Source organism: Bradyrhizobium sp. HKCCYLS3077 (assembly GCF_051167555.1).
Taxonomy (GTDB): Bacteria; Pseudomonadota; Alphaproteobacteria; order Rhizobiales; family Xanthobacteraceae; genus Bradyrhizobium.
Genome location: NZ_JBNPTH010000004.1, coordinates 729902 through 785604, shown reverse-complemented (window position 1 = coordinate 785604; position 55703 = coordinate 729902). Strand labels below are relative to the sequence as shown.

The 55703-nt window shown below is 65.4% G+C and carries 54 protein-coding genes (2 of these 54 running past the window's edge); 21 read left to right on the top strand and 33 right to left on the bottom strand.

Translation table 11 applies throughout. From position 1 onward, the window contains the following. From ACQR0Z_RS19840 to lptF, 7 genes are all read right to left on the bottom strand, one after another. Nucleotides 1-279, bottom strand: the beginning of a protein-coding gene (locus ACQR0Z_RS19840; RefSeq protein ID WP_434919729.1) for an alcohol dehydrogenase. It extends 780 nt beyond the left edge of the window; 279 of the gene's 1059 nt are visible here — the first part of the coding sequence; the start codon lies at nt 277-279; its stop codon lies off the left edge, out of view. A gap of 27 nt (nt 280-306) precedes the next feature. Beyond that, nucleotides 307-1167 (bottom strand): 16S rRNA (adenine(1518)-N(6)/adenine(1519)-N(6))-dimethyltransferase RsmA, encoded by an 861-nt coding sequence (rsmA, locus tag ACQR0Z_RS19835; protein WP_434861233.1) that lies wholly within the window; start codon nt 1165-1167, stop codon nt 307-309. Further along, nucleotides 1164-2165 carry a 4-hydroxythreonine-4-phosphate dehydrogenase PdxA gene (gene pdxA / locus ACQR0Z_RS19830; RefSeq protein WP_434919728.1) on the bottom strand — a complete coding sequence of 334 codons (1002 nt, stop codon included), beginning with the start codon at nt 2163-2165 and terminating at the stop codon, nt 1164-1166. The genes rsmA and pdxA overlap by 4 nt, the downstream gene beginning before the upstream one ends. After that, nucleotides 2165-3130 carry a SurA N-terminal domain-containing protein gene (locus ACQR0Z_RS19825; protein ID WP_434876022.1) on the bottom strand — a complete coding sequence of 322 codons (966 nt, stop codon included), beginning with the start codon at nt 3128-3130 and terminating at the stop codon, nt 2165-2167. Before ACQR0Z_RS19825 ends, pdxA begins: the two co-directional genes overlap by 1 nt. A gap of 75 nt (nt 3131-3205) precedes the next feature. Then, complete coding sequence (locus tag ACQR0Z_RS19820; RefSeq protein ID WP_434861235.1) at nt 3206-5713, bottom strand: LPS-assembly protein LptD; 2508 nt, start codon at nt 5711-5713, stop codon at nt 3206-3208. Beyond that, a complete protein-coding gene (gene lptG, locus ACQR0Z_RS19815; protein WP_434861236.1) occupies nt 5713-6810 on the bottom strand; it encodes an LPS export ABC transporter permease LptG in 1098 nt (365 codons plus the stop codon). The genes ACQR0Z_RS19820 and lptG overlap by 1 nt, the downstream gene beginning before the upstream one ends. Further along, on the bottom strand, nt 6807-7976 hold the full coding sequence (lptF, locus tag ACQR0Z_RS19810) for an LPS export ABC transporter permease LptF (RefSeq protein WP_434861237.1): 1170 nt from the start codon (nt 7974-7976) through the stop codon (nt 6807-6809). The genes lptG and lptF overlap by 4 nt, the downstream gene beginning before the upstream one ends. A 350-nt stretch (nt 7977-8326) precedes the next feature. On the opposite strand from lptF, the gene ACQR0Z_RS19805 reads away from it, so the two are divergent. From ACQR0Z_RS19805 to ACQR0Z_RS19795, 3 genes are all read left to right on the top strand, one after another. Further along, the gene (locus ACQR0Z_RS19805) at nt 8327-9838 is read left to right on the top strand and encodes a leucyl aminopeptidase (protein ID WP_434919727.1); all 1512 of its coding nucleotides are present in this window, start codon (nt 8327-8329) and stop codon (nt 9836-9838) included. Between the two features lie 7 nt (nt 9839-9845). After that, nucleotides 9846-10298 carry a DNA polymerase III subunit chi gene (locus ACQR0Z_RS19800; RefSeq protein ID WP_434919726.1) on the top strand — a complete coding sequence of 151 codons (453 nt, stop codon included), beginning with the start codon at nt 9846-9848 and terminating at the stop codon, nt 10296-10298. Between the two features lie 204 nt (nt 10299-10502). Beyond that, nucleotides 10503-10991, top strand: a complete 489-nt coding sequence (locus ACQR0Z_RS19795; protein WP_434876023.1) for a hypothetical protein — start codon at nt 10503-10505, stop codon at nt 10989-10991. Nucleotides 10992-11070: 79 nt separating this feature from the next. On the opposite strand, the gene ACQR0Z_RS19790 is transcribed toward ACQR0Z_RS19795, so the two are convergent. The 3 genes from ACQR0Z_RS19790 to ACQR0Z_RS19780 all read right to left on the bottom strand — a co-directional run bounded on the left by ACQR0Z_RS19790 (nt 11071) and on the right by ACQR0Z_RS19780 (nt 13672). Then, the gene (locus tag ACQR0Z_RS19790; RefSeq protein ID WP_434919725.1) at nt 11071-12939 is read right to left on the bottom strand and encodes an ABC-F family ATP-binding cassette domain-containing protein; all 1869 of its coding nucleotides are present in this window, start codon (nt 12937-12939) and stop codon (nt 11071-11073) included. Between the two features lie 66 nt (nt 12940-13005). Continuing rightward, nucleotides 13006-13191 (bottom strand): hypothetical protein, encoded by a 186-nt coding sequence (locus tag ACQR0Z_RS19785; protein WP_434861241.1) that lies wholly within the window; start codon nt 13189-13191, stop codon nt 13006-13008. Between the two features lie 199 nt (nt 13192-13390). Beyond that, nucleotides 13391-13672 carry a sulfur globule protein precursor gene (locus ACQR0Z_RS19780; RefSeq protein ID WP_434861242.1) on the bottom strand — a complete coding sequence of 94 codons (282 nt, stop codon included), beginning with the start codon at nt 13670-13672 and terminating at the stop codon, nt 13391-13393. A gap of 286 nt (nt 13673-13958) precedes the next feature. Here ACQR0Z_RS19780 and ndk point away from each other — a divergent pair, with 286 nt between their 5' ends. Then, nucleotides 13959-14381, top strand: a complete 423-nt coding sequence (gene ndk / locus ACQR0Z_RS19775; protein ID WP_434919724.1) for a nucleoside-diphosphate kinase — start codon at nt 13959-13961, stop codon at nt 14379-14381. A gap of 84 nt (nt 14382-14465) precedes the next feature. Beyond that, nucleotides 14466-15329 (top strand): TerC family protein, encoded by an 864-nt coding sequence (locus ACQR0Z_RS19770; protein ID WP_434919723.1) that lies wholly within the window; start codon nt 14466-14468, stop codon nt 15327-15329. A gap of 82 nt (nt 15330-15411) precedes the next feature. Here ACQR0Z_RS19770 and ACQR0Z_RS19765 read toward each other — a convergent pair whose 3' ends face one another. Then, entirely contained in the window at nt 15412-16239 is an 828-nt protein-coding gene (locus ACQR0Z_RS19765; protein WP_434919722.1) for a molybdenum storage protein subunit alpha, read from the bottom strand. A gap of 14 nt (nt 16240-16253) precedes the next feature. Next, the gene (locus ACQR0Z_RS19760; protein WP_434919721.1) at nt 16254-17066 is read right to left on the bottom strand and encodes a uridine kinase; all 813 of its coding nucleotides are present in this window, start codon (nt 17064-17066) and stop codon (nt 16254-16256) included. A 442-nt stretch (nt 17067-17508) separates the two neighbouring features. Between ACQR0Z_RS19760 and ACQR0Z_RS19755 the strand changes: the two genes are divergently transcribed. Next, nucleotides 17509-17937, top strand: coding sequence for a globin family protein (locus tag ACQR0Z_RS19755; protein WP_434919720.1), 429 nt, complete (start codon nt 17509-17511; stop codon nt 17935-17937). Nucleotides 17938-17961: 24 nt separating this feature from the next. On the opposite strand, the gene ppx is transcribed toward ACQR0Z_RS19755, so the two are convergent. The 4 genes from ppx to ACQR0Z_RS19735 all read right to left on the bottom strand — a co-directional run bounded on the left by ppx (nt 17962) and on the right by ACQR0Z_RS19735 (nt 23111). Then, complete coding sequence (ppx, locus tag ACQR0Z_RS19750; protein WP_434919719.1) at nt 17962-19461, bottom strand: exopolyphosphatase; 1500 nt, start codon at nt 19459-19461, stop codon at nt 17962-17964. A gap of 27 nt (nt 19462-19488) precedes the next feature. Beyond that, complete coding sequence (locus ACQR0Z_RS19745) at nt 19489-21684, bottom strand: RNA degradosome polyphosphate kinase (protein WP_434919718.1); 2196 nt, start codon at nt 21682-21684, stop codon at nt 19489-19491. 138 nt (nt 21685-21822) lie between these two features. Further along, nucleotides 21823-22500, bottom strand: coding sequence for a chromosomal replication initiator DnaA (locus ACQR0Z_RS19740; RefSeq protein WP_434861249.1), 678 nt, complete (start codon nt 22498-22500; stop codon nt 21823-21825). Nucleotides 22501-22556: 56 nt separating this feature from the next. Continuing rightward, complete coding sequence (locus ACQR0Z_RS19735; RefSeq protein ID WP_434861250.1) at nt 22557-23111, bottom strand: CDP-alcohol phosphatidyltransferase family protein; 555 nt, start codon at nt 23109-23111, stop codon at nt 22557-22559. Nucleotides 23112-23266: 155 nt separating this feature from the next. Between ACQR0Z_RS19735 and purM the strand changes: the two genes are divergently transcribed. Beyond that, on the top strand, nt 23267-24340 hold the full coding sequence (gene purM / locus ACQR0Z_RS19730) for a phosphoribosylformylglycinamidine cyclo-ligase (protein WP_434861251.1): 1074 nt from the start codon (nt 23267-23269) through the stop codon (nt 24338-24340). A 14-nt stretch (nt 24341-24354) separates the two neighbouring features. Continuing rightward, a complete protein-coding gene (gene purN, locus ACQR0Z_RS19725) occupies nt 24355-25008 on the top strand; it encodes a phosphoribosylglycinamide formyltransferase (RefSeq protein WP_434861252.1) in 654 nt (217 codons plus the stop codon). A 365-nt stretch (nt 25009-25373) separates the two neighbouring features. Here the strand turns inward: purN and ACQR0Z_RS19720 are convergent, their stop codons facing one another. After that, nucleotides 25374-25583, bottom strand: a complete 210-nt coding sequence (locus tag ACQR0Z_RS19720) for a cold-shock protein (RefSeq protein ID WP_434861253.1) — start codon at nt 25581-25583, stop codon at nt 25374-25376. Nucleotides 25584-25939: 356 nt separating this feature from the next. Here ACQR0Z_RS19720 and ACQR0Z_RS19715 point away from each other — a divergent pair, with 356 nt between their 5' ends. Further along, entirely contained in the window at nt 25940-27100 is a 1161-nt protein-coding gene (locus ACQR0Z_RS19715; RefSeq protein ID WP_434919717.1) for an autotransporter outer membrane beta-barrel domain-containing protein, read from the top strand. Between the two features lie 4 nt (nt 27101-27104). On the opposite strand, the gene ACQR0Z_RS19710 is transcribed toward ACQR0Z_RS19715, so the two are convergent. Continuing rightward, nucleotides 27105-28148: a LysR family transcriptional regulator gene (locus ACQR0Z_RS19710; protein WP_434919716.1), complete on the bottom strand. Its 1044-nt coding sequence runs from the start codon at nt 28146-28148 to the stop codon at nt 27105-27107. A 57-nt stretch (nt 28149-28205) separates the two neighbouring features. Between ACQR0Z_RS19710 and ACQR0Z_RS19705 the strand changes: the two genes are divergently transcribed. From ACQR0Z_RS19705 to ACQR0Z_RS19695, 3 genes are read left to right on the top strand one after another with little or no spacing between them, the layout of a single operon-like run. After that, entirely contained in the window at nt 28206-28844 is a 639-nt protein-coding gene (locus ACQR0Z_RS19705) for a hypothetical protein (protein WP_434919715.1), read from the top strand. Then, nucleotides 28831-29454 (top strand): GNAT family N-acetyltransferase, encoded by a 624-nt coding sequence (locus ACQR0Z_RS19700; RefSeq protein WP_434861257.1) that lies wholly within the window; start codon nt 28831-28833, stop codon nt 29452-29454. The genes ACQR0Z_RS19705 and ACQR0Z_RS19700 overlap by 14 nt, the downstream gene beginning before the upstream one ends. Further along, the gene (locus tag ACQR0Z_RS19695; RefSeq protein ID WP_434861258.1) at nt 29454-30032 is read left to right on the top strand and encodes an isochorismatase family protein; all 579 of its coding nucleotides are present in this window, start codon (nt 29454-29456) and stop codon (nt 30030-30032) included. The genes ACQR0Z_RS19700 and ACQR0Z_RS19695 overlap by 1 nt, the downstream gene beginning before the upstream one ends. Before the next feature lie 18 nt (nt 30033-30050). Here ACQR0Z_RS19695 and ACQR0Z_RS19690 read toward each other — a convergent pair whose 3' ends face one another. Continuing rightward, entirely contained in the window at nt 30051-30227 is a 177-nt protein-coding gene (locus ACQR0Z_RS19690) for a hypothetical protein (protein ID WP_434861259.1), read from the bottom strand. A 41-nt stretch (nt 30228-30268) separates the two neighbouring features. Between ACQR0Z_RS19690 and ACQR0Z_RS19685 the strand changes: the two genes are divergently transcribed. Next, nucleotides 30269-30436 (top strand): hypothetical protein, encoded by a 168-nt coding sequence (locus ACQR0Z_RS19685; protein ID WP_434861260.1) that lies wholly within the window; start codon nt 30269-30271, stop codon nt 30434-30436. Nucleotides 30437-30531: 95 nt separating this feature from the next. On the opposite strand, the gene rnd is transcribed toward ACQR0Z_RS19685, so the two are convergent. Next, complete coding sequence (gene rnd / locus ACQR0Z_RS19680) at nt 30532-31680, bottom strand: ribonuclease D (protein WP_434861261.1); 1149 nt, start codon at nt 31678-31680, stop codon at nt 30532-30534. Between the two features lie 398 nt (nt 31681-32078). Further along, nucleotides 32079-33554 carry a protein adenylyltransferase SelO gene (locus tag ACQR0Z_RS19675; protein WP_434919714.1) on the bottom strand — a complete coding sequence of 492 codons (1476 nt, stop codon included), beginning with the start codon at nt 33552-33554 and terminating at the stop codon, nt 32079-32081. A 252-nt stretch (nt 33555-33806) separates the two neighbouring features. Here ACQR0Z_RS19675 and aspS point away from each other — a divergent pair, with 252 nt between their 5' ends. After that, complete coding sequence (gene aspS, locus ACQR0Z_RS19670; protein ID WP_434919713.1) at nt 33807-35579, top strand: aspartate--tRNA ligase; 1773 nt, start codon at nt 33807-33809, stop codon at nt 35577-35579. A 129-nt stretch (nt 35580-35708) separates the two neighbouring features. Here the strand turns inward: aspS and ACQR0Z_RS19665 are convergent, their stop codons facing one another. Continuing rightward, on the bottom strand, nt 35709-36296 hold the full coding sequence (locus ACQR0Z_RS19665; RefSeq protein ID WP_434861264.1) for a cytochrome b: 588 nt from the start codon (nt 36294-36296) through the stop codon (nt 35709-35711). 552 nt (nt 36297-36848) lie between these two features. On the opposite strand from ACQR0Z_RS19665, the gene ACQR0Z_RS19660 reads away from it, so the two are divergent. Beyond that, nucleotides 36849-38405, top strand: a complete 1557-nt coding sequence (locus ACQR0Z_RS19660) for an ABC transporter substrate-binding protein (RefSeq protein WP_434919712.1) — start codon at nt 36849-36851, stop codon at nt 38403-38405. Between the two features lie 38 nt (nt 38406-38443). Here the strand turns inward: ACQR0Z_RS19660 and ACQR0Z_RS19655 are convergent, their stop codons facing one another. Then, the gene (locus ACQR0Z_RS19655) at nt 38444-39070 is read right to left on the bottom strand and encodes a LysE family translocator (RefSeq protein WP_434919711.1); all 627 of its coding nucleotides are present in this window, start codon (nt 39068-39070) and stop codon (nt 38444-38446) included. A gap of 151 nt (nt 39071-39221) precedes the next feature. Between ACQR0Z_RS19655 and ACQR0Z_RS19650 the strand changes: the two genes are divergently transcribed. After that, nucleotides 39222-39683, top strand: a complete 462-nt coding sequence (locus ACQR0Z_RS19650) for a GNAT family N-acetyltransferase (protein ID WP_434861267.1) — start codon at nt 39222-39224, stop codon at nt 39681-39683. Here ACQR0Z_RS19650 and ACQR0Z_RS19645 read toward each other — a convergent pair. From ACQR0Z_RS19645 to ACQR0Z_RS19625, 5 genes are all read right to left on the bottom strand, one after another. Continuing rightward, complete coding sequence (locus tag ACQR0Z_RS19645) at nt 39680-40333, bottom strand: TadE/TadG family type IV pilus assembly protein (protein WP_434919710.1); 654 nt, start codon at nt 40331-40333, stop codon at nt 39680-39682. The genes ACQR0Z_RS19650 and ACQR0Z_RS19645 overlap by 4 nt on opposite strands. 17 nt (nt 40334-40350) lie before the next feature. Further along, nucleotides 40351-40902: a TadE/TadG family type IV pilus assembly protein gene (locus ACQR0Z_RS19640; RefSeq protein WP_434919709.1), complete on the bottom strand. Its 552-nt coding sequence runs from the start codon at nt 40900-40902 to the stop codon at nt 40351-40353. Between the two features lie 9 nt (nt 40903-40911). Beyond that, nucleotides 40912-42318 carry a TadE/TadG family type IV pilus assembly protein gene (locus ACQR0Z_RS19635; protein WP_434861270.1) on the bottom strand — a complete coding sequence of 469 codons (1407 nt, stop codon included), beginning with the start codon at nt 42316-42318 and terminating at the stop codon, nt 40912-40914. 364 nt (nt 42319-42682) lie between these two features. After that, nucleotides 42683-43186: a hypothetical protein gene (locus tag ACQR0Z_RS19630; protein ID WP_434919708.1), complete on the bottom strand. Its 504-nt coding sequence runs from the start codon at nt 43184-43186 to the stop codon at nt 42683-42685. A gap of 970 nt (nt 43187-44156) precedes the next feature. Then, nucleotides 44157-46139, bottom strand: coding sequence for a hypothetical protein (locus tag ACQR0Z_RS19625; RefSeq protein ID WP_434919707.1), 1983 nt, complete (start codon nt 46137-46139; stop codon nt 44157-44159). A gap of 241 nt (nt 46140-46380) precedes the next feature. Between ACQR0Z_RS19625 and ACQR0Z_RS19620 the strand changes: the two genes are divergently transcribed. Together ACQR0Z_RS19620 and ACQR0Z_RS19615 are read left to right on the top strand one after the other, a co-directional pair. Beyond that, nucleotides 46381-48693, top strand: coding sequence for an NADP-dependent malic enzyme (locus ACQR0Z_RS19620; protein WP_434919706.1), 2313 nt, complete (start codon nt 46381-46383; stop codon nt 48691-48693). A 175-nt stretch (nt 48694-48868) separates the two neighbouring features. Continuing rightward, complete coding sequence (locus ACQR0Z_RS19615) at nt 48869-49324, top strand: DoxX family protein (RefSeq protein ID WP_434861274.1); 456 nt, start codon at nt 48869-48871, stop codon at nt 49322-49324. A 9-nt stretch (nt 49325-49333) separates the two neighbouring features. Here the strand turns inward: ACQR0Z_RS19615 and ACQR0Z_RS19610 are convergent, their stop codons facing one another. From ACQR0Z_RS19610 to ACQR0Z_RS19595, 4 genes are all read right to left on the bottom strand, one after another. Then, complete coding sequence (locus ACQR0Z_RS19610) at nt 49334-49894, bottom strand: dihydrofolate reductase family protein (protein ID WP_434919705.1); 561 nt, start codon at nt 49892-49894, stop codon at nt 49334-49336. Between the two features lie 19 nt (nt 49895-49913). Further along, the gene (locus ACQR0Z_RS19605) at nt 49914-50870 is read right to left on the bottom strand and encodes a polysaccharide deacetylase family protein (RefSeq protein ID WP_434919704.1); all 957 of its coding nucleotides are present in this window, start codon (nt 50868-50870) and stop codon (nt 49914-49916) included. 171 nt (nt 50871-51041) lie between these two features. Then, a complete protein-coding gene (locus ACQR0Z_RS19600) occupies nt 51042-51617 on the bottom strand; it encodes a glutathione peroxidase (RefSeq protein WP_434861277.1) in 576 nt (191 codons plus the stop codon). 155 nt (nt 51618-51772) lie between these two features. Next, nucleotides 51773-53497, bottom strand: coding sequence for a L,D-transpeptidase family protein (locus tag ACQR0Z_RS19595; protein WP_434919703.1), 1725 nt, complete (start codon nt 53495-53497; stop codon nt 51773-51775). A gap of 229 nt (nt 53498-53726) precedes the next feature. On the opposite strand from ACQR0Z_RS19595, the gene ACQR0Z_RS19590 reads away from it, so the two are divergent. The 3 genes from ACQR0Z_RS19590 to ACQR0Z_RS19580 all read left to right on the top strand — a co-directional run bounded on the left by ACQR0Z_RS19590 (nt 53727) and on the right by ACQR0Z_RS19580 (nt 55233). Continuing rightward, nucleotides 53727-54278, top strand: coding sequence for a CreA family protein (locus ACQR0Z_RS19590; protein ID WP_434861279.1), 552 nt, complete (start codon nt 53727-53729; stop codon nt 54276-54278). A 332-nt stretch (nt 54279-54610) separates the two neighbouring features. Further along, nucleotides 54611-54886 (top strand): hypothetical protein, encoded by a 276-nt coding sequence (locus tag ACQR0Z_RS19585; RefSeq protein ID WP_434919702.1) that lies wholly within the window; start codon nt 54611-54613, stop codon nt 54884-54886. Continuing rightward, on the top strand, nt 54871-55233 hold the full coding sequence (locus ACQR0Z_RS19580) for a hypothetical protein (RefSeq protein ID WP_434861281.1): 363 nt from the start codon (nt 54871-54873) through the stop codon (nt 55231-55233). The genes ACQR0Z_RS19585 and ACQR0Z_RS19580 overlap by 16 nt, the downstream gene beginning before the upstream one ends. 47 nt (nt 55234-55280) lie before the next feature. Here the strand turns inward: ACQR0Z_RS19580 and ACQR0Z_RS19575 are convergent, their stop codons facing one another. Continuing rightward, nucleotides 55281-55703: the 3' portion of a hypothetical protein gene (locus ACQR0Z_RS19575; RefSeq protein WP_434919701.1), read on the bottom strand. Its footprint extends 330 nt past the window's final position; the window shows 423 of its 753 coding nt (coding positions 331-753); the start codon falls outside the window, past its right edge — the gene reads right to left on this strand; the stop codon is at nt 55281-55283.

The window sequence follows — 55703 nt, the reverse complement described above, 5'->3', positions numbered from 1 at the left end:
GCCGATCAACTCCTTCGGCACGTCGGGGCCGACCTCGTCGACGACGCCGGCGATCTCGTGTCCGAGCGTGAAGGGCAGGGTCATGCCGCGCGTGGTGTCGAGGCGCTTGCCGCCTCCGAGATCGGCATAGCCGTCCTGGATGTGCAGGTCGGAGTGGCAGAGGCCACAGCGCTCGATGCGCACCAGCACCTCACGTCCCACGGGCTTCGGTGTCTCGACGATGGTTTCGCACAGCGGCGCATCGAATTTGACGAGCGACTGACGGCGCATCAACGCCATGATGACTCTCCCTGAAATGCTTGTTGTTTAAGTCTTGTCGTCGTTGCGACTATTGGTCAATTCGCGGGCCATGGCAACAAAGCCGGACACCGGAATGGTCTCGGCGCGGCGGGTGGGATCGATGCCCGCGGCGGCGGCGAGACGCGCGGGATCGGCGGGCAGAGACTTGAGGCTCTGGCGCAGCATCTTGCGACGCTGGCCGAAGGCAGCGGCGGCAACCTGTTCGAGCGCGCGCCGATCGCACGGCTCAGGTGACGGGCGCGGCACCAGCCGCACCACCGACGAGGTCACCTTCGGCGGCGGCACGAAGGCCGACGGCGAGATGTCGAACAGGATCTTGGTCTCACAGCGCCAATTGGCCAGCACGCCGAGCCGGCCATAGGCCTCCTCGTTCTCGCGCGCGACAATGCGCTCGGCGACCTCGCGCTGGAACATCAGCACCATCATGTCGTACCAGGGCGGCCATGGCTCCGCGGAGAGCCAGCCGATCAAGAGATGCGTCGCGATGTTGTAGGGCAGGTTGGCGACGATCTTGGCTTTGGTGCTGCCGAGATAGGGCCGGACGTCGAAGGTGCGCGCGTCGGTGCAGACGATCTCGAGCCGTCCGGGGTAGCGATCGGCGATTGTCCGCAGCGCGGGAATGGCACGCTCGTCGTGCTCCACGGCGATGACGTGACGGGCGCCGAGCGCGAGCAGGGCCCGCGTCAAGCCGCCGGGACCGGGGCCGATCTCCACGACGGTGGCGTCCTCGAGCGGGCCGGCCGCACGCGCAATCCGCGCGGTGAGATTGAGGTCGAGCAGGAAGTTCTGGCCGAGCGCCTTGCGCGCCGACAACTGATGATCGCGAATGACCTCGCGCAGCGGCGGGAGGTCGTCGATCGCGCTCATGATGATTGCTGGGCCATGCGCGCGGCGAGGCGCAGCGCCGCAATCAGGCTCGCCGGATTGGCGGTGCCCTTGCCGGCGATGCCGAACGCCGTGCCGTGATCCGGCGACGTCCGGATGAAGGGAAGGCCGAGCGTGACGTTGACGCCGTCGTCGAACGCCAGCGTCTTGATCGGGATCAGGGCCTGGTCGTGATACATGCAGATCGCGCAGTCATAGGTCCTGCGCGCGGCGTCATGGAACATCGTGTCGGCAGGCAGCGGTCCCTGCACGTCGAGCCCGGCGTTGCGCAAGGTCGCGATGGCCGGTGCGATGATCTCGTCCTCCTCGGTGCCGAGCGTGCCATCCTCGCCGGCATGCGGATTGAGACCTGACAAGGCGATGCGCGGCCGCGACACGCCGAAATAGCGGCGCAAGCTGGCGGCAACGATGCGCGTCGTCGACGTGATCAACGGGCTCGTCAGTTGCTCGATCGCCTCGCGTAACGCGACGTGGATGGTGACCGGCACGACGGCCAGCGTCGGCGACCACAGCATCATGACGGGTTGCGGCACGACACCGCCGTCAGCGGCGAGCTCGGCGAGAAATTCGGTATGACCGGGATGGGCGAAGCCGGCGCGATAGAGCACGGCCTTGGCGATCGGATTGGTCACGACGGCAGCCGCGTGCCCCGCCTTGACGTCGGCGACGGCCTCGCGGATCGAGCCGATGGCGGCCGCGGCGCTGGTCGCGTCCGGACGCCCGGGCAGGGCGGTGACGGGGTGTCCGGTGGACACCACGGGCAGTGCCGTCGCGAAGGCTTGCGCCGCCTGGCCCGGGCGCACCTCTTCGACCGGAATCGGCAGATCGAGCAGTCTGGCCCGGTGCGCCAGGAAGGCGGCATCGCCACGCACATAGAAGGCGGGAAGTCCGAGCTCGGCGCGGCGCAGCCATGCCTGCAGGGTGATGTCGGGTCCGATGCCGGCCGGCTCCCCCAGGGTCAACGCGAGGGGCTTGGTCATCAGCGATATTCGATCATCGCCGCCTTGCGGACTTCCTGCAGATAGGCCTTCGACGTGGCCTCGTACTTCTTGGTGTACATCTGCTCCTTGATCTCGCGCTTCTTCGGCGTGTCGATCGTGGTCGGCGTGCGCGAGCAGAGGGCGACCATCTGGATGCCCTGGCGGGTCGCTTCCGGCGGCGTGAGGTGGCCGATCGGGGTATCGTCGAGCAGCTTGCGGAGATTGGGCGGGATGTCGGCGGAGGTCTTGACGACGATCTCCTTGATCACGGCGTTCGCCGTGGTCTTGAACACGTTGTTGGCTTCGGCGCAGGTCTGCACGCGTGCGCGCAGCGCCTCGGCCTCCTTGTGCCGCGCTTCCATCAGGCCCTGGTTCGACGCGTTCGACACGATCAGCACGACCGGCTGCATCTTGTATTCGTAAGCCTGGCCCTGCTGGTCGCCATCGCCACCGGCGGCGGCCACGGCAGCGGCCACGTCCTTGTCGGATACGATCAACCGCTCCTTGTAGCGGCCGCGCACGAGGCTGCTCCAGACGATTTCCGCCTTGATGCGCGACTTCAGCGTCTCCGGACGGACACCCTGGCTCTCGAGCGACTTGGTCAGCTGCTCGGGGCTGAGCCGCATGCGCGAGCCCATGCCGGCGAACGACTGATCGACATCGGAAGAGCTCGGCTCGACACCGAACTTCTTGCCTTCCTTGATCTTCACCCGGTCATCGATCAGCTCGTTGATGATCTCCTGCCGGGTCTGCTGCTTGCGGGTGCTCAGGAAGTTCAGCTTCGTTCGCTGCTGGATGTCGAAATCGGTGATGGGGTCGCCATTCACCATGACGACGATGCTCTGGGCGCGGGCCGGAGAGGTTCCGGCGCCGCAGGCCAGTGCCGCAAGACTGCAGACGGCCAGGGCCCGAAGGCGGAGAAGGAACGCGATCGTCATGACCAAGCTTCGCTGTTCGAAATGGATCCAACGGGAAGCGGCACCACGGCTCTCGACGAGGAACTCTCGAGCCCGGCGGAACCGTCGGGGGGCTGGCGCGCGCTACTGGATACCAGCCCCGGTCCCCGTGGACGAGGAGTTCGCAAGCGTCCGAAGTCCGATCTGGAGCATGTAGGCGTGGCTCAGAACGGGCGGAGTGGTGCCTGCCGTGTAATTATAGGACGTAACGTAGTTTGCGGCCAGCACGAAACAATCGTCCACGTAGCCGGCGCCGATCACATACTGGTTGATCTTGTTGGCGGCCAGATCCCAGCGCGCTGCACCCGTGACGATCCAGTTCGGCGCCACCTTGACGGAGCCGCTGCCCAGGATGCCCTCACGCCGGTCGAGGTAGCCGAGCGCCGGATCTGCGGCATAGTTGCCGTAGGTCAGGGCCACCGACCAGCGGTCGAAGTTCGCCTTCGCCTCGGCCTCGAAGCGCTGGATGTTCAGCGTCTGCTGGTCGAACCGGCTGCGCATGCTGAACGTGTAGGTCCGGTTCGGCGAGTAATCGACGCGGGCGACGTAGTCCGAGACGTTCTTGTCCAGGCCCGACCCGATGCCTGTGTTGTTCATGTCCTGAACCGCGTACGAGTTCAGCCCGAACAGGTGGTAGGACTGGCCGAACAGCACGTTGATGGTACCGCCGCGGTCGAACTGCGTGGTGGCCTGCACGCCGACATTGGCGCGGCCGCCGCCCTCGACGCGGTCGTAGCCGGAGAACTTGTTGACGCTGAACAGGTTGCTGGCGTCGTACACCATGCTCTGCGCGTCTTCGTTCGGCAGCCTGCCGGCATAGGTCTCGTTCGGCCGGATGATGACCTGCGCGATCGGCTCGATCGTGGTGGTGCCCCACGGCTGCACGTTGATGAACGGGTAGCGATATTCGAGGCCGACGGTCGGCATCAGGCGCAGCGCCTGGGTGTCGCCCGTCTGCAGGAAGTTGCCGACGCCCGGCTGGTTCGAGACCTGCGCGTTGATCGCATCCGCGCGCAGGATCGCGAACGGCGTCCAGATCTGGCCGAACGGGTCCGTGAACGAGCGCCGCCATTCGGCCTGTGCCGTCAGCCGGGTATAGGTGCCGGGCGTGGCGCGCAGCAGGCACTGGGTGGGCAGGCGAGCGCGCGGATCAGCCGATGTCGTGGTGCACAGGCCGGCGGTGTTGGCCGTCGTCGTGATCGGATCGAACACCGCGGTTTCGCGGCTGAGATTGACGAAATTGGTCTTGTAGCTGACCTCGCCGCCGAACACCGGATAGTTCAGCACGTTGAAGTAGTCGAGCACCGGGTAGACCACCGGCACAGTCTGCTGGTTGCCCGAGAAGCTCAGATAATGGATCGCCCGGACGTCGAAGAAGCTGCGGCTGCCGACGCCGGTCAGGTACAGCTGCGAGATCGCTTCCGTCGGCAGGCTCATGAACGAGTTGAACGGGTCGCGATACTGCGCCAGCCGGTAATCCGACAGGAACATGTAGTCGGACAGCAGGATGCCGTCCCAGCCCCACACCCATTTGTCGTTGATCGCGAACTGGCCCTTGGTGTCGACGCCGCCGCGGAACTGGCGATCGCCCGGCTGGCCGGCGAACGCGTTGCGGTTCAGCTGGTCGATGCCGTACAGGCGCACCTGGTAGCCGCCATTGCTGAGGCGCTGGCGGAATTCGGTCTGCACCAGCACGCCCTGCTTGGAGGTGATGCGCGGCGTGAACGTCGCGTCGTAATCCGGCGCGATCGCCCAGTAATAGGGGATGTCGACGCCGAAGCCGTAGCCGCCCGTCTGGGTGAAGCCCGGCATCAGGAAGCCGCTCTTGCGCTTCACCGTCGGATCGGGCGTCGAGAAGTAGGGAATGTAGGCGAGCGGAACGCCGAAGAATTCGAGCTGGGCGTTCTCGAAATACAGCATCTTCTCGGTCTGGTCGTGGATGATGCGCGCACCCTTGACCTGCCACAGCGGCGGCTTCTTGGGATTGTCCTTGCAAGGCGCGCAGGCGGTGTACACGCCGTTCTCGAAGACGGTGTAGTTGCCCTTGGAGCGGTCGGCGCGGGTCGCCGCCATCCGCGTCTGGTCCTCGGTCTCGACCCGCAGCGAATCGACGAAGCCGTCGCGGTAGTCGTCGGAGAGATCGAGGCTGTTGGCGTAGGTGATCTTGCCGTCGGCGTCGGTCATGCGGATGTTGCCTTCCGCATGCAGGCGCTTTGTCTTCTGGTCGTAGATCACCCGGTCGGCCTCGACCGAGGTACCGTTGTAGAACAGCTGCACGTTGCCGACGGCCGACACGCGCGAGTTGTTGTAGTCGTAGTCGACCTCGGTCGCCTGCACCAGCATCTGGTTGTCGTTGGCGACGCGCGGCGGCGGCGCCTTGGGCGGCCGCGGATTGTAGGTGAAGCTCTGGGCAGCGGCAGGAGACGGGGCCGCGATTCCGACGGCGAGCGCCAGCAGCAGGCCGAATCCTCCGGCCACGACGAATCCGGTAGCGGCAGACGCGACGAAGCGCGCGCGCGCGCAGGCGCTGCGCGCGGCAACACGCTGCCGAATCGCGGCGAGCGCGGTCTGACGGACGGCAACGAACGACACTAGCCGTCCTCCTGGTAGAGCAAGGCCATGAAGCCGGTGAGGCCGCCGACGAACACCGGCAGCCACGCCGCAGCGATCGGATTCATCAACTCAGCCTTGCTCAAATCTTCAGTTACTTTCGACAGAACGTAGAGCAGAAACCCGGCGCCCACGCCACTCAAAACCATCTTTTGAACGCCGCCCATTCGGAAGAACCGCAAGCTTACGGATGCGGCCAGCATGACCATCGCAGCCAGCAGAAACGGCTGTGCGATCAGCTTATGATACTGCAGTTTGTACCCCGCGGTCGCGAAGCCTGAACTCTCCGAGGAGCGGATGTAGGTCGGAAGTTGCCAAAACGACACAGTTTCGGGGGTGGAGAAGCTGTTTCGGACCTGCGCCGGGGTCAGGCTTGTGGGAAGAATGAACGTCGGTTCGTCCACCGGCGGCGCATCGAGCGAGAATCGGCGCACCGAGCGGAAGACCCAGCGGCCTTCCTCCAGCGTCGCCTCGCGCGCTTCGATTCGGTCCTTGAAGCGCTTGTTCGTGTCAAAACGAAACAGGGTCAGGCCGGTGAGCCGCACGCCCTGCTGTTCGCTGCGCGCGGCGTTGATGATGACCGAGCCGTCCGGATTGATCTGGTTGAGCCAGAAGCCGGCCGCGTCCTGCACGCCGCCGCCAGGGGCGGAGCCGAACAGCTCGGCCTCCATGCGCTTGGAGAGCTCGCGCAGATTCGCCGACATCGGGTTGTACAGCGTGGTTGCCATCAGGCCGAGCATGATGGCGCTGGCGAGCGCGGGCGCGATGAATTGCCAGGCCGAGACCCCCGCGGCGCGCGCCACCACGAGCTCGAGCCGGCGCGACAGCGCGAGGTAGCAGGTCATCGCGCCGATCAGCACGCAGAACGGCATCATTTTCTCGAGCAGCTGCGGCACGCGGAAGAGGGAGGTCTCCGCCACCATCAGCGCCGAGGCCGAGGCCAGCCCGGAGGTCTTGCGTACCATCTCGATGTAATCGACGAGCACGAGCAGGATGAAGATGCTGGCGAACACGCCGACCGCCGAGACCAGGAAGCGGCCGGCGAAATAGCGTCCGAGCGTGTTGGTGACCATGCTCATGCGGCGACCGGCCTTCTGAACAGCCGTGCGATGCGCGCGTTCGAGCGGTTGATCGCCTCCATCAGCCTGGCCGGCGGCTCGACCACGACGCCGCCGACGATGATCCAGATCGACAGGCCGAGCACGCCGAACAGCATCAGGTATTGCACCAGCGCGGCCATGGGGGTCTTCACCGTCATGACCGAGCAGGCAAAGCCCGCCATGCGGACGCCGAACACGGCCAGGATGGCGCTGCCGAACGAGAAGTTGCGGCTCTGCCGCGTCGTGCGTGGCGCGCCGAGGAACGCGAAGGTGAGGGCGGCAAAGGCGAACGGATAGATCGGCGCCAGGAAGCGGTCATGCAGCTCCTGCCGGAACTGTCCGGGGATCTGCTTGTAGATCGGATCGTTCTCGGCGGGCGCCATCAGCTCCCAAAGATAGCGCTCGCGAATGCCGAGCGTGACGTCGCGGCCCTGGTTCGAGAACTTCGACATGTCGAAGGCGTAGCGAGCGAAAGCGACCATCGCCGGCTCGCGCTTGCCGAGCTCGAAGCGCTCGAGATTGCCGTCCTCCAGCACCAGGAACGAGCCGTCGGCGTTCTTCACGACGGTGCCCTTCTCGGCGATGATCGTGATCCGTTCCTTGGGGTCGCGGCGGTCGTCGATCAAAATGCTCTTCAGCTCGCCGCCGGGCGAGCGTTCGCCGATTCGGATCGTCAGGTTCTGGTCGAGCTGCGCGAAGCGTCCCGGCTGCAGGATGTTGGCGAGCACGTCGGCGGTGATCTCGGCGTCCCATTGCTTGATCCGGCGCAGGCCGTCGGGCGCGAAGAACGAGGCGATCAGGGTCACCAGGATCGCGACCACGCAGGTCGCGTAGGCGAACGGGACGAACAGCCGGATCGGCGACATGCCGGCGGCGTTCATGACGATGATCTCCGAATCGGTCGCGAGCTTGTTGAGCGTGTGCGAGACCGCGATCATCAGCGCGATCGGCGCGATGACGCCGAGCAGCGAGGGAATCACGAGGCCGGTGATGCCGAGGAAGGTCAGGATGGTCTGGCCCTGGCTGGTCATCAGGTCGATGCCGCGCAGCGCCTGGGTAATCCAGATCACGCCGGTGAGGCTGACCAGCACCAACGCGAACGACGCCAAGGTCGTGCGAAAGATGTACCTGTCGATGGACCCCATCGTGTGCGCTCGAATCCCCAGTCAGCTGTCCCAAACGAGCGCTGCAGCCAACCCTCGCAACGGGCCCCGAGGCTGCTGTCGCCGTCACGTTCCGAAGGCGGTGAGTATCTGTACCATCCCTTTGATCCGTCGACAAAATGGCTGTGACATGGCGCCACGAAAATACGGTTAAAATTTCATCATTGTGACCACTCCGCCACGCGACCTTTCATGGGCCCCTTGGCAGGTCCGGCCACGGCGGGCCATACTGTTGCCAAGTTGGGTTCTGAACAGCCGCCATCCTCGTCTGGCCCTTGAAGTTTTCGGCCGGACGTGGCGGCTCATCACGTCGAAATCTGGAGGATTGCTTGATGTCCGACGCCGTCAAGGTCGGCTTCGTCCCGCTGTCGACCGCTCCCCGCGGTATCGTGGTGGCGTTTTGCGATGACACCCTGCGACTTGGAGTCGCGACCGAGAAGGCGCTCGGGGGAGCCACGGACCTGATCAAGCGCGCCGCTGGCGCCGCGCGGTTCAAGGGCAAGGACGGCGCCGTGCTCGACCTGCTGGCGCCCGAGGGAATCAAGATTCAGCGCTTGATCGTGATCGGCACGGGCAAGGGCGCCGATCTGAAGGACAAGGATTTTCTCAAGTACGGCGGGACTTTAACCGGCAAGCTGAATGCCGGAACTGAAGCGGTGACGGTGCTGGCCGAACTGCCCGCGGGGCCGATGACGCCGGACCAGGTCAGCTCGCTCGCGGAAGGCGTGCGGCTGCGTGCCTATCGGTTCGACCGCTACAAGACCAAGAAGAAGGACGAGGAGGGCGGCGTGTCCGCCAACCTGTCGGTCGCCGTCGCCGACGTCGCTGCCGCGAAGAAGGCGTTCTCGCCTCGCGCGCATGTGACCGATGGCGTCATCCTGGCGCGCGATCTCGTGAACGAGCCGCCGAACGTGCTTTACCCGGAAGAATTCGCCAAGCGCGCCGCCGCGCTGCGCAAGCTCGGCGTCACCGTCGAGATTCTCGACGTTCCCGCCATGAAGAAACTCGGCATGGGCGCGCTGCTCGGCGTCGGCCAGGGCTCGGCGCGGCCGAGCCGCACGGTGGTGATGCGCTACGACGGCGGCAAGAAGGGCGAGCCGCCGGCCGCCTTCATCGGCAAGGGCGTCTGCTTCGACACCGGCGGCATCTCGATCAAGCCGGCCGGCTCGATGGAGGACATGAAGGGCGACATGGGGGGCGCAGCCTGCGTCGTCGGCCTCATGCATGCGCTCGCCGCGCGCAAAGCCAAGGCGAATGTGATCGGCGCGATCGGCCTGGTCGAGAACATGCCCGACGGCAACGCCCAGCGTCCCGGTGACATCGTCACCTCGATGTCGGGCCAGACCATCGAGATCATCAACACCGATGCCGAGGGGCGGCTCGTGCTCGCCGACGTGCTCTGGTACGTCGCGACCAAGTACAAGCCGAAATTCATGATCGATCTGGCGACGTTGACGGGGGCGATCCTGGTCGCGCTCGGCACCGAGCATGCCGGCCTGTTCACCAACAACGACGATCTCGCCGACAAGCTCGTCAAGGCCGGGCAGGAAACCGGTGAGAAGGTCTGGCGGATGCCGCTCGGACCCGAATACGACAAGCTGATCGATTCGCAGTTCGCCGACATGAAGAATACCGGCGGACGGCATGGCGGCTCGATCACTGCCGCGCAATTCCTGCAGCGCTTCGTCAACGACACGCCATGGGCGCATCTCGACATCGCCGGCACCGCGATGGGCGCGCCGAAATCGGAAATCAACCAGAGCTGGGGGTCCGGCTACGGTGTCCGCCTGCTCGACCGGATGGTGTGGGACGCCTACGAGGCCAAAGCAGGCGCCAAGGCTTGAACCTGCGATGACCGAAGTCCTGTTCTATCATCTGCAGAACATGACGCTCGAATCCGTCCTGCCGCCGCTGCTCGAGAAGTCGCTCGAGCGCGGCTGGCGCGTGGTGGTGCAAGCGACCTCGGAGGAACGCGCGGATGCGCTCGATGCGCATCTGTGGACCTATCGTGACGATTCGTTTCTGCCGCATGCCACCTGGCGGGTGGCCGATGCAGCCGACCAGCCGATTCTGCTGGCGGTGGAGGAGAGCAATCCCAACCGCGCGCATGTGCGATTTCTCGTGGACAACGCGCCGTTGCCGTCCGACTCACAGAACTATGAGCGCATGGTTCTGGTGTTCAACGGCGACGATCCGGATGCGCTTGCTGCAGCGCGGTCGGCATGGACCGATTGCAAAGCGCGCGGATTCGAGGTCACTTACTGGCAGGCCGATGAGCGGGGACGGTGGCAACGTCGGCAGTAGCAGCCGGTTCATTGCTGGCCCGGTAATAGCGGCACATCGTGATTAATGATAATCTGCCGATTTGCCGGCCAAGCGTTGGCAAAGTCACGAACGTGCCGCAAAGTGATGTTGGGACAACATCTTAGAGTGTCCACAGGTTGCAATTCAGCAAGGTTCATCGTGCGAGATCACAACAAACAGCTGACGCGCGTTCTGGCGTTTCTTGTGCTGGCACCGGTCATGGCCGGATGCTCGAGCACGCCGGAGTTCCTGTCGAAGGACGCCGAATGGTTCAACCGGCCGCAGCGCCTGTTCATCAAGAACATCTCGATCGACGCGCCGCCGTTGACGCCGGATAAGCCGGTGTCGCCTGAGGATCTCGTCAGCGCGGATGGTGCGTGTCCCGGCATGGCGCCTTCCGGCGCCAATGCGATGGCGAATGACGCCGCGGCTGCGCCGCCGCCGACCGCCGGGGGCACTGTTGCTCTCGGCCATACCGAGTGCGACGTCGTGCGTGGCATCGGTGCGCCTGACAACGTCAACATTTCGAGCAATGGCGGTGAGCGTGTTGCCACCGTGACATGGCTGCGCGGCGCCCGCGCCGGCGTCTACACCTTCAACAGCGGCCGGCTCGCGTCGGTCGAGCGCGCGCCCGATGCCGGACCGGCGCCGAAGGTGGCGAAGCCGAGCAAGGCGAAGAAGCGCGCCACTTAAGACCAAGCCTGTAAGACCAAGCTTGGTGCCGCGCTACCCGTGAGCAGGCGGGCGAGGGAATTCGTCCGCCGATGCTCTTTCAGCTTGTCGCCTCATCTTGCAGCGTGCTGGCTTCCAGCCATTGCTCCTCGGCGCGGGCGAGCGCATCCGCCGCATTGGCGCGCGCCTTGGAGAGTTGCGCGGCCTGCTTCGGATCACGCGTGAAGATGTCGGGCAGCGACAACGCGCTGTCGATCTTGGCGATGATCTCGGTGATGCGCGCGATCTCGGCCTCTGCCGCGGCGATCTTCTGCTTCAGCCCGCTGCGCTTGTTGTCGCCGCGCGGCCGCTCGGCTTTCTCCGACGGCTGAGATCGCTCGTTGTCGCGCGCCGGCGCGCCGCTGCGCGTTGACAGGATCATGCGCCGGTATTCGTCGAGGTCGCCGTCATAGGTCTTGACGGTGCGGTCGGCCACCACCCACAGACGGTCGGCGCAGGCCTCGATCAGATAGCGATCATGCGAGACCATGATCACGGCGCCCGGGAATTCGTTGATCGCCTCCGCGAGCGCGGCGCGGCTGTCGATGTCGAGATGGTTGGTCGGCTCGTCCAGGATGATCATGTTCGGGCCGTAGAAGGTCGCCAGCCCGAGCAGCAGGCGCGCCTTCTCGCCGCCGGACAGGCTCTTCACCGAGGTGTCCGCCGCCTTGCCGGAGAAGCCGATCGCGCCGGCGCGGGCCCGCACCTTCGATTCCGGCGCATCGCCCATCAGCTTGCGGACATGGGTGTAGGGTGAGCCGCTCTCGTCGAGCTCATCGAGCTGATGCTGGGCGAAATAGGCGATCGACAGCTTGTCGGCGCGCGTCACTTTCCCGGAGAACGGCGCCAGCCGTCCTGCCAGCAGCTTCACCAGCGTCGACTTGCCGTTGCCATTGGCGCCGAGCAGCGCGACGCGATCGTCATTGTCGATCCGCAAGGTGACGCGGTTGAGCACGGGCTGTGCCGGGTCGTAGCCGACCGATGCGTTGTCGACCGCGATGATCGGTGGCGACAGCAGCTTCTCGGGCGCCGGAAACGTGATCTCGCGCACGTCCTGGGTGACCAGCGCGGTGATCGGCTTCATGCGCTCCAGCATCTTCACGCGCGATTGCGCCTGCCGCGCCTTCGAGGCCTTGGCCTTGAAGCGCTCGACGAACGCCTGCAGCCGCGCGCGCTCCGCCTCCTGGCGCTTCACCGCCTTGGCGTCGAGCATCTCGCGCGTCGCGCGCTGCTCCTCGAAGGACGAGTAGCTGCCGCGGTAGAGCGTGAGCTTGCCGCGGTCGAGATGCAGGATCTGGTCGACCGAGGTTTCCAAAAGGTCGCGGTCGTGGCTGATCACGATCACCGTGCGCGGATAATGCGCCAGGTGATCCTCGAGCCACAGCGTGCCTTCGAGATCGAGATAGTTGGTCGGCTCGTCCAGCAGCAGCAGGTCGGGCGCGGCGAACAGCGTCGCCGCAAGTGCCACGCGCATGCGCCAGCCACCGGAGAATTCCGAGCAGGCGCGGGCCTGGTCGGCCGCGGAGAAACCGAGACCGCTGAGGATCGCGGCCGCGCGCGCCGGCGCCGAATGCGCGTCGATGTCGACGAGGCGTGTCTGGATCTCGGCGATCCGGTCCGGATCGTCGGTGGTCTCGGACTCGCGCAGCAGCGCATCCCGCTCCAGGTCGGCGCGCAGCACGACCTCGATGAGGCTCTCGGGACCGCTCGGGGCCTCCTGCGCCAAGCTGCCGATCCGCCACCGCGGCGGCAGGCTGATACTGCCGTTCTCCAGCGACAGTTCGCCGCGGATGGCCTTGAACAGCGTCGACTTGCCGGTACCGTTGCGGCCGACCAGGCCGACGCGCGCGCCGGGCGGGATCTGCACCGAGCTCTGGTCGATGAGAAGCCGTCCGGCGAGGCGGATGGAGATGTCGGTGATGGAAAGCATGCGCGCCTTGTCACCGCGCGCGCCGCCAAACGCAACCGCTTTATCGTGTTTTCAGGTGCCGGCTGGTCAGTCAAAGCGCGCGGCCGCGTCGTCCTGCTTGCGCAGTTCGTTCAGCAAATGGGCCAGCGACGCGGGCAATTCGGAGCCTTCTGGCGGCAGGCTGCGCTGCAGCCTTTCGCCCACGGCCTCACAGATCGATCGGCTGGTCTTGCGATCGAGCGCCTCGCTGTAATCGGCGGTGCGGCCAGACATGACGGAGTTCCACGAGCAGTTGCAATTCAGTGTCTTACCAAGTCGTGGGAGGCCGAATTGTTTCCGCGCAAGCTCCGAGAAGGCCGAAAATGGGTTGATAACACACGAAAAAAGCCCCGGCGTGGGGGAGACGCCGGGGCAATGCGAGTTCGGAGCGGCGGGGGCGGATGCCGTTCCTAGGCTCGTATCAAGGGAGTTCTCAGTAGCAGCGGTTGATCCAGCGCCAGCGCGGCCCCCATGGGGTCGGAACCACGCGGCGCACGTAGCAGCCGCCATAGCCGTAGCTGTAGGCCGGGCCGCCGACGAACACGCGCGGACCATAGAACGGACGGTGCCAGCCGTAGCCGCCGTGCCAGCCGTGATGCCAACCGCCGCCGCCATGCCAACCACCGTGCCAATGGGCCGATGCGGCAGTGGGGGCGAGGGCAGCTGCGCCCAGGGCAACCGTGGCCGCGGCGATGAGTGAGAGTTTGCGCAACATGATCGTCTCCTGGATGACAGCGCTGGCGGCGCCGAAATTGTCCGAGGGATGAGGCTGGGAGAAGGCGGTCAGCCGGATCGCGGCTGGCTCGTCATCGCCCGATAGTGCACACGATAGGGCAAGACACCTGAACGAGGAGCGCACGAGCCCTTCAGACAATGTTCAGAATCGTGAAATTGTCGTAAGGCATCGCGCCTCCGGGAGGGCTCCGGTCGCTTGCCGTCGACCCATGGCGTCGATATAAGCCCGCAACCCACCCAAATCCCGCACCTCCAAGGACGATATCATGGCGATTGAGCGCACCTTTTCGATCATCAAGCCCGACGTGACCGAGCGTAACCTCACCGGCGCGGTCAACGCGCTGATCGAGAAAGCCGGCCTGCGCATCGTGGCCCAGAAGCGCATCCGCATGACCCGGGATCAGGCCGAGACCTTCTACGCCGTGCACAAGGCGCGGCCGTTCTTCGGCGAGCTGGTCGACTTCATGGTCTCCGGCCCGGTCGTCGTCCAGGTTCTCGAAGGCGAGGGCGCCATCCTGAAGTACCGCGACGTGATGGGCGCGACCGATCCGTCGAAGGCGGCCGACGGCACCATCCGCAAGCTGCACGCCAAGTCGATCGGCGAGAACTCGGTGCACGGCTCGGATGCGGCGGAAACCGCTGCGATCGAGATCGCGCAGTTCTTCTCCGGCAACGAGATCGTCGGCTGACGCTGAACATTGCGGCGGGGCCTGGCCCCGCCGCATTGTTTCCGGCCGTGCAATTCCCGTCGAACACATCTGGAAGGTCTGGCCGTGAATTGGCTGTCGCAGCTCGCTGATCCCGCCACCTACGGTCATCTCCTCGCTCAATTCGAAGCCGATCTGCAGAGCCCCGGATTCTGGCTCGCGCTTGGCAAGATCATCTGGATCAACGTGCTGTTGTCGGGCGACAACGCGCTTGTCATCGCGCTCGCCTGCCGCGGCCTGCACGGCAAACACCGTTTCTGGGGCATGGTGGCGGGCTCCGGCATCGCCGTTGCACTCCGTATCGCGTTTACCGGCATTGTCGCCACCCTGATGGCGCTGCCCTATCTGAAGCTGATCGGCGGCCTTGCCCTGCTGGTGATTGCCGCCAAGCTGCTCGTTCCCGAGGACGAGAACGACGACATCGCCGCCGGCACGACGCTGTGGCATGCGGTGCGCATCGTCGCGCTCGCCGACCTCGTGATGAGCCTCGACAACGTCATCGCGGTCGCCGCGGCTGCCAACGGCCAAGCGTCGCTGCTGATCATCGGGCTGGCCATGAGCATCCCGCTGATCATTGCGGGCGCCGCGCTGATCATGCTCGTGCTCGATCGTTTCCCTCTGCTGGTCTGGCTCGGCGCCATGCTGCTCGGCTGGGTCGCCGGCGAAGTGATCGCCACCGATCCCGCGATCGAGCCGATGCTGCATCATCTGCTCGACGGCACCGTCAATATCAGCATCGATGCCACGTCGGCGTTGTTCACCGGCGCCTCGAAGCTGACCAGCCACGTCGACGTCATGGAGACCTTGATGTCGCTGCTCGGTGCCCTGGTCGTACTGGTGGCCGGCTCGATCTGGCGCGGCCGCGCGCTGCAGAACAAGGGCAAGCACGAGATCGAGGCCGCTCCGGCGCGCGGCGTCGAACTGCCCTGACTGCGGGTCAGTGCATGAAGCCGTCCACTTCGGACCAACAGCAAGGCCGCTCGTCGCACGAGCGGCCTTGTTCTTTGGGTGATCAGGGACGCGCGCCGGTTGTGATGACCGAGCCGACATGATGGCCGCGCAGCGCCGCCGTCAGCCGTCCCGGCACCAGGCCATTGATGATTTGCACACGCGAGAGGTGGCGGGCATTGGCCATCACCTCGAGCAGCGTGCGATCGAACGGCAGCGTGCCCTGTTGCTTGGCCAGCGCGTCGTGGCTGGTCTCGCGCAGCAATGTCGCCTTGGCGGCGTCGGGCCCGTTCGGATCGGCCGTGTACACCCCATCCACGTCCTCGACGATGGTCAGTCCCGCCGCGCCGAGCGCGTCGGCGATCAGGAAGGCTCCGGTGTCGGCGCGGTGCGTCGGCAGCCGCGAGGTCGGGAATTCGTGGTGGTGATAGGGCGGGAAGGCGCTCCCGACGACCGCACGCGCTGCCGTCAGATGAATGGCGAGCTGGTTCGCAATGGTCGGGTGCTCGATATAAGAGACGCCCTCCGCGGCCAGCAGCGCTGCCAGGATGTGTCCGTTCTGTCCGGCTTCGCTGGCCGCGAGCGGCGCGAGCGAGCCGACCGGAAGGCCGAGATCGAGGCCGACGCCGTAGAGATGGCGTGCGCGGATGCCGGCGCCGGTCAGGATCAGCAGGCGATGCTCGGGCAGCAGCTTCCTGATCTCCTCGACCAGCGGAAGGATGCCGTCCGCGCCGCGGTCCATGATCGATCGGCCGCCGATCTTGACCACTTGCAGCCAGGGCAGCAGCGCGATCGGGCGCTTGCCGGCGACGGGACGTGTCAGCTTGTTGTCGAGCAGAGTCTGGCGCGCGAGCGGCGAGGCGACGTGCTTGATGGTGTTGGTATCGGCCATGGCGGTCGTGTCCGTTAGCGTGCGGTGATGATGGTGCCGACGTGCTCGCCGGCAAGCGCGCGCGTGAGATTGCCGGGGACGAGGCCGTTGACGACCTGCACCTCGCGGACGTGGCGGGCGGCTTCGAGCAGATCGAGCATCGGGAATTCCAGGATGGAGTCGGCAAGGCCCTTGGCCTTCATCTCGGCGACCGAGATCTTCGGAATGAAGGTCGCGTTACTATCGGTCTTCGGATTGGCGGTGTAGAGGCCGTTCTCGTCCTTCACATAGATCATCGCCTTGCAGCCGAACTGCTCGGCCACCAGGAAGCAGCCGGCGTCGGTGCGGTAGGGCGGGATGACGCCGTCGGCCGAGGGACGCATCCACAGCCCGTAGGGCGGCATGCCGCTGAACACGACGGCGTTCACCTCGGCGAGATACAGCGGCACAGCGGACAGTCCGGCGCCCTCGACCGCGGAGATGCCGTGTTTCGCGAGCAACTGACCCAGCATCGCCGCGTTCTGGTCGGCGACCGACGCGCCGAGTTGCGACAGCACGCCGGCAGGCAGGTTCAGGCCGGCGGCGATCGAATACAGGTGCCGCGCCCGGGTGCCGGCGCCAGTGCCGATCAGCATCTTGTGCGTTTTGCGCGCGGTGACGATCTCCTCGACCAGCGGATAGACGGCGGCACGGCCGCGATCGATCATGCTCTGTCCGCCGATCTTGATCACGGTAGCATCAGGGAGGATGCGGAAATCAGCCGCCGTCTCCGCCGCCGCGATCAATTCGGCGTCGGTGAGCGAGCGCTGCATCAGAAGCTGCTCGAGCTCGGCCGTCGTGGTTGCCATGAGACCATCGTCCTTTTGCTGTTGGCAGAGCCGGCGGCGCCCTCGGCTCCGCGCGGCGACCCTTGCGGCAACGGCATTAGAATGATCTTCGAGTCACCGAAAGCTATATTATGAGAAATATAGATCGCTCAGCTTTGTCGGATTTCTGACAGTTCGGACCGAGCGCCCATAAACTGATCATGATGCTCAGCGTCTCATCTCGCGATCCCGCTCAAAAGGCGGGCACGGAAAATCCGCTCGCACGACGAACGGGACGTCGCGTCCGAACGATGAAGCGGTGTGGGAGATGTTTAAACGGCTGCGGCACGGTGCCGCGCCTCGGACAAATACGCATGGCTTGGTCGTTCGCGTCTCATAGTCTTGAACCGGATCGTCGCGTAGCGACACCACCCATCGTACTTCGACCGATTGTCCCGCCCGACTGATTGAATCGGATTTGTGAATGTTGACTGCAGAGGAGATCGGCCATGTCAGGTCGTCGTTCGACATGGTGTTTGCCAACGCTTCGGAGATGACCTCGACGTTCTATAACCGTGTTTTCGAGCTCGCTCCGGAATGCCGGCAGCTGTTCCCGGCCGACATGGAGGTCCTCAAGCGGGACTTCATCGCGACGCTCGCGGTGCTCGTCGGCAGTCTCGACAAGATGACGGGGCTGTTGTCGAGCACCGACATTCTCGGCCGCAATCACGCGCGCTATGGCGTCAGGCCGGAGCACTATCCAGTGGTCGGCGAGGCGCTGCTGTGGAGCCTCTCCAAGGGTCTCGGGCCGCAATGGACCGAAGACGTCGAGAACGCCTGGCGCAAGGTCTACGGCATCATCGCCCAGCGCATGATCGCGATCTCGGCCGGCGTGCCGCCGCAACCCCGCTAGCGCCTTCAGAGCCGTTGGACTCGCCTAGCTCAGCACCACCGAGCCGGTGCGGCCGACGAGGCGCGCCAATTGCTTGAAGCGCCCGCCGACGCGGTCGGCGACGAGATCGACCAGGTGATGTTCGAACACCAGCATCAGCTTGCGGTCCTGGGTCCGGAAATGCGTGGCGGACAGCACGCCCGGCCGCGCCGCCGAGATCAGATGCGCGACGCGGAAGGCGGTGCCGAGCAGGCGGGCGCGATCGATCTGGGCGGGACTGAGTTGCTGGGTGAGGGCAGGGGCCGCGGCCTCGTCGCGCTGACCCTCGTAGCGGAAGAACACCGAAAGCGCGACGAAGATGCGGCCCTCGTGGCTGATCGTGCCGAAATTGCCGTTGAGGATGATGCCATAGGTCTGCTCGCCGCGATGATCCGGGTGCATCCGCCAGCCGATGTCGGACATCAGGCAGGCGGCGTGGCGCAGCCGGCGTTCGTCCTCGGTCTCGCGCACATGGACGACGCGAAACAGCCGGTCGGTCCAGTCGATCAACTCGCGGGCATGCTGCGCCGAGCGCGACAGCAGCTCGTTCAAGCCTTGCGCCGCGCTGAGCAGGCCGTCCTTGGCGCGCTCGGCATCGGGCAGCTTGGAGTAGAGCAGGCCCTCGCGCACGCCGAAGGTCGAGAACACCACGGTGGTCGGCTTGGCCACGCGGATGACGTATTCCAGCACGAGCGCGGCGTAGGCGAGCAGCGGGCGGCGCGCCTCGGCGATGGCCTCGATGTCGGCCAGCATGTCTGCGGCCACGAGTCGGCGCAACCGGCGCACGAAGGCGAGCGCGTCCGCGGCGGGGATCGCATAGCCGTGCATGACGCCGAGCGGATAGCCGCTCTGGATGATGTGGATGCGCGCCAGCGCGCGCCAGGTGCCGCCGACCGCGTAGAAGGTGCGGCCCTCGCCAGCGGCGAGCTGTGGCAGGTCGGTGAGCGCGTCGCTGACGATGCGCTGCGCCTTTTTCAGCGACTTCTCGGCGAGGTCCTGCAGCGCCAGGCTGCCGAGCGGCAAGGTGACGCCGCTGCGCACCTGATGGCCCCGCACGTCGATCAGCTCCAGCGAGCCGCCGCCGAGATCGCCGACGATGCCGTCGGGCTTGTGGATGCCGGAGATGACGCCGAGCGCCGAGTAGCGCGCCTCCTCGGGGCCGGTGAGGATCTGGATCGGCACGCCGCAGATCTTCTCGGCCTTGGCGATGAAGTCGGGGCCGTTCGAGGCATCGCGGCAGGCGGCCGTGGCGATCGCATGGACCTGGCCTACCTTCTGCACCTTGCAGAGCGCACGGAACCGCTTCAGCGCCGTCAGCGCTTTGTCCACGGCGTCGGCAGCGAGCAGGCCGGTGGTCTGCACCTCGCGGCCGAGCCCGCACAGCGCCTTCTCGTTGAACACGGTAACGAGACTGCGCTCCATCGCCTGGTAGACGACGAGGCGGACGGAGTTCGAGCCGATGTCGATGACACCGACATTTCCGGCCCTGGTCGCGGGCCGTTTCACCGCGTCATTCCCTTGAGAAGCAGGTCGCTAGGACGAGTTGCGTTCGTTCCGGCGCGTGAGCCGGCGCGGTGATGATTCCTTGAGCGACTTTCCACGGCCGGACAGACTCGGATTCGTCATGAAGTAATTGTGCAGGTTGAACGGCTCCTCGCCCTTCGCGGCCTTCATACGCGTTGACGACCCATCCGGCAACAATTGCCAGCTCTGCTCGGTGTCCTTGAGGTTGGCGACCATGATCTGCTCCAGCACCTGCTGGTGCACGGTCGGGTTCTGCAGCGGGCACAACACCTCGACGCGGCGGTCGAGATTGCGCGGCATCATGTCGGCCGAGGAGATATAGACGGCGGCCTTGGCGCTCGGCAGGCCCTGTCCCATGCCGAAGCAGTAGATGCGGCCATGTTCGAGGAAGCGGCCGATCACCGATTTGACGCGAATATTGTCGGACAGGCCGGGAATGCCGGGCCTGAGGCAGCAGATGCCGCGCACGATCAGGTCGATCGAGACGCCGGCCTGCGAGGCCTCGTACAGCGCGTCGATGATATCAGGATCGACCAGCGAGTTCATCTTCATCCAGATCACGGCCGGCTTGCCCTGGCGGGCAAAGCTGGTCTCGCCATGGATGTGCTCGATCATGCGCTTGCGAAGCGTGAGCGGCGACACCGCCATTTTCTCGATGTCGATCGGCTCGGCATAGCCGGTGATGTAGTTGAACACCCGCGTCACGTCGCGGCCGATCACCGGGTCAGAGGTGAAGTAGGACAGGTCGGTGTAGATGCGCGCCGTCACCGGATGATAGTTGCCGGTGCCGGTGTGCACATAGGTGGTCAGGCTGCCGCCCTCGCGGCGCACGACCATCGACAGTTTCGCATGGGTCTTCAGCTGCAGGAAACCATAGACGACCTGCACGCCGGCGCGTTCGAGGTCGCGCGCCCAGCGGATGTTGGCTTCCTCGTCGAAGCGTGCCTTGAGCTCGACCAGCGCGGTGACCGATTTGCCGGCCTCCGCCGCTTCCACCAGCGTGCGCACGATCGGCGAGTTATTTGAGGTGCGGTACAGCGTCTGCTTGATGGCGACGACATCGGGATCGCGCGCCGCCTGCTGCAGGAATTGCACGACGACGTCGAACGACTCGTAGGGGTGATGGACGATCAGGTCCTTCTGCCGGATCGCAGCAAAAATGTCGCCGCCATGGTCGCGCACCCGCTCGGGATGGCGCGGCACATAGGGCGCGAATTCCAGGTCGGGCCGGTCGACGCGGGTCAGCTGCGACAGCTCGTTCATCGCCAGCACGCCGTCGACCACGAACACCTCGTCGTCGGTGGTCGCCAGCGCATCCTGCACGAAGTGGCGCAGCTCCTCCGGCATGTTGGCCTCGATCTCGAGCCGGATCACCGAGCCGCGGCGGCGGCGCTTGAGCGCGGTCTCGAACAGCCGCACCAGATCCTCGGCCTCTTCCTCGATCTCGATCTCGCTGTCGCGGATGATGCGGAAGGCGCCCTGGCCCTTGACCGTGTAGCCGGGGAACAGGCGGCCGATGAACAGGCTGGTCGCCTGTTCCAGGGTGATCAGGCGGATCACGCCGTCCTTGGCGCCGGGGAAGCGGATGAAGCGGTCGATCTTGCCGGGCATGCGGATCAGCGCGTTCATCGGCCGGCCGTCGGCGGTGCGCGTGAGCTGCAGCGCCACGGTGAAGCCGAGGCTCGGGATGAACGGGAACGGATGCGCCGGGTCGATCGCGAGCGGCGTCAGCAGCGGGAAGATGTTGGCGAGGAAGTGGTCCTCGATCCAGGCCCGCTCGCTCTTGGTGACATCCTGGCCGTCGACCAGCACGATGCCGAGCTCGGCGAGAAACTTGCGCAGGTCGCGCCAGATCGCCTGCTGGTCGATCGCGAGCTGCGACACGGTCTCGTTGATCAGCTTCAGCTGCTCGATTGGCGTCAGCCCGTCCGGGCTGCGCTCGGCAATGCCCTCGCGCACCTGGGCGCGGATGCCGGCGACGCGGACCATGAAGAATTCATCAAGGTTGTTGGCTGAAATCGACAGGAACCGCACCCGCTCCAGCGCCGGGTGCCGCGGATTGACCGATTCCTCGAGCACGCGACGATTGAAATGCAGCCAGGACAGTTCCCGGTTGATGAAGCGCTCGGGGCTCGAGGCGATCTCGATCCCGGCAGCCGTAACCGACTCTTGTGCTGCAATCTCAGTCACTTGCTCAATATCCATCAGAACTCGATCCATATTCGGTCACGGCGCCAAATCAGGGCGCGAGTGCCAACCAGTAGCGCAAGCCGTATGACAGAGGGATGACGTCGCCGGCACCATTGAGGTTCCGGCGAAGGCCGCCGTCAAGATGGCCGGCGGTCACACGCTGCGGAGCAGCTCGGCCGCCAGGGCACGGGTAACGGGCCGTCCGAGCCGCAGCGACTCATTGTCGAGCATCGCGATGGTCTCGCGCGCAGCCGCATAGGATCGCTCGATGCGGCTCGCCAGGTAGCTCACGACCGTCTCGTCGATCGAAAGCTGCCGGTCGGCCGCGAGCTTGACGATCAGGGCTCGGAACAGCTGGTCGTCGGGCGGCAGCAGGGTGACCACCGGGACGGCGCGCAGCCGCGACCTCAGGTCGGCCAGCGCAATCGGCAGGCTCGCCGGTGCCTCGCGGGCGGTGATCAGCACGAAGGCTTCGTCCTGGCGCGCCAGGTTCAGCAGATGAAACAGGGCCCGTTCATCGAGATCGGCGGCCGTGAGGTCCTCCAGCACCAGCGCGCCGGTGGCGAGCGCCCCGGGGACGGCGCCGGCCTCCAGCGCATGCGCCGACAGCGAGCGGGCGCCGGCCTGCTCGGCCCAGATCGCGGCGAGATGGCTCTTACCGGAGCCGTCGGGGCCGACCAGGAACATCGTCCGGGCCGGCCATTCCGGCCATGCGTCGACCAGAGCGAGCCCGGCCGCGTTGCCGGGACCTTCGAAGAAGTTGTCCCGCGTCAGGCTCTCCTCGTGCGGCAGGGCAAGGGCCAGCTGGCGAGGGGGAATGTGGCTGGCCAAGATCGACGTGCTCCGTAACGTGGCGTGCCCGAGGTCCGCGACAGCTCTTGAGAGGATCAGCGGACTTCAATGGTGCTCATGTGGCGCACCCAGTCGACCAGATACAGCCCGACCGACACGAGCGTAAAGACCGTGACCAGCACCATCAGCACCGCGTCGTAAGGCTTGGGCTCGAAGCCGAAGCTGAGTGAGGCGAGCACGAGCGCGGCAAATCCGACCTGGGCTGCCGTGTTCAGCTTGGAGACCATCAACGGCTTCATCGCGACCGGCCGGTCGAACAGCCAGGAGACGATCACCGCGGCCACGATCATGATGTCGCGCGAGACCACCAGGATGACGATCCAGCGCGGGATGGCGCCCCAGATGCCGAGCGTGACGAAGATCGAAACCAGCAGGGCCTTGTCCGCCAGCGGGTCGAGCAGGGCGCCGAGCTCGGAGCGGAGATTGAATCGCCGCGCCAGGAAGCCGTCGACGGCATCGCTCACGCCGGCCACCACGAACACCAGAAACGCGACCTCCATCTCTCCGGCCGCGATGGCCCAGACCACGATCGGCACCAGCAGGATTCGGCCCAGCGTAATCAGATTGGGGATAGAGTGGGGAATGGTCACGCAGCTGGTCCCGACGACAACTCGATCAAAACTTAACCCACTTCCGTGCGAAGCGAACCGGTCGGTTCCTAGATAGGGTGGGGACGAGCCCCCTGCGAGCCATTGCGCGCAGCCGGATTCCGACGTAACCAGCGGTCAGATTAGGGGTTTTTACCATGACCGAGCGCAAGAACGGGCTCACTTATGCAGATTCGGGCGTCGATATCGATGCCGGAAACCGTCTGGTCGATCTGATCAAGCCCATGGTGCGCGCCACCGCCCGCGCCGGCGCGGATGCCGAGATCGGCGGCTTCGGCGGCCTGTTCGATTTGAAGGCCGCCGGCTTCAAGGATCCGATCCTGGTGGCCGCGACCGACGGCGTCGGCACCAAGGTCAAGATCGCGATCGAGACCGGGCTGCATGGCGGCATCGGGATCGATCTCGTTGCCATGTCGGTCAACGATCTCGTGGTGCAGGGCGCCGAGCCGCTGTTCTTCCTCGACTACTTCGCCTGCGGCAAGCTCGATCCCGAGGCGACCGCCTCGATCGTCGCCGGTATCGCCGAAGGCTGCCGCGAATCCGGCTGCGCGCTGATCGGCGGCGAGACGGCCGAGATGCCGGGCCTCTACAAGGATGGCGACTACGATCTCGGCGGCTTTGCGGTCGGCGCAGCCGAGCGCGGCACCCTGCTGCCGTCGCCGGACATCGCGGCCGGCGACCTGGTGCTCGGCCTGGCCTCCTCGGGCGTGCATTCCAACGGCTACTCGCTGGTGCGCAAGATCGTCGCCCAATCGGGCCTCGGCTTCGACGCGCCGGCGCCGTTCGCCCCGGTGCTCACGCTTGGCGCGGCGCTGCTGACGCCGACCCGGCTCTACGTGAAATCCTGCCTGCGCGCGATCCGCGAGACCGGCGCGGTGAAGGGGCTGGCGCACATCACCGGCGGCGGCTTCACCGACAACATTCCGCGTGTGTTGCCGAAGCATCTCGGCGTCTCGATCGACCTGACGCATCTGCCGGTGCTGCCGGTGTTCAAATGGCTGGCCGGGCAGGGCGGCATCGCCGAGCGCGAGCTCTTGCGCACCTTCAATTGCGGGATCGGCATGATCGTGATCGTCAAGGCCGAGGCCGTCGACGCCGTCACCGAGGTGTTCACCGCCAATGGCGAGCACGTCGCCCGCCTCGGTGAAGTGGTCGCGGCGTCGGGCGAGGAGCGCGTGATCTACACCGGCGCGCTCGATCTGGCTCTGTGAGACGAGCTGCCACGATGAAGCGCCGCGTCGCCATCCTGATCTCCGGTCGCGGTTCGAACATGGCCGCGCTGATCCGCGCTGCGACGCAGCCGGGCTTTCCGGCCGAGATCGCCGTCGTGATCTCGAACCGCGCGGACGCCGCCGGACTGCAGAAGGCCGCAGAGAGCGGCATCGCGGTCGAGGTGATCGAGAGCAAGCCGTTCGGCAAGGACCGCGCCGGCTTCGAGGCCAAGCTGCAGGCGGCGCTGGACGCGCGCGGCATCGAGATCATCTGCCTGGCCGGCTTCATGCGGCTGTTCACGGCCGAGTTCGTGCAGCGCTGGTATGGCAGGATGCTCAACATCCATCCCTCGCTGCTGCCGTCTTTCCCTGGCCTTGATCCGCACGGCCAGGCGCTGCGCGCCGGCGTGAAGCTCTCCGGCGCGACCGTGCATTTCGTGATTCCCGAGACGGACGCCGGCCCAATCGTGATGCAGGGCGCGGTCGTGGTGCGGGACGACGACACCGCCGACACGCTGTCGGAGCGCATCCTCGGCGTCGAGCACCGGATCTATCCGGAAGCGCTGAAGCTGCTGGCGAGAGACCAGGTGCGGCTGGAAGGCGATCTCTGCAAGACCACCGCGACGGAGCAGGCGGACCAGATGATGATCTGGCCGATGGTTTCGTAGTTGGGGCGTTGTTGCCGGGTGAGGGATCTTGTCTGCGGAGAGAGTGCGCTCGCGGAAAGAACCCCTCGCCCGAGTGAGTATGACGCTGCCACCGTCTGGCCCTCTCCCCCCCTGGCGAAGCTTTGCTTCGCCAGGGGGGAGAGGGCATCGCCGGCCGATCTGCGGGCTCGCTTGGGTGAGGGGTTTCTTTCCGCAGGAACAGCCGTGTATCGCCCGCGCTGAGCCTGCGTTCGGACAAAAAAATCCCCGGCAGGGCCGGGGGCGCATCAAGGGCTGACGAAGTCTGGTCATCCGCGTAGTAGCCTTGCGCGGAGTTCGTTAGCTGAGGGCGGCCCACATCACGGCGCGTCCGCCCGCGCACAGGTTCACGACAGCTTCAAATTCTCCGCCGACGTCTTCCCGCGGCTCTCCACCAGGTCATATTCGATCGGCTGGTTCTCGTTGAGCGTGGTCAATCCGGCCCGCTCGACGGCCGAGATATGGACGAACACGTCCTTGTCTCCGCCGGCCGGTTTGATGAAGCCGTATCCCTTGGTCGGGTTGAACCATTTCACGCTGCCTTTGTAGGTCGGCATCGTTGTTTCCTCCGTCTAGACGAAAAAAAGACGCGGCCACGCTCGCGCGTGCCACGCCACAAACGGGCTTCCCGGGATCTGCTTGATTTTCGAAGTCACGAAACGCACAGTCGAACGGCCAATCCGATTGTATCCGAGATTGCAACACGATTTTCCGTCGATATCAAGTTTGCCGGACTGATGAGAACGCGTCGCGGAGTCGCAAGCACTGCTGCGTCGGCGCCTCGCGACGTTGTGGCGCCGGAACCACAGAGTTCCGCACGACCGGGCCGGACCGGAACATCCGGATTGACCATCAGGGAGAACTGCAGGCAAATCCCGACGGTTGATATTTAATCAATTCGGGGCGGGCATCGATGCGCGGCGGATCTCGGGCTGCAGAGACAGGACGCTCGCGCGGGTTCGCACGCGCACTGGCTGGTGTCGCCGCACTCGGGCTGACGCTCGTGCTCTCCGCTGGCGCCGCCGGCGCGGCAAGCCTGCCAAGCCCGTCGGCAAGCCCCACGCCCACGCCAAGCCCGACCCCCGTTCCTGTTCCTGTCCCGAAGGCAAGCGCGCTGAATGCCGATCTCTCGGCGGGCCAGTCGGTGCTCAATCTCGGCTCCAGCTTCTTGGAGCGGCTAGGGGCCGAGGCGACGCATGGCGGCAGCCGGCTCCAGCGCAGCAATCCCGGCGGCGGCGGCGGCGCGTCGGAGGCGGCGGAGCAGCCGCGCTTTCGGACCTGGGGCGAAACCTATGGGGTTTGGGCTCGCAGCCAGCCCCAGGGCGATTTCGTCGGCGACCGCAGGTCGACCTGGGGCGGCGTTGCCGGTATCGGCATGCGCCTCGCGCCCGGCGTGAATGCCGGGATCTCGGTGGACCAGAGCCGCACCTGGGTCGACGTGCCGCTGGCGCTCCAGTCAGCCACCCTCGACCTGACGCAGCTGGGCTTCAATGCCTCCGTGGATCAGGGACCCTGGACCTGGGCCATCGCGGTGGTCCATGGCTCCGGTGGGATCAAGGCGCAGCGCGGCACCAGCCTGGGTGCGACGCGCGCAGCCTACGGCGCCCACATCACCGGCGTCCTGAGCGAACTCGACTACTACTGGAGCTTCGGCGAAAGCCGGGTCGTGCCGAAGCTCGCCTTCGAATATGCGCGCGCAACCACCGCCGCATTCCAGGAAAGCGGCGGCCTCGATCCGCTCATTGTCGGCGGCACGTCGCTCGAGCGCGCGCGCTTTCTCGTTGGCGCGGAAGTCGGCCGCTATTTCATTCTCGATGGCAAGATCCTCGACCTCTCGGCCTACGCCAAGTTCGTCGACAATGTCTGCCAGAACCTCGGCTCCGTCACCGTCAGCCTCGGTCCGCAAAGCATCACGCTCCAAGGGCTGGGCGAGGGCCGCTACGGCGCCGACACCGGAGCGGCGATGTCGCTGTCGCTGAGCAGCACCTCGCGCATCAATGTGAACTACGACGCCAAGCTTCGCTCGGCGCTGCAGTCGCATCAAGGCACGCTCGGCGTCGAGTTCAAGTGGTAGGCTCTCAGACCGGGCTGGGCGCGACGTAGCCGCCGAAGCCGACCACCTCCCGTGCCTGCGCCATCAAGGGGACCAGCTCCAGCGGATGGATGAATTCGTCCCGGAAGCAGGCGTGGACCTTCGGATCGAAAATGCGCTTCAGCCAGTCGATGACGATCTTGTGCCGGTCCGAGTTGCGAAACTCCTTGTGGTAGGTCAGCCACAGATCCATGTGGTAGTTGATGCCGAGGTCCACCGGAACCAGCGGCGCGCCGAGCGCGACCGCGGATGTCGGCAGGAAGCCGATGCCGGCGCCACGCTCGACGGCGTAGAGCACGGCCACGCTCGAATTCGTCGAGATGCCGACGATGCCTTCGAGGGACTCCAAGCCGAGAATGCGGGCGTAGCCGGTCTCATCCAGTTGCACGCCGTGCTGCTTGATGATGCGGTGGTTCCTGAAATCGGCGAGCGTCTTCGGCAGTCCATAGGCGTCGCGATAGGATTCCGACACGAAGCCGTAGATGTGAAGGCGGCCGAGCTTGGCAACGATGACATCGGGATTGGTCGGCGGCTCGAACTGAATCGAGATGTCGGCCTCCAGCCGTGAGACGTCCGCCTGCTGCATCGCGCAGCTCAGATCGACCGTGATCCTGCGATAGGTCCGCTGGAAGTCGATCAGTCGCGGCAGGATCCAGAAATTGCCGGGGCCTTCGGTCACCGCGACGCGCACGGAGCCGCGGGTATCGGTCGAGAGCGAGGCGCGCCGGAAGATGTTGAAGCTCAGCCTTTCCATCTGTTCGACGTCGAACAGCAGCGACCGCCCTTCATCGCTGAGCGACAGGCCGGACTGATCGCGAATGAACAGCTTGCAGCCGAGCTCTTCCTCGAGCCGGTCGATCTTGCGCATCAATGTGGTGGCCGTGAGCCCGAGCACATCGGCGGCATGTCGAAAGCTGCGGTGCCGGGTACAAAGGAGAAATGCTCTTAAATCTTCCCACGATGCATTAAGCGTTTCGTCAGGTTTGCGGCGCTGCGTCAGCGCAGCGCCCCGATGCAAATGTTGCGGCATACACACTCCAGCCCCGACTAGTATGGTGACGTCATCAAAGCCAAGCTGGAAACATAGATGCAGAAGCCGCAGTGCGGAAGCACAGAATACAGCGTCCGACATGACCTCGACGCATTGCCGCAGTCAGATATCGTCACGGCGCACGCAGTCACGCGTGACCGACTGGCTGAGCTCGCCGCGCTCGCGCGGCAGGAAATCCCTGGCGTGCGCGCCACCGAGCACGAGCTCGCCGAATTCCTGCGCTACGACCCGGACTCCATCTTCATGCTTTGCCGCGGTAGGAACCTGCTCGGCGGGATCGCCTTTCTCTATCTGAATTGCGCCGGCCTCGATGCGTTGCTGCTGGATGAGTTCAATTTGATTCAACCGCCGCGCCAATTTCTGGCGCGGCCCGGCGAGCAGGCCGCGGCGATCTACGTGTGGGCGCTGGTCGCGCAGGGCCGGGGCGCCATCGGGCTCGGCAATGTCGCCCGGATGATGCGCGAGCCCAGGTTTCGCGCCGCCGACTACTACGCGCAGCCATCGAGCGCGGAAGGACGCGCGTTTCTCGGCGCGCTTGGCTTCTCGCCGGTTCCTAGCTTTCAACCGGATCTCTGGTGGTACCAGCGGCCTTGGAACCGGATGCCGGAGCTGATCGACCCGGCGATACGGATGAATCAATTTGTGGAAGGGAGTGTTGCGGATGCACGGCATTAGTACAGCCAAGACGGCCAAATCGAATTCACGCGCGATCACGGTGCGCATCGCGCGCGATCCGAACGACCTGATGCTCGTCACTGCAATCCGCTCGGCGGTCTATCTGTCCGAGCAGGACTGCCCGATGGAGGAGGAGTTCGACGGCAACGACCTGGTCGCGGCGCATTTCCTCGGCTTCGTCGGCAATCAGCCGGCCGGCTGCGTGCGCGTGCGCTTCTTTGGCGAATTCGCGAAGGTGGAGCGGCTCGCAGTGCGCCATCAGTACCGGCGCTCACGGCTGTCATTCAAGCTGGTCCGGGAGGCGCTCGACTATTGCCGGCGCAAGGGCTTCAAGAAGGCGTATGGCCACGCGCAGGATCGTCTCGTCGATTTCTGGGCGCATTTCGGCGCCAAGCCGCTCGGGCACAATCGCAAGCTGACCTTCTCGGATTTCTCCTACACCGAGATGGTGCTCGACCTCGAGCCGTGCAACGACGCGATCACCCTCGACAGCGATCCCTACATGATCATCCGGCCCGAGGGCGACTGGGATCGGCCCGGCGTGCTCGATCTCTCCGCAGGCCGGCCGGCATCTTCGCCGCTGCGGGATTTCTCTGCAGCGAGACCCTGATGTCGAACCGGGAGCTGTTCGGCGCGACCGACACGGATCCGCCGGTTCTGGTCTGCGCCGATCTGCAGCGCGAATATCTCGCGCTGGGACGCAAGCACCTGATCGCGGACGGCGACGCCACCATGGCGCGCTGTCGGCAAATGGTCGCGTTCTGGCGCGAGCAATTGTGGCCGGTGATCCATCTCAAGCGGATCGCGCAAGCGGCCTGGTTCAACCCGGCATCCAATCTGACAGAGTGGATCGACGACTTCAGGCCGACGCCCGGCGAGATGGCCTTCGAGCATCCGCTGCCGTCAGCCTACAGCTCGGCGCGCTTCGCCGACTACATGTCGAACATGCGCAACATCCGCTGCGTCATGCTCGGCTTTTCGCTGGACGAGACGATCCTGTCGACGGTGGTCGACGGCTTTCATCGCAGCCAGCGCTATCAGGTGATCAGGGACGCGGTGGCCTGCCGCCAGGCCTGCGTCGGGGACGCCACTTCCTACAAGCTGGTCGTCACCAAGGTGATCGGCAACTTCGCCGGCGTTCTCGACAGCGCCGAATTGGTCGGAGCGGGCGGACGGCTGGCGGTGTGAGCGGCGCCGGCGTGGTGTTCAGCCCTCGGCGAGACGCTCGGCCAGATCGATCACCATGCGGCGGTCCGACGGATCGGTGATCTTGTTGAATGCAACCACGAGGCGCAACGCCTCCATCACGTGCAAATCAACAGGATTTTCGCTCAGCAGCCGCAGCAGCTTCTGTTCTGGCGGCTCGCAATCGTCTTTGCTCACACGGGCAGCTCCAGCACCGACATCACCACCGAGACCGCGACATGACCCGAGAGGAAGAGCTCAAAGAGCTGGCGAGCAGCCTCCAGGCGGCCATCGCGAGGGCGCGCCAGCTCAACCTGCCGACCAGCGCCTACATCCTTTCGTTGGCTCTGGTTGAGGTGTCCCAGACAATCGAGGCGGAGTTGAGGGGGCGGGCCGATTCCGAGTGAAAGTGTGGCAAATTCGCCGCGTATGCGGCGCTCCGCAATCAACTGGGTAAACGCCCGGAGCTGCAACCGGTCGTAGCGGCCAGGTCTGATCGCCGTCAGGCCCGGTCGACGCGGATGACGCGGCCCTTGTCGATCGCCAGCGCGAGCTTGCCGTGCTTCAGCGCCAGCGCCGCCTCACCGAACAGCTCGCGGCGCCAGCCCTGCAGCGCAGCCACATCCGCCTGGTCGTCGGCGGCGATCTGTTCGAGATCGTCGACGGTGGCGATGACCTTGCTGGCGACGGCGTGCCGCTCGGACGTCATGCGGAGCAGCACCTTCAGCAGCTCGACGATGGCGGCGCCATTGGAGTTGTTGCGCGGCTTTTCCAGCTTCGGGAGCGCGGCGAGATCACGCGCCAGCCCGCGCTGCACGGCGGCGACGATATCGGAGCCCCATTTGGAGCGCTCGAAGCCCTTCGGCAGCGAGCGCAGGTTGCCGAGCTTCTCGATCGTGGTCGGCGCATGCGTGGCGATGTCGCCGACGGCATCGTCCTTCATGACGCGGCTGCGCGGCACGTCGCGGCTCTGCGCTTCCTGCTCGCGCCAGGCGGCGACCTCGATCAGCACCGCGAGCTCCTTGGGCTTGCGGACGCGGGTCTTCAGCCGTTCCCAGGCGCGCTCGGGATGGAAGTCGTAGGTCTTCGGCGAGGTCAGGATCTCCATCTCCTCGCTGACCCAGTCGCTGCGGCCGCGCTTCTTGAGGTCGGCATCGAGCGCGGCAAAGACATCGCGCAAATGGGTGACGTCGGCCTCGGCGTAATGCGCCTGCTCCTTGGTCAGGGGGCGGCGCGACCAGTCGGTGAAGCGGTGGGTCTTGTCGGGGCGATGGCCGGTGATGCGCTCGACCAGCTGATCGTAGGCGATGCTGTCGCCGTACCCCAGCACCATCGCGGCGACCTGGGTGTCGAAGATCGGGTGCGGCACGATGCCGGCGCGGTGCCAGATGATCTCGATGTCCTGGCGCGCGGCGTGGAAGACCTTCAGGACCTTCTCATTGGCCATCAGCTCGAAGAACGGCTTGAGATCGATGCCTTCGGCCAGCGCGTCGATCACGAGGGCCTCGTCCGGGCTCGCCATCTGCACGACGCAGAGCAGGGGGTAGTAGGTGGTTTCCCGCAGGAACTCGGTATCGACGGTGATGACCGGGTGTTGGGCGAGACGGGCGCAGGCGGCCGCGAGGTCCGCGGTGGTGGTGATCAAGTCCATGAACGATCCATGACGAGGCTCTTACGCCGTCGTCCGAAAACGCTGACAAGTCAAGGGTGTCGGCAAAGGGTACGAGACGAAATTCATCTCTGCTTGTCGGCCTAATCAGGCCGGAAGGCAAGCGCTGCCGTGTCCGCCGATCGCTCTATGGTTGATGATGGACGGGCCGGCGGGCCGTCAATGATGCCGGACGCGGCCGGAGGGCCTCCGTCCGGAGGGGACCGCGAGCACGATGAGGCACAGGGCGACCATCGCCAGACCCAGGAATTCGAACACCAGCGCGTCCACGTCTCGGACCTCCCCGACTTGTTGCTTCAACTTGTCGGGGCTGCGTTGATCGTTTCTTAAGGACCCAGGCGCGGTCGCCGCGATGGTGGACGTGGAGTTAAGAGCGCGTGTCAGGTGCCGCAGAAGGTCTGCAGCACCCGCTCCTCGGGCTCGGGCGGCTGGGCATAGTCGGCCCGCTCCGGCTGGTCCTCAAAAGGCTTTGCAAGCACCGCATGCAGCTCCTCGAACGGCACGTAGTCGTCGTTCTCCACCGCCGCGCTGATGACGGCCTCGATGCGGTGGTTGCGTGGAATGAACGCCGGATTGACCTTGCGCATGGCGTCGCGCCGCTCGGCCGGGGTCTGCGGTTCCTCGGCGAGGCGCTGCTGCCAGCGCGCCGCCCATTCGTCGAATCCCGCGGGATCCTCGAACAGGGCTCGGACCTCGCTCAGATCGCCGCTGCCGGCGGCATCGCTGAGACGGCGGAAGGTGAGGGTGAAGTCCGCCTTGGCCGCGGCCATCGTGTCGAACAGCGCCTGCGCCAGCGGCTGGTCGCCTTCTTTCTGCGTGAACAGGCCGAGCTTGCGGCGCAGCCCGGCCTGGTGCGCCTCGGTGAACTGTGTGGCAAAGCCGTCGAGCGCGGCCTCGGCCTGCTTGATCGAATGGTCCTTGTCGGCGTCGAACAGCGGCAGCAGGCATTCGGCCAGCCGAGTCAGGTTCCACATCGCAATGCGCGGCTGGTTGGCAAAGGCGTAGCGGCCGAACTCGTCGATGGAGGAGAACACCTGCTTCGGATCATAGGCGTCCATGAAGGCGCACGGGCCGTAGTCGATGGTCTCGCCGGAGACCGACGTGTTGTCGGTGTTCATCACGCCATGGATGAAGCCGACCAGCAGCCAATCGGCGATCAGTCTGGCCTGGCGCGAGATCACGGCATCCAGCAGGGCGTGATAGGGCCGCTCAGAGCCGGCGAGATCCGGATAGTGCCGGCTGATGACGTGATCGGCGAGCCTGCGGACTGCCTCGGTGTCCTGGCGGGCGGCGAAATACTGGAACGTGCCGACCCGGATATGGCTGGTCGCGACCCGCGTCAGCACGGCGCCGGGCAGGGCGGTGCCGCGATAGACCTGCTCGCCGGTGACGACAGCGGCCAGCGAACGGGTGGTCGGGATGCCCAAGGCCGCCATCGCCTCGCTGACGATGTACTCGCGCAGCACGGGCCCCAGCGCCGCCCGGCCGTCGCCGCGGCGCGAGAACGGGGTCGGGCCGGAGCCCTTGAGCTGGATGTCCCGGCGGACGCCGTTGCGGTCGACGACCTCGCCGAGCAGCACCGCCCGGCCGTCGCCGAGCTGCGGCACGAAATGCCCGAACTGGTGCCCGGCATAGGCCATCGCGATCGGCTCGGCACCCTCGGGCACGGTCTTGCCGGCGAGGATCTCGGCGCCCTCGGGCGTCTCCAGCTCGGCCGGGTTCAGCCCGAGCTCCTCGGCCAGCGGCAGGTTCAGCTTGATCAGCCGCGGCGCGGCGACCGGGGTCGGGGCCACCCGGGCAAAGAAATTGTCCGGCAGCGCGGCATAGGAGTTCTGGAAGGGGAAATGCACGGTCATGGCTCCAAGATAGGCGCAAGGCGGCCGCTTTTCGAGCCCAAACGGCCGTCAGATGAGCGCTTCGGCGCCAGCCCAATTCGGCGGCAGCAGGGGAGGTTGCAATGAGAGCCCGGGTGGCCGGCCTCCGGGGCGGAAAAGCCGTTCCTGCGGTTGCCGCGCCGGGGCGGCTCGGCTAAACCCAGCGCGCATTCGGCCTGCGCCTTCAAGGCTGCGCCGATTCCCTTTTCCTCACGCCGACCATTCAGGACGACCATGCATCGCTACCGGACCCATACCTGCGGCGCGCTCCGCGACAGCAACATCGGAGAGACGGTCCGGCTGTCCGGCTGGTGCCATCGCATCCGCGACCATGGCGGCGTGCTGTTCGTCGATCTGCGCGACCATTACGGCATCACCCAATGCGTGGTCGATCCCGACTCCAAGGCGTTCGGCCTGGCCGAGAAGCTGCGCTCGGAGTGGGTCGTGCGCATGGAAGGCAAGGTCCGCCGCCGTCCCGAGGGCACCGACAATGCCGAGCTGCCGACCGGCCAGGTCGAGCTGTACGTCGCCGACATCGAGGTGCTCGGCCCCGCGGCCGAGCTTCCGCTGCCGGTGTTCGGCGAGCAGGACTACCCCGAGGACATCCGGCTGAAGTACCGCTTCCTCGACCTGCGCCGCGACAAGCTGCACCAGAACATCATGACCCGCGGTGCGATCATCGATTCGATGCGCCGGCGGATGAAGGAGCAGGGCTTCTTTGAATTCCAGACGCCGATCCTGACCGCGTCCTCGCCGGAGGGCGCGCGCGACTTCCTGGTGCCGTCGCGCATCCATCCCGGCAAGTTCTACGCGCTGCCGCAGGCGCCGCAGCAGTACAAGCAGCTCTTGATGATGTCGGGCTTCGACCGCTACTTCCAGATCGCGCCGTGCTTCCGCGACGAGGATCCGCGCGCCGACCGCCTGCCCGGCGAGTTCTATCAGCTCGACGTCGAGATGAGCTTCGTCGAGCAGGAGGACGTGTTCGCGGCGCTGGAGCCGGTCATCACCGGCGTGTTCGAGGAGTTCGCCAAGGGCAAGCCGGTCACCAAGGGCTGGCCGCGCATCCCGTTCGCCGAAGCGCTGCGCAAATACGGCACCGACAAGCCCGATTTGCGTAACCCCATCGAGATGCAGGACGTCTCCGAGCACTTCCGCGGCTCCGGCTTCAAGGTGTTCGCGCGCATGCTCGAGGACCCGAAGAACCAGGTCTGCGCTATTCCCGCGCCGGGTGGCGGCAGCCGCGCGTTCTGCGACCGCATGAACTCGTGGGCGCAGGGCGAAGGCCAGCCCGGCCTCGGCTACATCATGTGGCGCGAGGGCGGCGAGGGCGCAGGCCCGCTCGCCAACAACATCGGCCCGGAGCGCACCGCGGCGATCAGGAGCCAGCTCGGCACCAAGGAGGGCGACGCCGCCTTCTTCGTCGCCGGCGATCCCGACAAGTTCTGGAAGTTCGCAGGTCTCGCCCGCACCAAGGTCGGCGAGGAATTGAACCTGATCGACAAGGACCGCTTCGCGCTGGCCTGGATCGTCGACTTCCCGATGTACGAGTACAACGAGGACGACAAGAAGGTCGACTTCTCGCACAACCCGTTCTCGATGCCGCAGGGCGGCCTGGAAGCGCTGACGACCAAGGACCCGCTGACCATCAAGGCGTTCCAGTACGACATCGCCTGCAACGGCTACGAGATCGCCTCCGGCGGCATCCGCAACCACAAGCCGGAAGCGATGGTGAAGGCGTTCGAGATCGCGGGCTATGGCGAGCAGGAGGTGGTCGACCGCTTCGGCGGCATGTACCGCGCCTTCCAGTACGGCGCGCCGCCGCATGGCGGCATGGCCGCCGGCGTCGACCGCATCGTGATGCTGCTGTGTGGCACCACGAATTTGCGCGAGATCTCGCTGTTCCCGATGAACCAGCAGGCCATGGACCTGCTGATGGGCGCGCCGTCGGAAGCCTCGACCAAGCAGCTCCGCGAGCTGCACATCAAGCCCAATTTGCCGGCCAAGTAGGTCGGCAGAGCACGATCGACGCTTTACCAGGCGTCATTGCGAGCGAAGCAATCCAGAGTCCTCGCGACGCCCTGGATTGCTTCGTCGCCTTCGGCTCCTCGCAATGACGGTCGGATTCGGGCGACATCATCACGCCGCCGGCCGCCCCGGCAGCATCCGCGTCAGCACGCCGTCGCGGCGGACGATGTGGTGAACCAGCGCGGCGGCGACGTGCAGGGCCACCACGACCCAGGCGATCCATTTGCCGATGAAATGGTGGATCGCGTCGACCGGCGGCTCGAACGCCTCCCACGACACGCCCCAGCGCGTCTCGATCCAGCCGAACAACGCGGTCTCGCGGAAGCTCGGCACCGCGAAGGCTCCGAAATCGGTCGGCGCATCGGTGCCGATATAGCCGGTCAGCGGCATCACGATCAGCAGCGCGTAGAGGCCCCAATGCGCTGCCTGCGCAAGCCACGCCTCGGCGGGAGATGAATGCGGCGCCTCCGGCTGCACATTGGCGAGCCGCCACAGCAGCCGCGGGACCACGGACAGCCCGACGAAGATGCCAAGCACCCAATGGACATTCAGCACCGGCAGCACCTCCGGCGCGGTGTCATCCATGAACCAGATGACGTAGTACACGACGATGTAGGCGGCGATGAACGCCGCCGCGCTGGTCCAATGGAAGAACTTGGCGACGCCGCCGAACTCCAGTCTGGTATTCTTCCACGGCACGGCGGATCCCCTCTGCACTCACACGAGATAGGCTGCTGCTAGCGTCAAAACGGGCGCCGATCCAGCCGCCTGCGAGGGCCTCGACGGCTGCTGCATTCAATTAAAACTCACCCGATTGTCATCACGGCTTGTGGTGCGGCACGTCGTCGCCAACAGGCGCAAGGTGAGCCCGCCTTCAAGGCCGGCGCGCGCATTTGATCGTCCTGCGTTAGCGGCGGTTAACACTGCAAGCAACTTCCCGCCCTCACGTCTGAACGCCTCCGTGCCGCGAGAGGGCCTCGCTTCCGGTCGCGCGCGAACCGCGAGCCGCCTGTCATGCGATGTCGCAAGCCGTTGTTTCCTGGCGATAATCGATCACGGCGGCTGTTAGTTCGCGACGATGCAGGGCCACCAATGTCAGCGATCGCGCGACAGCCATCGCCGCGGCGTTCCTAGGCCGACGCTCAGTGTGATGGAGCTTGCGGTGTCCTGCAACCTATCCTTAATACGATTGCTGTCTCACTCATGTAGTCGAACAACGCCAACCAAACAAAAGAAGACGGGTAGTCAGATATGACCGTTCGCTGGTGCGTGCTCCTTCTCGGAACCTGCTTGTTAGTGCCGACCGCCTCCGCTGCTCCCATCTCTCCCGATACGGTTCGTGATCTCGCCTCGCGCGTCGGCCCGGTGGTCGGCCAGGCCGCGACCTGCCGCGAGATCGCGCAGGGGCGCGTCCAGACCATCATCGATCAGTTCGGCGAGGTGATCCGCCAGGCCGCCACGAACAGCAGCGATCGCGACGGGCTGATCCGCAGCTTCAACAGCTACATCGCCGAAGGCCGCGGCCGCGTCGCGTCCTCGCAAGTCAATTGCCAGACCGCCGAGCGCCAATTGTCGGATCTGGAGCGCTCGCTCGGCCAGCAGCAGTCGGCGGCACCCAGCCTGTCGTTCACGCTGGCACCGTCCGCGGCGGCGGCGTCGACGCAGCCCACCGCCAATCTGCCGCCGCCGCTGCCGCGCGGCGTCAGCGACACCGAGATCCGCTTCGGCACGGTCATTCCGTTCTCGGGCGTCCGCAAGGAGTCCGCGCGCCAGATGAAGGTCGGCATCGAGACCGCGTTCAACCGCGCCAACGACGCCGGCGGCATCAACGGCCGCAAGCTGCGGCTGATCGCGGCCGACGACGCCTACGACCCCTCGAAGACGATCGGCGCGATGACGCACCTTTATGAAAAGGAGCAGGTGTTCGGCTTCATCGGCAACATGGGCACCGCCAACAATGCGCTGGCAATCCCGTACGCGCTCGAGCGTCGTGCGCTGTTCTTCGCGCCCTATAGCGGCTCGGCCATCGTGCGCCGCGATCCGCCCGACCGCTACGTCTTCAATTACCGTGCGAGCTACGCCGAGGAGACGGCGGCGATCGTCCATTACTTGATGAAGGTCAAGCGCATCCCGGCCAAGCAGATCGCGGTGTTCGCGCAGAACGACGGCTACGGCGACGACGGCGCCAATGGTGTCGCCAAGGCGTTCCGCGCGCAAGGCATCACCGATCCGATCATCCGCTACGGCTTTCCGCGTGGCACGCTGGAGGTCGACGAGGCCGTCAACCAATTGAAGGCGCAGACCAAGCCGGCGATCAAGGCGGTCATCATGATCGCGACCGACCGCGCGGCGGCGAAGTTCATCGAGAAGACCCACGACGCCGTGCCCGGGCTGATCTACGCCAACATCTCCGCCGTCGGATCGTCGTCGCTCGCCGCCGAGCTGAAGCTGCTCGGCCCGAAATACACCAAGAACGTGATCGTCACCCAGGGTGTCCCGTCGGTCGCCGGCTATTCGAGCCTGGTGCTCGACTACAAGACGGCGCTGGAGAAGTACTTCCCGGGCGAAGCGCCGGACTATACCTCGCTCGAGGGCTTCATCTCGGCGAACATCCTGATCCAGGCGCTCAAGCAGACGACGCCGCTCGATACCGAGCGTCTCGTCGATACGCTGGAATCGATGCAGAACATCGATCTCGGCCTCGGCAGCAAGCTGTCGTTCGGCCGCGCCGAGCACCAGGCCTCGCACAAGATCTGGGGCACCGCGCTCGACGAGACCGGCACCTACCAGGCGATCGAGCTGGAGTAGGGCGGGCGGGGCAACCGCGCCCATGCCCGACCGCCAGCTCAGCTCGTGCGGCGCGCCAAGAGCAGCGCGCCGCCGAGCCCGCACATGACCGCCCCGGACATCTGACGCATCCGCGTCACGAGGCTCGGCCGCCGAACGAGCCCATGGCGCGCCTTGGCCGCCCAGACGGTGACAACGAGGTCGACAGCGGTGTTCAGAGCGACCGAAATCAAGCCCAGCACGATGAACTGCGTGGCGACGGTGCGGGTGGGCTCGACGAATTGCGGGATGAAGGCGAGGAAGAACGCCGCCGTCTTCGGGTTCAGCGCCTCGACGATGACGCCCTCGCGAAAGGCGCGCTGGCTGCCCGTGGTCGACACCTCCGCCGGAGCGGCGATCTCTGCTTCGCGCCAGGTCTTGATGCCAAGCCAGATCAGGTAGATCGCGCCGGCGATCTTCAGCGCGGTGAAGGCCTCGGCGCTGGCCATCACCAGCGCCGACAGTCCGACCGCGCCGGCCATCACGTGCACGAGACCGCCAAGGCCAAGACCCACGCTGGACGCCAGACCTTCGCGGCGTCCACCGGCCAGTGTCCGTGCGACGATGTAGAAGATGCCCGGACCAGGCGTCAGCGCGACGACCAGGGCAGCGGACAGGAACAGGAGAGACGTGTGCAGGTCGGGCATGACGTGATCTTCTCCGGCAAGTCCGCGACCTCTAGAGCAATTCTTCCGCCGTTGCAAAATAGGATGAGGCCGTCCGCGTCGCGATGGCTGGCAGGCGCGCCGGTCGGCATGATAGGAGCAGCGCCGACGAATGTGCTGAAGAGTCGATCGCATGTTGACGATCTCACCGGAAGATCCGGCGTCCGCCGACGCCGCGGCCCTGATCGCGGACCTGTCCGCGGCGCTCGCGCGCATCACCGGTGACAGTGGCCGGTCGTCATTCGATCCGGATGACGTCCGGGGGCCAAGAGCCTGCTTCGTGATCGCGCGTGACGGATCCGGGCAGGCCGTCGGTTGCGGTGCGCTCCGTCCGATCGATGCCGGGATCGCCGAGGTCAAGCGCATGTATGCGCGTCCAGGCACGCGCGGCGTGGGGGCTGCGATCCTCAGCCATCTCGAAACGGCCGCCGCCGGGTTCGGCTATGACGCGATCTGGCTGGAGACGCGGCACGTCAATGCGCGCGCCGTGAGCTTCTACGAGCGTCACGGCTATGGCCGCATTCCCAACTATGGCCGGTATGTCGGCCGACCCGAGGCTGTGTGCTTCGAGAAGCGGCTGTGGCGTCCAGCCTAGCAGCTCTTCTGTCGCAGATGCTGAACGCAGGTGCAACTCGCCGAGGCCGGGTATTTGACGTCGTAATAGGGGAAGCTCGACGTCGACGGACTGTTGGTCGAGCAGCGCGGAAACAGATAGTAGCTGTCGGAAATCGTCACCGGGCCGGTGACGCCCGATCCGAGATTGGGCTTATAGGAATAGGACACCTCGCCCAGAATGAGCGAAATGTTGGCGTTGATCGGGCTCGTATTGGTGAATGCCGATAAGGTCATTTTCTGACCCACGGCCCTTGCGGCGCCGGATTTGGTCGATGTGCTCCATTGCACGGTCGCGTTGCCGTTGGCGTCGGTCGAGACTTCGGAGACCGTCACCGTCATCAGCGAGTTGCCTCCGGCCTCGCTGACCGGATAGGGCGCCATGATCGATGTCGAGGCCAGCAGGATGTTCTGCATCTGCGCCGCGGTGATCTGGGTGTTCTGCGCCACCATGTCGGCGACGCTGTGCGATGTCTCGCTGACCTTCACACCGATGGCGAGGCCATTGCCGAGCTCGACACCACCCAGCAGCAGTGTCAGCATGAAGGGCAGCACGATGGCGAACTCGGTGGCCGCCACCGCATCGTCATCGGCGTACAGCGTGCGCGCACGGCAGGTCAGATGGGCGAGCATGTTCGTTCCTCTCACGACTACGGCTCATTCTGGAAGGCGGCGGTCGCCATGATCAGGCGGTTGCCGCTCGACAGGTTGGACAGATTGAATCCCAGTGGGCCCAGCATGACCGGCCAGACATACATGACCCTGAGAACGACGATGTCACCGGGCCCGCCTGGACTGAATTTCCAGGTGTTCGTGACCTGGCCCTGGCTGTTGTAGGTCAGCGACGGCATGCCCGTATTGGCCGACGACCAGGCATTGGCCACCTGCAGGTCGACCATCAGGCCACTGCAGTTGAAGAAGATGCGGATCTTCTTGCAAACCTCCTGCTTGAAGGCATCCTGGCTCAGACCTTGGAGCTGCACCTGCTGGGTCATCACCAGGCGCGCCGATTGCTGCACGACCGCTTCGAGCAACTGCTGGGCGAAGAAGACGAGGAAGGTCTGGATCAGCGCGACGACGAGGGCGAGGAAGGGCGCCGCCACAAGCCCGAACTCGACCGCCGTTGCGCCTCTATTGTCCTTGACGAAGGCGGTGCAACTGACGTCGTGGGCTGTCTGCAATTCTGCTGCGGGCGGTGTCATGACGTGACCTTACTGCACGAGGCTCGCGGTACTCGATGCGACCTTCAGGAAGAGGTTGGTCAGCGCCGTCGAGATGTCGCCGCCGGTCTGGACGTTCGCGAACAGGCCGGGTGAGGCGCAGGACTGCAGCCGCTGCGCGATCGCGCCGGTCGACGAGGATGGATTGTTGAACTGCGCGATACGGCTGTTGTACCAGCTGTCGCTCAGCTGCAGATACTCGGTGTAGAGGATCGCGATGCGGATGCCCCGGTTCTTGATGGCGTCGCAGGCCGCGGTGTTGAGCGGCTGCTGGCAGCGCACCTGCGTTCCCGCCGAGGGCAGCGGATAGGTCGCATTCGGATCGCAGCTCGCGGTCTTGGCGATCAGCTTGTCCTCGACGCCGTCGGTGACCAGGAACACCACCTCCTGCGGCGTGTCGCCGGACTGATTGGTGCCGGAGCCCGGCGCGGGCATGATGGCGTTGAGACTCGTGAGCGCGCCGGAGATGTCGGTGCCGAAGTCGGTGTTGCAGATCGCGGTCGTGACGCAGTTCTGATGGTCGACCGTCATCAGCTGGATGTTCGAAATCTTGGTGCCGGCAGACGACGGCGAGGTCAGTGTCTGGATGGTGTTTAGATTGTAGTCGAACGTGTAGATCGCGGCCTTGTAGGTCGTGCTGTTGATGGCCGACATGCACTGCATGACGCCGCCGGACACGTTCGCCTGCAGGCATGACCAGGGGCCGACCAGCAGCTGCTTGACCGCGTTGACGACGAGGTCGATCCGGAGAGTGATGTTGTTCGCCCGCGCGACGCTGAGATTGTCCTTGGTCGACGAATTGGCTCCGCTGTCGAGCTGAGGGTTCGTTTCATGGCAGGCGAAAGCGCAGTTCTTCGATCCACCCGGCTGCTTCGATGTGGCGGAGATCAGCGCGTTGATGTCGTTCTGGGTGGCGGCGATGGCCATCGACGGCGAGTCGTCCAGCAGCAGATAGAAGTTCATGTTGGGCGCGCTGGACGCCTCGGCGGTCGCCGAGCCCTGCACCTTCCACGACGGCGCGCCGAGCACCGATGGGAAGTTATTGATGGATTGCGCGACGTAGGACACCTTGATCGTGCGCTTCAGCCCGGAATCCGTGACCGTGATGTCGGGTGTCGGGACGACGGTCAGGCCCGGCATATTGGCCTTGGCCGCAAACACGGCAGCCGCCGTCGCCTTCACGGCGTTGGCGTCGGTCACGGTCAGCATCGCCGGTCGGACGGCGGCGATCGCCGCGGCGTCGGCCGCGGCGTCGAGCTGTCCCTGCTTGCGCAAGGCCTGCGTATAGTCGAGCGCCATGCCGGCCAGGTAGATCGTCGGCACCAAAGTCAGGGCGAAGATGACCGCGACATTGGCTTTGCGATCCCGTGCGAAGCGAAGCACCAGGCCGTGCAGCATGACCCCTCACACTCGTTTGGTCGACATTGGCCATCTCGGCATTTCCGAACGCCGCCCCGACTGTCTCGATGGACAACAGGTGTTGGTTCGTTGCCGATTGTTTCCCGTAGTTTCCACGATAGAGGGTATCGGGTTAAGTAAGGCTTACTGTATTCTGATAATGCAACCGTAGAGTTTGATGTGTTGCGGGTACGCCGGTGCTGCGCGAAGATCCGTTCGACTTTGAATCAAATCTGCATTGTTTCATTCGTCACCGACCATCACGGCGAGCAGAGCGGGTCACGGCGCGTCTCCATCCGGGAGGCGCAAAGGCGTGGCTATGGACGGTTGCCGTGCGAAACGCTGCGGCCCGACGCATTGACGGCTAAAATGGTGAAGTCTTGAAGCCCGATCTTTTGAGTTGCAGCGTCTCCGTTCCAAAATAGTAGAACGATTTGTCCTCCTTCGTCAGACATCTCCTGGTCTTCGCTATCAGCCGCTCCGACCATTTCAGGAAGCTGTCGTTCTTTCTGGCAATCCGACCGTGGGCGTCGAAGTAGCTGTTGACGACATAGAGGCGGCCATCGCTGATATGCTCGTCGCCCAAGTAGCATCGGTTGAATTCGATGACGGGAGATCGGATCACGTCGATGGACTTGTCGTTCTCGCCTTCATTGAAGACGATCGTGTCGAGATCAGCCGCACGAGCGATATAGATGCCGAGCGGCTCTTGCCCCATCTGGCGAACCACGGCCGTGGGGAGGATCTGCATCTGGTCGTACAGGCACCTGCGAGCGAGGTAGACGAACTGACCGTCAGGATCGAGTCTGCGCAGCAGCTCCGCCTGGTCGTCCGGCGTCAGGAAGAAGTTGATCTGGCGGCTTCGCATGGGCACGGACGCAAAGAGTTGATGCTATGGATCATGGGAGCCTACATAGGACTGGTCCGATGGTGAAGCGCTGACCAATCTTGGGAGATGCAACGTCTTGATTCCGCCGCCATGAGCTAGGCTGGCTGTATGGCGGTCTGCCCGACGGGCAATCGCCGCAGCCCTCTCATGCGCAAACTGCCCGTCGTGTTAGTTTGTCGCAATCAATCCGCTTGTCTCGTCGGGCAAATCACCCTCACATTTCCGGCCATCCCGCCTCGATGAAGAGGGACGGTTCGCGGTCGTCACGAGACGTGAGGTGGGGAGGCGGTGGCTGCATCGTGTCGCAACGTGCTCATAGCGCGTGGACGAACGGCACGGCGCAGGCGGTCAAGTCGCGTGGTCTCGACACCCCGACGCTGGTGTCAAGCGCAAGGCGTTCGAAGCGCATTGTCGTCATGGTGGCCAACAAGCCCGGTGCACCAGGGAGAGCGCGAAGCAGCCGACAAGCCCACCGCGCAGGGAATGCCGGATGACCGGCTGAACCTGTGGTACCTGCCGCCTGCATTCTTGTTCGCAGGCGGGCCATGGGTGAGGCCAGCACCCGGCATTCCCTGCGCCCTCTTCGATTGAAGAGGGCCGAACCAACCGGACCAACTCGGGCGTTTCAGCCGCGGGATCGTGGACGTGTGTGCTGACGGCGAGGTGCCAACCGTGCGTCTTGATCAGCGAGCGCGATCTCTCCGCGTGCAACGTTGCCGCCTGATGGCACACTCTCTCCGCCCGTCATTCCGGGGCACGCGCAGCGCGAGCCCGGAATCCATAGTCCCGGAAGGCCCTCGTGAAGGAAGGCGTCAGCTATCTCGGGGCTCACATGCGGTCGTGGTTATGGATTCCGGGCTCGCGCTTTCGCGCGCCCCGGAATGATGCGTGGAGAGAGAGAGGCGGACTCACGTTCGGTTTCAACACGCCGTTCCAGTCGTCGCCGAACTCACGGCGCCGTCTGCGCCTCGATCTTGAACTGCGCCAGCGCGCTCGGCGGATCGATGGCGATGAGCTGGGCGAGCTGCATGGCGGGCACCTTGGCGCGGGGCGAGAGCTTCAGCGAGAACGTCTGGCGCGGCTTCTCGACGAAGCGGCTGAGAGCGTCGACCGCGGCGGCAACGTCGGCATTGTCGGCAGCGAACTGGGCGCCGATCGCCTTGATGCTGTCGACCAGCGCCTTGCGCGCGGCGTCACGCGGAATCGCATGCGTCCGCGCATAGTTGGCGACGAACACGTCGACGGCGCCGAGATCGCGCAACGTCAGCTCGATCCCGGACGCCTCGATCTGCGCCGCCGCCGTCGTCGCCTGCTGCAGATCGACCGTGAACACCTCGCGCGGCACGCGCGCCAGCGAGACGCTGGCGGAGGCACCGATCAGATTGCTGACCTCGAGCTTGAACGGCGACACCGCGAAGGTGCCGGCGCTCTCGGTCCAGCCAAGGCCGAGATCGGCATCGAGCGCGGCGGTGTCGATGCCGGCGACCAGCAGCGGCAGGAATGCCGGGTTGGAGGGATCGAGCGGCCCGGCCATCTTGGCGACGAGCCGCGCTTGCGTCGGGATCGGGCCGACATATTGGCCCCAATCGAGGCTGATGGCGTCGATCTGCACCGGCTTGTCGCCGGTCCTGTAGGGCGCCGTCAGCGCCTTCAGCTCGACGCCGGCGAGCAGCTTGAGCATCTCGGCCGCATCGGCCGGGGCCGGCTTGGCGCCGGCGGTGGAATACTTGGCGGCGAAATGCATCAGGCCGGCGAGATCGAAGCTCTTCAGCGCGAACCGGCCGAGCTTGATCGGTCCGTTCGGGCCGCGACCGTCAAACCCCTCGACGGCGATGTCGCCCTTGCCGTCCTGGAGATCGAGGCGGAACGCGGCCAGCTTGGCAGGCCCTTGCGGCGTCTCGATGGAGAAGCCGCGAAGCTCGGCATTCTTGACGGCCATGCCCTCATAGATGCCGGCGACCCTGTCCATCAGCTCGCGCGCCTGCTCGGGCGTCGGCTGGGCGGCCGGCGTTGCCGGCAGGACGGCGAACAGCGCGGGCAGCTGCAGCCGGGACGGCCGCACGCTGAACTCGTCGGCGCTGGCGCTGTCCATGCGCATCTTCAGGCCGGAGTCCGTGGTGATCTCGTAAGCGCCCATCGTGAACTTGCCGTTGACGCGATAGGTCTTGTCGTCCTTGGCGGCGTCGGGGTTGAGCACGGCCAGGATCGCATTGGCGTCCATGTCCTGATGGACGATGCCGGCCATGCGGCCCTGCATCTTGTCGGCCTTGCCGCCCGGCTGCTGCGGGGTCATCGTGAAGGTGACCTCGTCGAGCTTGTAGTTGGCAATGCGGCCGGCCTTGATGTTCTCGAAAGTGAGCCCGGAATAGGCGAATTCGGCCGGGCCGGCGGAGGGGCCGCCGTCCATGGTGCCCGTGGTGCGCGGCACGGAGATCGACGCGGCGCTGATCGTCACGAACTGCTGGGCAAGCGCCCGGTAGGTGTCGAGCATGCTGGCGCCGGAGGGGATCGCGGCAAACCGCGCCGGACCGGCATAGTCCTTCACCACCAGCTGCGGCAGCTTGTAGCTGAGCCGCATCGGCGCCGCGCCGGCCAGACTGCCGGCCATGGTGACGTCATTGACCTCGATGCTGGACGCCGTGACGTGCTCGCTGTCGGGCTGGTTCAGCCCGGTGGCGACGATGCTGCCGAAGGTCACGCTCGCCGGCGGCTGGCTGGCCGATTCCAGCTTGACGTCGGCGATTGTCAACTTGCGCGACCAGAGGTCGAACGTGACCTTGCCATGGCTGGCGCTGGCGCCGTTCTGGCGGATCTGGGCGAAATTGGCCTCGACCTCGCGCTCGGCGCGCGCCTGGGCGTACCAGGGGACGCCGATCAAGCCGGCGCCGCCCAGGGCTACCGCGACGAGGACTGCGATCACGACACGTTTCATTCGATATGCTCCGCCCAACGCTTAGGCAGCAGGAGGGTGATGGTCTCAGGGAAATCGATGGAGTAGGGATGTGCTTCTGCGAACTAGGGAATCGCTGGCCCGGGATGCCGACGAGCATGGTTTCGGATGTTGCATGAAGGCCGTCCAACGTGCATCACATGCGCTTCCACCGGCCGGAAAAACCGACGTCTGAACGAAACGCAAGAGACCAAGAATCCGGGTCGGAAACGCTGGAGCACGTATGTCGTCGTCCTATTCTGAAGATCTTCGTTCCGCAGCCCTGGCCTATCACCGCCTGCCGCGGCCCGGCAAGCTGGAGATCCAGGCCTCCAAGCCGCTCGCCAACCAACGCGACCTCGCGCTTGCCTATTCCCCGGGCGTGGCCGCTGCGTGCACCGAGATCGCCAACAACCCGGCCGAGGCCGCCTCGCTGACCGCGCGCGCCAACCTCGTGGCCGTGGTTTCCAATGGTACGGCGGTGCTCGGGCTCGGCAATATCGGCCCGCTGGCGTCCAAGCCGGTGATGGAAGGCAAGGCGGTTCTGTTCAAGAAATTCGCCGGCATCGACGTGTTCGACATCGAAATCGCCGCCGACACTATCGACCGGGTGGTCGAGACCGTGGCGGCGCTGGAGCCGACCTTCGGCGGCATCAATCTGGAAGACATCAAGGGACCGGAGTGCTTCGAGATCGAGGCGCGGCTCAAGGAGCGGATGAAGATCCCGGTCTTCCACGACGATCAGCACGGCACCGCCATCATCGTCGGCGCCGCGATCAAGAATGCGCTGTCGCTGGCCGGCAAGCAGCTCTCAGAGGTCAAGATCGTGACCTCGGGTGCCGGTGCCGCGGCGATCGCCTGCCTGAATCTGCTGGTGTCGATGGGCGCGCAGCGCAAGAACATCTGGGTCTGCGACATCGACGGCGTCGTGCACGAGGGCCGCAATACGCTGATGGACCTGTGGAAAGCGGTCTATGCGCAGAAGACCGACAAGCGGACGCTCGCCGATGTGATCGGCGGCGCCGACATCTTCCTCGGCCTCTCCGCGGGCGGCGTGCTGAAGCCGGAGCTGTTGAAGCAGATGGCCGAGAAGCCGCTGATCATGGCGCTCGCCAACCCCAATCCGGAGATCATGCCGGAAGAAGCGCGCGCGGCGCGGCCCGACGCGATGATCTGCACGGGGCGTTCGGACTTTCCGAACCAAGTCAACAACGTGCTGTGCTTCCCGTTCATCTTCCGCGGCGCGCTCGACGTCGGTGCCACCGCGATCAACGAGGCGATGAAGCAGGCGGCGGTCGATGCGATCGCGCAGCTCGCGCAGGATCCGCCGTCGGACGCGGTGAGCCGCGGCTTCGACACCGGCGAGACCCAGGGCTTCGGTCCTGGCTCGCTGATCCCGTCGCCATTCGATCCGCGCCTGATCCTGCGCATCGCGCCGGCGGTGGCGAAAGCCGCGATGGAGTCGGGCGTCGCGACCCGGCCGATCACCAATTTCGACGAATACACCGCGCTGCTCGAACGCTTCGCGTTCCGCTCCGGCCTCGTGATGAAGCCGGTGTTCGCCAAGGCCAAGGCGCAGCCGGTGCGCGTGATCTATGCGGAGGGCGAGGACGAGCGCGTGCTGCGCGCCACCCAAGTGGTGCTGGAAGAAAAGCTGGCGCGGCCGATCCTGGTCGGACGTCCGAGCGTCGTCGAGGCGCGCATCAAGCGCTTCGGCCTGTCGATCAAGGCCGGGCGTGATTTCGACCTCGTCAACCCGGAAGACGATCCGCGCTACCGCTCCTACGTGCAGAGCTACATCGAGATCGCCGGCCGCCGCGGCGTGACGCCGGATGCAGCGCGCACGGTGGTGCGCACCAATGCGACCGTCATCGCCGCGCTCGCGGTGGTCAGGGGCGAGGCGGATGCGATGATCTGCGGCGTCGAGGGCCGCTACATGAGCCATCTGCGTCACGTGCGCGAAATCATCGGCTTCATGCCGGGGGTCAGCGACTACGCGGCGCTGGCGCTCACCATCACCAGCAAGGGCGCCTATTTCATCGGCGATACCCAGGTGCGCCCCGATCCGACCGCCGAGGAGCTCGCCGAGATGGCCTCGCTCGCGGCCAATCACGTCACGCGGTTCAACATCAAGCCGAAGATCGCTTTTGTCTCGCATTCCGATTTCGGCGGCTACGATACCGACTCCTCGCGCAAGATGCGGCAGGCCACGGCGCTGCTGAAGCAGCATCGCCCGGACCTCGAGGCCGACGGCGAGATGCAGGGCGACACCGCGCTGTCGGCGACCGCGCGCAAGGCGATCCTGCCGCATTCGGATCTCGAAGGCTCGGCGAATGTGCTGATCATGCCGAACCTCGATGCCGCCAACGTGGCCTATCAGATGATCAAGGTGCTGGCGGATGCGGTTCCCGTCGGCCCGATCCTGATCGGCCCGGCGCGGCCGGCGCACATCCTGACCCCGTCGGTGACGGCGCGCGGCATTCTCAACATGACGGCGGTGGCCGCCGTCGAGGCCCAGGAGCGGGCGGGGAGGGCGCAGCCGACGCTGTTCGCGTGATCGTCTTGGTGTGATCGTCTCGGCGTGATCGTCCTGGCGTGATCGAAGTGTGGCGGAATTCGTCCGGTTTCGGTCGCATTCCGCCCGCCTTTGTTGGTGAAAAGCGTTCGCGATGTCACACATCCGGCCGGAGAGGCCGGCGGTATCTGTTTGAACTTCATCCGTGAGGGCGAGAATGCCGGGTTTCATTACGTTCGGGCGCGTTCTGTTTGCCGTGATCTTCATCTACACGGGCGCGACCAAGCTGTTCGGCATTCAGGCGACCGCCGATCTCATCGCCGCCAAGGTGACGATCCCGCCGCTGCTCGCGCCGTACGCGGCGCAGCTCGAAGCAGCCGCGAAGATGCCGATGCCGCAGATCCTTGCGATCGCGGCCGGCGCCTTCGAGGTGCTCGCCGGCGTGATGATCGCGCTGAACTTCCTCGGGCGGTTCTTCGCCGCGCTGATGATCATCTTCGTCGGCGCGACGATCTTCTACTTCCACGATTTCTGGAACCAGACCCCGCCCGATAACGCCAAGACCCTGATCGACGCGCTGAAGAATCTCTCGATCATCGGCGCGCTGTTCATGATTTTCGGCTACGGCCGCGGCCCGAAGGAGCCGGAGCAGAGTGCCTATGGCGACATCTGACGGCGCGGCTCAGGCCGCGCGCTGAAAGGCGGTGACGCTGACGTCGTGGGCGGGATCGAGCATCAGCTGATTGGCCGGCGTCAGGCCGTGGGCGGTCAGCACCTGCTGCGGCGAGCGGCCCGGGCCGACCGCGGGGAAGCAGGGCGCGCCGCCGGGAATGGTGACGTGGGGCGCGAACGACAGGAAAAAGGTGTCGTAGCGGTCCATGAACATGTCGAACACGACCGGGCCGCCGATGATGGCGACGGTGCCGGTCGTCACACCGGCGGCCTCGCAGGCCTGATCGAACGAGGCGCCGGCCGGGTTCCACAGCGTCGAGTGCGGCTTGTCGGGATCCGGCGCCAGCGCAGCGACCTTGCGGGTCACGACCAGCCGCCGGCGCTTCGGCGAGTTCGGCTGGTCCTCATAGGAGTTGCGGCCGTGGACGATCAGATCGGCGCCGTCCAGCGCGCTGGAGAAGAACTCGGCGTCGCCCGGGAATTTGAGCACCCCGGGCATTACATTGGCAGCATCGGCCAACATGCCGTCGGCCGATACGATCACATAACCTTCGATACGAAGCTTGGTCACTGACGAAAGGAATCCTGTCTCATTCGGACACTGTCGTCACAACGCTCGACACCGGCCGTTGGCTCACCGTTGGCAGCTTCGCGACCTTGTAGAGCTGCTCGTCATATTGCGGCAGCGACTGCACCGGCGCCTTGGCGCGCATCGCGACCACCTTGTAGCCGCCGGCCTTCAGGCGGCGCAGCATCTCGGGCAGGGCTTCGGCGGTGTGCTTGTGGAAGTCATGCATCAGGATGATGCCCTTGCCGAGCTTGTCGAGCTTCTTGAAGGTGACGTCGATCACCGCCTGCGCATTGCGCGCCTTGAAGTCGAACGAGTCGAGGTCGCAGGAGAAGATGCCGATGTTGCGGGTGCCGAGATAGGTCACCATCTCCGGCGGGTGCTGCAGCGCCGGGAAGCGGAAGAACGGTGCGGGCGAGTTGCCGCCGAGCGCCCATTTCACCGCGCTGATGCCGAGCTCGATCTCGTCCTTGCGCTGGTCGTCGGTCAGCTTCTTGTTGGTCAGCGCCGCATGCGACCAGGTGTGAGTGCCGACCGTGTGACCGGCGTTGTAGACCTGCTTCAGAATCTCCGGGTAGTAGGTCGCGTGCTTGCCGATGATGAAGAAGATGCCGGTGGTGCATTGGTCGGCCAGTGCCTTCAGGACGCCGGGGGTGTTCTCAGGCCACGGGCCGTCGTCGAAGGTCAGGACGACTTCATGATCCTTGAGGAAATCGAGGTCCTTGAAGTGCTCGAAGCCGAAGCCGGGACCGCCGGTGGTGTCGATCTCGACGGTGCGGCCGACGCCGAGCGCCTCGGGGTTCATGCAGGGGGCGCGCGGCGGCTGGGCCTGGACCGGCGCCGGAGCAGCGGCCGGCGCGGGAGCGGCCGCCGGGGTCGGCGCCGCCGCCGTGCGCTGCGCCTGCGACCAGGCGGCTCCAGACATCAGCAGCGATGCCGCCAAAGAGCTTGCGAACACCAGTCCAGTCGCAATCCGCATCGTGTTTCCTCGAGGTTGTTGCAACGGGAGCGCCACGCCGGGAGTCGCTCCACCATCCAGGGCGGAATACTAGCCCAGCGGCCGGACCGGCGCCAAAAGGAAACGAGGCAAAAACACGGGGAAGTTGCCAGCTTCCGCCGCATTCTTGCAGAGTGTTGCCAAAAGTGCTGCTCAGCCGTCGGCGAGCATCCGGGCGATCGCGGTCTTGACCCGCGTGTCGGTCGGCTCGACCGAGGAGGCGAACACGTCGGCGATGTAGCCGTCGCGGCCAATCAGGTATTTGTGGAAGTTCCAGCGCGGGGTGTCCTTGGGCCGCGCTTCCGCCGCCCAGCGATAGAACGGGTGGGCGTTGGATCCGGTGACCACCGCCTTGGCGGTCATCGGAAAGGTAACGCCGTAGTCCTTATTGGCCAGCGCGGCGATGTCGCTGCCGACCCCGGGCTCCTGATTGAAGTCGTTGGAGGGCACGGCGATGATCGACAGGCCGCGCTCGTGGAACTCGCCCCAGAGCTTCTGGAGACCGACGTATTGGGGGGTGTAGCCGCACTGCGAGGCCGTGTTCACGACCAGAACCGGCTTGCCGGAAAACTCCGACAGCCTGATCGGCTCGCCCGACGGCACCGGGAAGGAGAAGCGGTAGGCGGTCGTCTTGCTCACCGCATTGTCGGCATGGGCCGCACGCGACGCGAGCATCGCGCCGGACAAGGACGCACCGAGGCCGAGAACAACCATCCTGCGATCGATCATGTGTATCTCCCTGTGCAGAGCCAGCCCCGTCAGCATGACTGCGCCCGCGCCCGACCGGCCGTTTCTTCAACGGCCGCGACGCTGCGTTGGATCAGGCTGCGTCCCAGCAAGGGGATACCCTCGCCGTGGGGCGGAAACAGGGAGGTCGTCGGTCGTCAGCGCAGCGAAAGGATGAATTCGGTGCCCTCGCCGGTTTCGCCCTGGTTGATGCCCTGATCCGAGACGATCAGCGAACTTCCGGCCGACAGCGCCTCGCCGAGCCAGGCCATGACGTCAGCCGGAATCGTGATCCGGTCGAGCGCCTCGGCGGCGCTGCTCAACTGGATTGCGGGCTTGGCATCGACGTGTGCTTCAATCGGCTTCTTGCCGCGACGGACGGCTTTCTCCGCCCCATCATTTGCCGCGATGCTGCGCGCGGAGGCCGGCAGCGAGACGACCGACCAGCGCATCGTCGCCGGATCGGCCTTGTCGGCGATGGCGGTGAACACATGCGTGCCGAGCGGCTTGTCGCTCGGAGCGATCGTGATCGGGGTGTTGAACACCGGCGCGAAGTTCTGCCGCACGTACAGCTTGGAATCCTTGCGGCTGATGAAGATCGCAACCTGACTGTTGCGCTTCAACTCCGGCTTCGGTGCGATCGGCTTGTCCGGCGCGGCGACGCGCGACTGATCCTTGGAGAGATCCTTGAGCTCCGAAGGCTGCGCCGGAGCATCGGCGGTGGATGTCGCCGGCGTGACAGGTTGCTCCGCGGCCTTGACGTCGACGGGCTTGGTATCGACGGGCTTCACTTTGGCAGATCCGGTCGCCTCGATCTTGCTCGTGGCGTCGGCCGGCTTTTCGGGTGCCGCCGCCAGCGCGGGGCTCGACGGTTCAGCCGCTGCGTCGGCGGAGGCGGGATTCGCCTCGTTCTGGGCTGTGTCGGCAACCGGTTCTGACTTGGTCGCCATCTCCGGGACCGTGATCGGGTCCACGGCCTTGGCTTCGGTTTCGGCGACGGCTGGCTTGATCTCCGCTGAAGCAGCCGGGGTGTCGGTGGCCGTTGCCGGAATGCTCGTGGCGTTGCTGGCGTCGGCCGTGCGCGTGGGGCGGGCGGCCACAGTTGCCTCCGCGCCGAGCCGCATGCCATCCGCGTGGCCGATCGTCGCGCGCAGATCCGTCGTGGCCACGGTGATCGTCGGCGCTGCGGCGGCACCCTTGTCCGACTTGATCGATGCAGGCGAATTGCCGTCGGGCTGAACCGAGGCACTCGGCTGCGGCGCCTTGAATGCGGTCAATAAAGGATGCGAGAAGCTGGCCGGAGCGACCTCGCCGGGCGTGACGAGCACGCGCGATCCCATGCGCGTCCAGCCGTAGATCCGGGTCGCGAAGCTTGCGGGCATGCGGATGCAGCCATGCGACGCCGGATAGCCCGGCAGCACGCCGGCGTGAAGCGCGACACCCGACCAGGTAATGCGCTGCATGAACGGCATCGGCGCGCCACTATAGATGTTGGAGCGATGGAATTTCTGCTTCTGGATGACGCTGAACACGCCCATCGGCGTGGAGTGGCCCTTCATGCCGGTCGACACTGGCGCCTCCGCGAACAGCCCGTTCGCGTCGTAGACCTTGAGCTGCTGCTTGTGGATCGACACGGCCACCATGACCGGCCCTTGCGGCTTGGCGGCCTCCTTCTCGATCATCGGCGCCTTTGGCGCGCGGCGAACCTTGGGCTTGCGCGGCAACAGCGGAGCGTCGGCTGGAGCGATCGCGATGGGCTGCGAGTCGTTCCAGTAGTAGTAAGGCGCTGCGCCTGCCTGTGATGTCGCTGCTAGGACAAGCGGGACTGAAACGATTGCTGCACAATAAAACCGCCCCCTGGCGGCTGCACGAACGCAGAGCATTCCGGCAAATCCTCAAGAACCATCTGGCATTTAGTGTCGCAGACCGAATCCGCGTTCACCAGCTTGGGGCTTCTGCCCTGCGATATTTTCGTTCCGATCGTAGCAGAAAAGCCTCACATCACGTTAAACGAGCAATCGAAGCCGGCTGACCGATTGTGCCTTTCTTGCAGGCATTTGTGTTCCTACATGGGCGGTATGCCGAGCCATCGGCGGTATAACGGAGACCGACATGTCGTTCAGAGCCACCAAACGGTTTGACCTGTGGCTGAAAACCCTAGCTTTCCTGCTGCTTATCGGAGTGTCCTCGCCTGTGGTGTCAGCCTATGCCGCTGACGAGCCCGATCTGATCTTTCGTCGGTCGACAGTGTTCAAACTGCTCAGCCCGAATGACAAGCTCGCGACCTATGGCGTTGACGATCCAGAGGTCGAGGGTGTCGCGTGTCATTTCACGGTGCCGCAGAAGGGTGGATATGCCGGCTGGCTCGGGCTTTCCGAGGAGGTCTCGGACATCTCGCTGGCGTGCCGGCAGATCGGGCCGATCCGGTTCAAGCGCAAGCTCGAGCAGGCGGACGACATGTTTCGCCAGCGGCGATCGCTGTTCTTCAAGAAGATGCAGATCGTGCGCGGCTGCGACGCCAAGCGCAACGTGCTCGTCTACATGGTCTATTCAGACAAGCTGATCGAGGGCTCGCCGAAGAACTCGACCTCATCGGTGCCCGTCATGCCGTGGGGCAGGTCTGACGACGGCGAGGTTCAGAAGTGCGGAGACTTCATTCAATAGGATAGTCGCCGGCGGTCGATCGGCTGTCCGCGGTCTTGTCAGGCGCGCAGCGCTGGCCTCGATCGTGGCAGCCGATCAGCCGGACGAGGCGTTGCTGGGTGGACTCAGAGAAGTTCTCGGGCCGCTGCTGGGCCATCGGCATCGCGACAGCTTTTCGTGGTGGCGCCGACGTCAGGGCGGGGGCGCGTCCGAGGGGCATGGCAATCCGGGTTCGACAAGCATCGCTCAACGCGCAGCCCCGGTCGGGGTTGCTTTCGATCGCGCCAAATGACGGCGGACCGCAGGGTTGCAACACAGAATGCTTAAGAAGTCCTGCTGTCGCCGGATGGCCCATGCTTGGGTCTGAGCTCGGCCGAGGGGCCTTCAGCCACGTTGCTCCGATTGATCGGGCGGCCGATTTCGTTCTCCGGCTGCATTTTGTGTCGTCAGCGCGAGCGGAAGAAGCAATCGGGATCCGCGACGAAACCATTTTGGGCTTGCGGCGCAAACCGGATGAAACATTGACGGCGTATCACGAAGCAGCAGGGATCGGCGCAACGGCTCAGATCCGGCATCGACTCCAGCGAATCATTGACGAGATCAGCGAACCCAAATGCATCGTCGACTGACTCTTGCCGCGCTAGCCGTCCTGTCGTTCTTCTCATCCTCTGTTCATGCACAGCCTGCTGCGAAGCTGCCCGAACCGCGCAGCGCGTTTGTCAGCCAATGCGCGCCGCACATGCTCGGACGGTGGCTTCATCCTGACGCAGTGTGCAGCTGTCTTCATGACCAGGCCGTGGCCGTGATTGAGGATCAAGACCTGCGCGAGGCGCTGCTGCGCGGCATCAGCGAGACCGGCGTTCCCACGATCGAGGCAGAGTGGCTGCCAGCCACCAAGCGTGCCGAGATCGGGCCGACCTTCACACGGATCGCAAAGCCCGCCCTGACGTGCATGTTCGATCCGCCCAAGTCGTGAGCGGATCGAACGCTCAGCCAAATCAAGATTGATCCTGGTCGTCCTGATCAATCCAATCCGTATTGCGACATCAGAGCCTGCACGTCCGGACGACGCATGATGCGCGAGATCTGAGTGTCGATCGACGCGCCATTGCCGCGTGCGGACGACTTGGGCGTCGACTTGTGGGCTGCGCGTGTCGGAGCGGCCTTGGCAGGGGTGACCTGACGCTGCGTCTCAGAAGTCTTGCTGACGGTGGCGGCGGGCTGCGATTGCGGCCGCGTTGCTTCCTGCGCCTGCGGCGCAACTGGCGTGACAGCGGGAGCCGGTGCCGCAGCCGTCGCAGCGGGAGCGGGCGAGGGTGTGACGGCCGGCGCTGCGGCGCGCGTATCCACGTTGACGGGGATGGCTGCCGCCGGCTCGGGCGCCTTCACCGCTTTGACGGCCTCCGGAGCCGGCATCATGGCAGCTGGCATATCACCGCGGCTCTG

What these genes read in the sequence shown, in the direction of transcription:
- ACQR0Z_RS19625 (WP_434919707.1), bottom strand. Translation starts at nt 46,139, where the DNA reads ATGAAACGTGTCGTGATCGCAGTCCTCGTCGCGGTAGCCCTGGGCGGC.
- aspS (WP_434919713.1), top strand. Translation starts at nt 33,807, where the DNA reads ATGCATCGCTACCGGACCCATACCTGCGGCGCGCTCCGCGACAGCAAC.
- lptF (WP_434861237.1), bottom strand. Translation starts at nt 7,976, where the DNA reads ATGGGGTCCATCGACAGGTACATCTTTCGCACGACCTTGGCGTCGTTC.
- ACQR0Z_RS19715 (WP_434919717.1), top strand. Translation starts at nt 25,940, where the DNA reads ATGCGCGGCGGATCTCGGGCTGCAGAGACAGGACGCTCGCGCGGGTTC.
- ACQR0Z_RS19620 (WP_434919706.1), top strand. Translation starts at nt 46,381, where the DNA reads ATGTCGTCGTCCTATTCTGAAGATCTTCGTTCCGCAGCCCTGGCCTAT.
- ACQR0Z_RS19705 (WP_434919715.1), top strand. Translation starts at nt 28,206, where the DNA reads ATGCAGAAGCCGCAGTGCGGAAGCACAGAATACAGCGTCCGACATGAC.
- rsmA (WP_434861233.1), bottom strand. Translation starts at nt 1,167, where the DNA reads ATGAGCGCGATCGACGACCTCCCGCCGCTGCGCGAGGTCATTCGCGAT.
- ACQR0Z_RS19790 (WP_434919725.1), bottom strand. Translation starts at nt 12,939, where the DNA reads ATGCTTTCCATCACCGACATCTCCATCCGCCTCGCCGGACGGCTTCTC.
- ndk (WP_434919724.1), top strand. Translation starts at nt 13,959, where the DNA reads ATGGCGATTGAGCGCACCTTTTCGATCATCAAGCCCGACGTGACCGAG.
- ACQR0Z_RS19585 (WP_434919702.1), top strand. Translation starts at nt 54,611, where the DNA reads ATGCTTGGGTCTGAGCTCGGCCGAGGGGCCTTCAGCCACGTTGCTCCG.
- ACQR0Z_RS19660 (WP_434919712.1), top strand. Translation starts at nt 36,849, where the DNA reads ATGACCGTTCGCTGGTGCGTGCTCCTTCTCGGAACCTGCTTGTTAGTG.
- ACQR0Z_RS19605 (WP_434919704.1), bottom strand. Translation starts at nt 50,870, where the DNA reads ATGCGGATTGCGACTGGACTGGTGTTCGCAAGCTCTTTGGCGGCATCG.
- ACQR0Z_RS19655 (WP_434919711.1), bottom strand. Translation starts at nt 39,070, where the DNA reads ATGCCCGACCTGCACACGTCTCTCCTGTTCCTGTCCGCTGCCCTGGTC.
- ACQR0Z_RS19675 (WP_434919714.1), bottom strand. Translation starts at nt 33,554, where the DNA reads ATGACCGTGCATTTCCCCTTCCAGAACTCCTATGCCGCGCTGCCGGAC.
- ACQR0Z_RS19590 (WP_434861279.1), top strand. Translation starts at nt 53,727, where the DNA reads ATGTCGTTCAGAGCCACCAAACGGTTTGACCTGTGGCTGAAAACCCTA.
- purN (WP_434861252.1), top strand. Translation starts at nt 24,355, where the DNA reads ATGAAGCGCCGCGTCGCCATCCTGATCTCCGGTCGCGGTTCGAACATG.
- ACQR0Z_RS19695 (WP_434861258.1), top strand. Translation starts at nt 29,454, where the DNA reads ATGTCGAACCGGGAGCTGTTCGGCGCGACCGACACGGATCCGCCGGTT.
- ACQR0Z_RS19615 (WP_434861274.1), top strand. Translation starts at nt 48,869, where the DNA reads ATGCCGGGTTTCATTACGTTCGGGCGCGTTCTGTTTGCCGTGATCTTC.
- ACQR0Z_RS19800 (WP_434919726.1), top strand. Translation starts at nt 9,846, where the DNA reads ATGACCGAAGTCCTGTTCTATCATCTGCAGAACATGACGCTCGAATCC.
- ACQR0Z_RS19650 (WP_434861267.1), top strand. Translation starts at nt 39,222, where the DNA reads ATGTTGACGATCTCACCGGAAGATCCGGCGTCCGCCGACGCCGCGGCC.
- pdxA (WP_434919728.1), bottom strand. Translation starts at nt 2,165, where the DNA reads ATGACCAAGCCCCTCGCGTTGACCCTGGGGGAGCCGGCCGGCATCGGA.
- ACQR0Z_RS19640 (WP_434919709.1), bottom strand. Translation starts at nt 40,902, where the DNA reads ATGACACCGCCCGCAGCAGAATTGCAGACAGCCCACGACGTCAGTTGC.
- ACQR0Z_RS19710 (WP_434919716.1), bottom strand. Translation starts at nt 28,148, where the DNA reads ATGCCGCAACATTTGCATCGGGGCGCTGCGCTGACGCAGCGCCGCAAA.
- ACQR0Z_RS19685 (WP_434861260.1), top strand. Translation starts at nt 30,269, where the DNA reads ATGACCCGAGAGGAAGAGCTCAAAGAGCTGGCGAGCAGCCTCCAGGCG.
- ACQR0Z_RS19780 (WP_434861242.1), bottom strand. Translation starts at nt 13,672, where the DNA reads ATGTTGCGCAAACTCTCACTCATCGCCGCGGCCACGGTTGCCCTGGGC.
- purM (WP_434861251.1), top strand. Translation starts at nt 23,267, where the DNA reads ATGACCGAGCGCAAGAACGGGCTCACTTATGCAGATTCGGGCGTCGAT.
- ACQR0Z_RS19580 (WP_434861281.1), top strand. Translation starts at nt 54,871, where the DNA reads ATGCATCGTCGACTGACTCTTGCCGCGCTAGCCGTCCTGTCGTTCTTC.
- ACQR0Z_RS19645 (WP_434919710.1), bottom strand. Translation starts at nt 40,333, where the DNA reads ATGCTCGCCCATCTGACCTGCCGTGCGCGCACGCTGTACGCCGATGAC.
- ACQR0Z_RS19805 (WP_434919727.1), top strand. Translation starts at nt 8,327, where the DNA reads ATGTCCGACGCCGTCAAGGTCGGCTTCGTCCCGCTGTCGACCGCTCCC.
- ACQR0Z_RS19595 (WP_434919703.1), bottom strand. Translation starts at nt 53,497, where the DNA reads ATGCTCTGCGTTCGTGCAGCCGCCAGGGGGCGGTTTTATTGTGCAGCA.
- rnd (WP_434861261.1), bottom strand. Translation starts at nt 31,680, where the DNA reads ATGGACTTGATCACCACCACCGCGGACCTCGCGGCCGCCTGCGCCCGT.
- ACQR0Z_RS19755 (WP_434919720.1), top strand. Translation starts at nt 17,509, where the DNA reads ATGTTGACTGCAGAGGAGATCGGCCATGTCAGGTCGTCGTTCGACATG.
- ACQR0Z_RS19600 (WP_434861277.1), bottom strand. Translation starts at nt 51,617, where the DNA reads ATGATCGATCGCAGGATGGTTGTTCTCGGCCTCGGTGCGTCCTTGTCC.
- ACQR0Z_RS19785 (WP_434861241.1), bottom strand. Translation starts at nt 13,191, where the DNA reads ATGTCTGGCCGCACCGCCGATTACAGCGAGGCGCTCGATCGCAAGACC.
- ACQR0Z_RS19635 (WP_434861270.1), bottom strand. Translation starts at nt 42,318, where the DNA reads ATGCTGCACGGCCTGGTGCTTCGCTTCGCACGGGATCGCAAAGCCAAT.
- ACQR0Z_RS19760 (WP_434919721.1), bottom strand. Translation starts at nt 17,066, where the DNA reads ATGGCAACCACGACGGCCGAGCTCGAGCAGCTTCTGATGCAGCGCTCG.
- ACQR0Z_RS19720 (WP_434861253.1), bottom strand. Translation starts at nt 25,583, where the DNA reads ATGCCGACCTACAAAGGCAGCGTGAAATGGTTCAACCCGACCAAGGGA.
- lptG (WP_434861236.1), bottom strand. Translation starts at nt 6,810, where the DNA reads ATGAGCATGGTCACCAACACGCTCGGACGCTATTTCGCCGGCCGCTTC.
- ACQR0Z_RS19630 (WP_434919708.1), bottom strand. Translation starts at nt 43,186, where the DNA reads ATGCGAAGCCGCCAGATCAACTTCTTCCTGACGCCGGACGACCAGGCG.
- ACQR0Z_RS19765 (WP_434919722.1), bottom strand. Translation starts at nt 16,239, where the DNA reads ATGGCCGATACCAACACCATCAAGCACGTCGCCTCGCCGCTCGCGCGC.
- ACQR0Z_RS19700 (WP_434861257.1), top strand. Translation starts at nt 28,831, where the DNA reads ATGCACGGCATTAGTACAGCCAAGACGGCCAAATCGAATTCACGCGCG.
- ACQR0Z_RS19745 (WP_434919718.1), bottom strand. Translation starts at nt 21,684, where the DNA reads ATGGATATTGAGCAAGTGACTGAGATTGCAGCACAAGAGTCGGTTACG.